At 64.8% G+C, this 57,671-nt stretch carries 43 protein-coding genes and 1 tRNA gene (2 of these 44 running past the window's edge); 29 read left to right on the forward strand and 15 right to left on the reverse strand.

Annotation, left to right across the window (positions count from 1 at the left end):
* A protein-coding gene (locus EJV47_RS17140) for a glycoside hydrolase family 43 protein (protein ID WP_126694398.1) crosses the window boundary here: on the reverse strand, positions 1 to 801 show its 5' portion. 204 nt of this gene lie to the left of the window's left edge; only the first 801 of its 1,005 coding nucleotides appear in the window; its start codon is at positions 799 to 801; its stop codon lies off the left edge, out of view.
* A gap of 6 nt (positions 802 to 807) precedes the next feature.
* Positions 808 to 2,880, reverse strand: a complete 2,073-nt coding sequence (locus EJV47_RS17145; RefSeq protein ID WP_126694399.1) for an alpha-L-arabinofuranosidase C-terminal domain-containing protein — start codon at positions 2,878 to 2,880, stop codon at positions 808 to 810.
* Between the two features lie 407 nt (positions 2,881 to 3,287).
* On the opposite strand from EJV47_RS17145, the gene EJV47_RS17150 reads away from it, so the two are divergent.
* Together EJV47_RS17150 and EJV47_RS17155 are read left to right on the forward strand one after the other, a co-directional pair.
* Positions 3,288 to 4,343, forward strand: a complete 1,056-nt coding sequence (locus tag EJV47_RS17150) for a LacI family DNA-binding transcriptional regulator (RefSeq protein WP_165903802.1) — start codon at positions 3,288 to 3,290, stop codon at positions 4,341 to 4,343.
* Positions 4,344 to 4,466: 123 nt separating this feature from the next.
* A complete protein-coding gene (locus tag EJV47_RS17155) occupies positions 4,467 to 6,086 on the forward strand; it encodes a family 43 glycosylhydrolase (RefSeq protein ID WP_243651205.1) in 1,620 nt (539 codons plus the stop codon).
* A 231-nt stretch (positions 6,087 to 6,317) separates the two neighbouring features.
* Here EJV47_RS17155 and EJV47_RS17160 read toward each other — a convergent pair whose 3' ends face one another.
* Entirely contained in the window at positions 6,318 to 6,503 is a 186-nt protein-coding gene (locus tag EJV47_RS17160; RefSeq protein WP_126694401.1) for a hypothetical protein, read from the reverse strand.
* Positions 6,504 to 6,961: 458 nt separating this feature from the next.
* Positions 6,962 to 7,034, reverse strand: a tRNA-Lys gene (locus EJV47_RS17165).
* A gap of 68 nt (positions 7,035 to 7,102) precedes the next feature.
* Here EJV47_RS17165 and EJV47_RS17170 point away from each other — a divergent pair.
* On the forward strand, positions 7,103 to 7,828 hold the full coding sequence (locus EJV47_RS17170) for a hypothetical protein (protein WP_126694402.1): 726 nt from the start codon (positions 7,103 to 7,105) through the stop codon (positions 7,826 to 7,828).
* A gap of 3 nt (positions 7,829 to 7,831) precedes the next feature.
* Here EJV47_RS17170 and EJV47_RS17175 read toward each other — a convergent pair whose 3' ends face one another.
* Complete coding sequence (locus EJV47_RS17175; protein ID WP_126694403.1) at positions 7,832 to 8,641, reverse strand: SDR family oxidoreductase; 810 nt, start codon at positions 8,639 to 8,641, stop codon at positions 7,832 to 7,834.
* A 208-nt stretch (positions 8,642 to 8,849) separates the two neighbouring features.
* On the opposite strand from EJV47_RS17175, the gene EJV47_RS28910 reads away from it, so the two are divergent.
* Positions 8,850 to 11,087, forward strand: coding sequence for a GEVED domain-containing protein (locus EJV47_RS28910; protein WP_126694404.1), 2,238 nt, complete (start codon positions 8,850 to 8,852; stop codon positions 11,085 to 11,087).
* A 78-nt stretch (positions 11,088 to 11,165) separates the two neighbouring features.
* Complete coding sequence (locus EJV47_RS17185) at positions 11,166 to 16,316, forward strand: T9SS type B sorting domain-containing protein (protein ID WP_126694405.1); 5,151 nt, start codon at positions 11,166 to 11,168, stop codon at positions 16,314 to 16,316.
* Positions 16,317 to 16,396: 80 nt separating this feature from the next.
* Here EJV47_RS17185 and EJV47_RS17190 read toward each other — a convergent pair whose 3' ends face one another.
* Positions 16,397 to 18,205, reverse strand: a complete 1,809-nt coding sequence (locus EJV47_RS17190) for a DUF885 domain-containing protein (RefSeq protein WP_126694406.1) — start codon at positions 18,203 to 18,205, stop codon at positions 16,397 to 16,399.
* Positions 18,206 to 18,301: 96 nt separating this feature from the next.
* On the opposite strand from EJV47_RS17190, the gene EJV47_RS17195 reads away from it, so the two are divergent.
* The 6 genes from EJV47_RS17195 (at position 18,302) to EJV47_RS17220 (ending at position 26,090) form a co-directional block, all read left to right on the forward strand.
* Positions 18,302 to 20,662, forward strand: a complete 2,361-nt coding sequence (locus EJV47_RS17195; RefSeq protein ID WP_126694407.1) for an erythromycin esterase family protein — start codon at positions 18,302 to 18,304, stop codon at positions 20,660 to 20,662.
* Positions 20,663 to 20,748: 86 nt separating this feature from the next.
* Positions 20,749 to 22,779 carry a WG repeat-containing protein gene (locus EJV47_RS17200; RefSeq protein WP_126694408.1) on the forward strand — a complete coding sequence of 677 codons (2,031 nt, stop codon included), beginning with the start codon at positions 20,749 to 20,751 and terminating at the stop codon, positions 22,777 to 22,779.
* 298 nt (positions 22,780 to 23,077) lie between these two features.
* On the forward strand, positions 23,078 to 24,490 hold the full coding sequence (gene rlmD / locus EJV47_RS17205; RefSeq protein WP_126694480.1) for a 23S rRNA (uracil(1939)-C(5))-methyltransferase RlmD: 1,413 nt from the start codon (positions 23,078 to 23,080) through the stop codon (positions 24,488 to 24,490).
* A gap of 45 nt (positions 24,491 to 24,535) precedes the next feature.
* A complete protein-coding gene (locus EJV47_RS17210; RefSeq protein WP_165903803.1) occupies positions 24,536 to 24,994 on the forward strand; it encodes a hypothetical protein in 459 nt (152 codons plus the stop codon).
* Positions 24,995 to 25,001: 7 nt separating this feature from the next.
* Positions 25,002 to 25,373 (forward strand): hypothetical protein, encoded by a 372-nt coding sequence (locus tag EJV47_RS17215; RefSeq protein WP_126694410.1) that lies wholly within the window; start codon positions 25,002 to 25,004, stop codon positions 25,371 to 25,373.
* 147 nt (positions 25,374 to 25,520) lie between these two features.
* Positions 25,521 to 26,090, forward strand: coding sequence for a transposase (locus tag EJV47_RS17220; RefSeq protein WP_126694411.1), 570 nt, complete (start codon positions 25,521 to 25,523; stop codon positions 26,088 to 26,090).
* 76 nt (positions 26,091 to 26,166) lie between these two features.
* On the opposite strand, the gene thiL is transcribed toward EJV47_RS17220, so the two are convergent.
* On the reverse strand, positions 26,167 to 27,204 hold the full coding sequence (gene thiL, locus EJV47_RS17225) for a thiamine-phosphate kinase (protein WP_126694412.1): 1,038 nt from the start codon (positions 27,202 to 27,204) through the stop codon (positions 26,167 to 26,169).
* Between the two features lie 281 nt (positions 27,205 to 27,485).
* Here thiL and EJV47_RS17230 point away from each other — a divergent pair, with 281 nt between their 5' ends.
* The 5 genes from EJV47_RS17230 to EJV47_RS17250 all read left to right on the forward strand — a co-directional run bounded on the left by EJV47_RS17230 (position 27,486) and on the right by EJV47_RS17250 (position 30,533).
* The gene (locus EJV47_RS17230) at positions 27,486 to 28,091 is read left to right on the forward strand and encodes a TetR/AcrR family transcriptional regulator (protein ID WP_126694413.1); all 606 of its coding nucleotides are present in this window, start codon (positions 27,486 to 27,488) and stop codon (positions 28,089 to 28,091) included.
* Between the two features lie 366 nt (positions 28,092 to 28,457).
* Positions 28,458 to 28,967 carry a hypothetical protein gene (locus EJV47_RS17235; protein ID WP_126694414.1) on the forward strand — a complete coding sequence of 170 codons (510 nt, stop codon included), beginning with the start codon at positions 28,458 to 28,460 and terminating at the stop codon, positions 28,965 to 28,967.
* A 115-nt stretch (positions 28,968 to 29,082) separates the two neighbouring features.
* A complete protein-coding gene (locus tag EJV47_RS17240) occupies positions 29,083 to 29,679 on the forward strand; it encodes a hypothetical protein (protein ID WP_126694415.1) in 597 nt (198 codons plus the stop codon).
* Positions 29,680 to 29,823: 144 nt separating this feature from the next.
* The gene (locus EJV47_RS17245) at positions 29,824 to 30,174 is read left to right on the forward strand and encodes a hypothetical protein (protein ID WP_126694416.1); all 351 of its coding nucleotides are present in this window, start codon (positions 29,824 to 29,826) and stop codon (positions 30,172 to 30,174) included.
* Between the two features lie 17 nt (positions 30,175 to 30,191).
* The gene (locus tag EJV47_RS17250) at positions 30,192 to 30,533 is read left to right on the forward strand and encodes a hypothetical protein (RefSeq protein WP_126694417.1); all 342 of its coding nucleotides are present in this window, start codon (positions 30,192 to 30,194) and stop codon (positions 30,531 to 30,533) included.
* A gap of 72 nt (positions 30,534 to 30,605) precedes the next feature.
* Here EJV47_RS17250 and EJV47_RS17255 read toward each other — a convergent pair whose 3' ends face one another.
* Positions 30,606 to 32,348, reverse strand: coding sequence for a M3 family oligoendopeptidase (locus EJV47_RS17255; protein ID WP_126694418.1), 1,743 nt, complete (start codon positions 32,346 to 32,348; stop codon positions 30,606 to 30,608).
* 349 nt (positions 32,349 to 32,697) lie between these two features.
* A complete protein-coding gene (locus EJV47_RS17260) occupies positions 32,698 to 33,870 on the reverse strand; it encodes a ferredoxin--NADP reductase (RefSeq protein ID WP_126694419.1) in 1,173 nt (390 codons plus the stop codon).
* A 465-nt stretch (positions 33,871 to 34,335) separates the two neighbouring features.
* On the opposite strand from EJV47_RS17260, the gene EJV47_RS17265 reads away from it, so the two are divergent.
* The 3 genes from EJV47_RS17265 to EJV47_RS17275 are packed head-to-tail and all read left to right on the forward strand — an operon-like array spanning position 34,336 to position 36,797.
* A complete protein-coding gene (locus EJV47_RS17265) occupies positions 34,336 to 35,619 on the forward strand; it encodes an MFS transporter (RefSeq protein ID WP_126694420.1) in 1,284 nt (427 codons plus the stop codon).
* 29 nt (positions 35,620 to 35,648) lie between these two features.
* On the forward strand, positions 35,649 to 36,353 hold the full coding sequence (locus EJV47_RS17270) for a peptidoglycan DD-metalloendopeptidase family protein (protein WP_126694421.1): 705 nt from the start codon (positions 35,649 to 35,651) through the stop codon (positions 36,351 to 36,353).
* Between the two features lie 51 nt (positions 36,354 to 36,404).
* Positions 36,405 to 36,797: a GxxExxY protein gene (locus EJV47_RS17275; RefSeq protein WP_126694422.1), complete on the forward strand. Its 393-nt coding sequence runs from the start codon at positions 36,405 to 36,407 to the stop codon at positions 36,795 to 36,797.
* An 89-nt stretch (positions 36,798 to 36,886) separates the two neighbouring features.
* On the opposite strand, the gene EJV47_RS17280 is transcribed toward EJV47_RS17275, so the two are convergent.
* Positions 36,887 to 38,101, reverse strand: coding sequence for an ABC transporter permease (locus tag EJV47_RS17280; protein WP_126694423.1), 1,215 nt, complete (start codon positions 38,099 to 38,101; stop codon positions 36,887 to 36,889).
* Between the two features lie 54 nt (positions 38,102 to 38,155).
* On the opposite strand from EJV47_RS17280, the gene EJV47_RS17285 reads away from it, so the two are divergent.
* The 4 genes from EJV47_RS17285 to EJV47_RS17300 all read left to right on the forward strand — a co-directional run bounded on the left by EJV47_RS17285 (position 38,156) and on the right by EJV47_RS17300 (position 42,014).
* Entirely contained in the window at positions 38,156 to 39,412 is a 1,257-nt protein-coding gene (locus EJV47_RS17285) for an exo-beta-N-acetylmuramidase NamZ family protein (RefSeq protein WP_243651207.1), read from the forward strand.
* A gap of 292 nt (positions 39,413 to 39,704) precedes the next feature.
* On the forward strand, positions 39,705 to 40,145 hold the full coding sequence (locus EJV47_RS17290; RefSeq protein ID WP_126694424.1) for a hypothetical protein: 441 nt from the start codon (positions 39,705 to 39,707) through the stop codon (positions 40,143 to 40,145).
* 337 nt (positions 40,146 to 40,482) lie between these two features.
* Positions 40,483 to 41,445: a methionyl-tRNA formyltransferase gene (fmt, locus tag EJV47_RS17295; protein WP_126694425.1), complete on the forward strand. Its 963-nt coding sequence runs from the start codon at positions 40,483 to 40,485 to the stop codon at positions 41,443 to 41,445.
* Positions 41,446 to 41,528: 83 nt separating this feature from the next.
* A complete protein-coding gene (locus EJV47_RS17300) occupies positions 41,529 to 42,014 on the forward strand; it encodes a dihydrofolate reductase (RefSeq protein WP_126694426.1) in 486 nt (161 codons plus the stop codon).
* An 81-nt stretch (positions 42,015 to 42,095) separates the two neighbouring features.
* On the opposite strand, the gene porU2 is transcribed toward EJV47_RS17300, so the two are convergent.
* Positions 42,096 to 47,360 carry a putative type IX secretion system sortase PorU2 gene (gene porU2 / locus EJV47_RS17305; protein ID WP_165903804.1) on the reverse strand — a complete coding sequence of 1,755 codons (5,265 nt, stop codon included), beginning with the start codon at positions 47,358 to 47,360 and terminating at the stop codon, positions 42,096 to 42,098.
* Positions 47,361 to 47,417: 57 nt separating this feature from the next.
* The gene (locus EJV47_RS17310) at positions 47,418 to 48,524 is read right to left on the reverse strand and encodes a putative type IX sorting system protein PorV2 (protein WP_126694428.1); all 1,107 of its coding nucleotides are present in this window, start codon (positions 48,522 to 48,524) and stop codon (positions 47,418 to 47,420) included.
* A gap of 362 nt (positions 48,525 to 48,886) precedes the next feature.
* Between EJV47_RS17310 and EJV47_RS17315 the strand changes: the two genes are divergently transcribed.
* Entirely contained in the window at positions 48,887 to 49,297 is a 411-nt protein-coding gene (locus EJV47_RS17315; RefSeq protein ID WP_126694429.1) for a PadR family transcriptional regulator, read from the forward strand.
* 24 nt (positions 49,298 to 49,321) lie between these two features.
* A complete protein-coding gene (locus tag EJV47_RS17320) occupies positions 49,322 to 51,943 on the forward strand; it encodes a PspC domain-containing protein (RefSeq protein WP_126694430.1) in 2,622 nt (873 codons plus the stop codon).
* A gap of 323 nt (positions 51,944 to 52,266) precedes the next feature.
* Here EJV47_RS17320 and EJV47_RS17325 read toward each other — a convergent pair whose 3' ends face one another.
* The 3 genes from EJV47_RS17325 to mce all read right to left on the reverse strand — a co-directional run bounded on the left by EJV47_RS17325 (position 52,267) and on the right by mce (position 54,935).
* Positions 52,267 to 53,712 (reverse strand): CCA tRNA nucleotidyltransferase, encoded by a 1,446-nt coding sequence (locus EJV47_RS17325; protein WP_126694431.1) that lies wholly within the window; start codon positions 53,710 to 53,712, stop codon positions 52,267 to 52,269.
* A 230-nt stretch (positions 53,713 to 53,942) separates the two neighbouring features.
* Entirely contained in the window at positions 53,943 to 54,524 is a 582-nt protein-coding gene (locus EJV47_RS17330) for an L-threonylcarbamoyladenylate synthase (protein WP_126694432.1), read from the reverse strand.
* Positions 54,525 to 54,527: 3 nt separating this feature from the next.
* Positions 54,528 to 54,935, reverse strand: coding sequence for a methylmalonyl-CoA epimerase (gene mce / locus EJV47_RS17335; RefSeq protein ID WP_126694433.1), 408 nt, complete (start codon positions 54,933 to 54,935; stop codon positions 54,528 to 54,530).
* Between the two features lie 194 nt (positions 54,936 to 55,129).
* Between mce and EJV47_RS17340 the strand changes: the two genes are divergently transcribed.
* The 4 genes from EJV47_RS17340 to EJV47_RS17355 form a co-directional block, all read left to right on the forward strand.
* A complete protein-coding gene (locus tag EJV47_RS17340) occupies positions 55,130 to 56,344 on the forward strand; it encodes an IscS subfamily cysteine desulfurase (RefSeq protein WP_126694434.1) in 1,215 nt (404 codons plus the stop codon).
* A 115-nt stretch (positions 56,345 to 56,459) separates the two neighbouring features.
* On the forward strand, positions 56,460 to 56,876 hold the full coding sequence (iscU, locus tag EJV47_RS17345; protein WP_126694435.1) for a Fe-S cluster assembly scaffold IscU: 417 nt from the start codon (positions 56,460 to 56,462) through the stop codon (positions 56,874 to 56,876).
* Positions 56,877 to 56,970: 94 nt separating this feature from the next.
* Positions 56,971 to 57,378, forward strand: a complete 408-nt coding sequence (locus EJV47_RS17350) for a hypothetical protein (protein ID WP_126694436.1) — start codon at positions 56,971 to 56,973, stop codon at positions 57,376 to 57,378.
* Between the two features lie 94 nt (positions 57,379 to 57,472).
* A protein-coding gene (locus EJV47_RS17355; protein WP_126694437.1) for a HesB/IscA family protein crosses the window boundary here: on the forward strand, positions 57,473 to 57,671 show its 5' portion. It continues 128 nt past the right edge of the window; the window shows 199 of its 327 coding nt (coding positions 1–199); it begins with the start codon at positions 57,473 to 57,475; its stop codon lies beyond the right edge, outside the window.

The raw sequence follows: 57,671 nt of genomic DNA on the forward strand, positions 1-57,671 counted from the left end.
GTTCAGCAGGCCCTTAAACTCCCAGGGCCCTTCGGGGCTGCGGCTCATGGCGTAGGCAATTTTCTCCGGAAACTGGTAGGCGTAGCTCAGGTAGTACCAGCCGCCATGCTTGTGCAGCCAGGGCGCCTCGGTGAAATTGGGCAGGGTCTTGATCTGGTTGATGGGCCCGTCCAGCTCGGTCATGTTGGGCTTGAGCTTGGCCCAGTAGCAGATGGTGTTGCCCCAGTACAGGTAGGCCTGCCCCTTGTCGTCCACGAACACCGTCGGGTCGATGTCGTCCCAGCTGATTTTGGCGTCCGTGGTCATGTTGTTGGTAATCAGCGCCGAGCCGCGGGCGTCCTTGAAGGGCCCGGTGGGGCTGTCCGATACCGCCACGCCGATGGCCTTGCCCGGCACCGAGCCGTGCTCCACCGCCGCGTACCAGTAGAACTTGCCGCCGCGCTCCACCACCTGCGAGGCCCAGGCGTCGTCCTTGGCCCAGCTGAAAGCCTTCACGTTGAGCGGCGAGGGGTGCTCCTTCCAGTTGACCATGTCGGTGGAGGAAAAGCACAGCCACTCGTGCATCACGTAGCGCTGCTCGGGCGCCGGCGCTTCGTCGTGGCCGGCGTAGAGGTACACCGTACCCTTGTGCACCAGCGCCGCCGGGTCGGCCGTGTACTTGTGCTTGATGACGGGGTTGCCGGGCGCCGGGGGCAGCTGCTGGGCCTGGGCGGCGGAAAAACCCGCTGCCAGCAGTCCGGTCAGCAGCCCAGTGCGCAGCCCCCTGGCCGCGCGTCCCCGCAAGGAAATCTGCTTGTTCATGGCCGCTTAGCGTTTGCCGGGGATGCGCAGGGTGGTAAAGGAGTACGGCGCCAGCGTGTAGCTCACCTTGGGCGAGGCCACCTTGAAGCTTTCCTCTTTGGGCGCCACGTTCAGGGGCTGGTCGAGGCTGTTCACGGCGTTGAGGTCGGCCGAGGCCAGCACGATGGCCTTGCCGGTTTTGCCCAGCTTCTTGGCCCCCTGCAGGTTGACCGTCACGGGGCGGGCCTGGGCCGAGTAGTTCACCAGCTTCACCACGATGTCGCCGGTTTGGGCGTCGGCCACGGCGCTGCTGAAGAGGTTGTCGTCGCCGTTCTTGGCTCCGCCGCCGCGCTGCGAAGGCAGCATGGTGGTACCGCGGTTGGTGCCGAACAGCTTCTGTACGTAGTAGTTGGGCGTCCCGTAAGCGCGCAGGTTGTCAAACCAGATCATGTCCGGCGTCCACTGCCAGGCGTCGACGTGGGCGAAGAGCGGCGCGTACGAGGCCATAACGACCACGTCGGCGTTGCGCTCCAAGCCGGTCATGAACGCGGCCTCGGAAATGGCGCAGTCCCAGCTGTTCTTGTTGTCGGGCGAGCCGATGGCCACGCTCTGGGCGGCGTACTCCCCGGCGAAAATCTTGGGCCCGCTGCGCGAGTAGTTGTCGTAGCGGCCGGCGTTCTGGCGGAACCACTCCGGCTTGGCGTAGTAGTGCTCGTCGATGAGGTCGGCCTTTAGCTCGCCCAGGCGCTTGGAGGCGGCCGTGAACAGGTCGCCATCGGGGCTGGGGCCGGCGCTGCTCACGATTTTGATGTTGGGGTACTTGTCGCGCAGGGCCTTGGCAAAAGGCTCGTAGCGTTCCAGGTATTGCAGCCCCCACTGCTCGTTGCCGATGCCCAGGTACTTCAGGTTAAACGGCGCCGGGTGGCCCATGGCCGCGCGCTTGGCGCCCCAGGGCGAGCTGACCGGGCCGTTGGCAAACTCCACCAGATCCAGCGCGTCCTGGATGAAAATGTCCAGCGAGGGGTCTTGAGTATTCGGGCCGGCTTCGCTGGCGTTGGGGCCGCCGGCGCGGCTCATGGGGGCCAGCTCGCCGGAGTTGAACTGGCAGGCCATGCCCACGTTCAGCACCGGCAGAGGCTCGGCGCCGATGTCCTCCGAGAGCTGGAAGTACTCAAAGAAGCCTAGCCCGAACGACTGGTAGTAGTCGGGGGTGGAGCGGTGCCGGAACTCCATGTTCCAGCGGTTGACCAGCGGCACGCGCGTGGCCACGTCGCCGATGGTGGTTTTCCACTGGTAACGCTCGGCCAGGGTGCGGCCCTCCACGATGCAGCCGCCCGGGAAGCGCAGGAAGCCCGGCTGCATATCTTTGAGCAGCTGCACCAGGTCGGGGCGCAGGCCGTTGGGGTGCTGGTTGTAGGTATCCTTGGGAAACAGCGAAATCACGTCCAGATCAACCACGCCGGCCCCGTCCAGGGAAATGTCCAGGTGGGCTTTGGCGCTGGTACCCGAGGGCTTAATCACCACTTTGTGCTGCTTCCACTCGCTCGTGAGCCCGCTGATGTTGGTTTCGGCCAGGGCCTCGCCCTTCTCGTTTTCCAGGCGCACCAGCAGGCCGCTCAGGTTGCTGCCGGCCGGGCGCCGGGCGTAGAGCGAGAGGGTGTACTCGGCGCCCTGCTTCACGCCCATGCCGCGGAAGCCTTCGTTGCTCACGCCCGCGTCGGGGTTGGCGTTGCGGGTGCCGATGCGCAGGTAGTGCGGATTCGAGGCGCTGAGGGGCTGCTGGGTCATCACCGCGTAGGTTTCCAGCGTGAATCCGCCCTTGCGCGCCTTCCAGCCCACCAGGGCCTGGTCGGGCACCTCAAACGACTTGTTCTTCACCAGCTCCGGGTACAGCCCGCCGTCGGCGGCGAAGTTGATGTCCTCGAAGAACAGCCCGTACATGGTCTTGGATACCGGCGCGCCGGGCTTGTCGACCTGTACAGTGATGGTATTGCTGGCCAAAGGGGCCTGGGCTTGCGCCAGCTGCGGGCCGGCAACTGCGCCGGCCAGAGCCAGCGGCAGCGCCCGTAGCGCAACGCAAACGGGAGAAGCAGTCAGCATGGATTGTGGGAATGACGGGTGTGGGAAAGTAGAATCGGACCCCGCCGCCGGCCGCGGGTAAACCGCGGGCCGCAGCGGCGGTAAGCCGGGCCAATATTAACGAGTTGTTTTCACAAACGATTGTGTAAAGCGCAATTTATTCTCCACCCCTCCCCTCTGCCAGCGTTGCGCCCGGCTCGAATCCGCTTGCCTGCCCGACTATCCCTGATTACTCCCGTTAGCTAGAAACCAGCGTAGAGTGGGCAGGAACAGCTTGCCGCTCGGGCGGCAAGTCAATACGTCCACATTTGCCCCGTAGCAGTGCTATTTATTTGCTGCTTTGCTTATCTTTACACAAAGCATTGTGTAACGACTGTTGTATGGCCCCTCGGAAAAAAGCCGCCTCCGTGCCAAACTCCCCCGTTTCCATGGCCGACCTGGCCCGGGAGCTGGGCGTATCGATGACCACCGTTTCGCGGGCGCTGAGCGACCATTTCAGCATCGGGCCGGAGATGAAGCTGAAGGTGCAGAAGCTGGCCAAGAAGTACAACTACCAACCCAACCGCATGGCCTCGGCTCTGCGCAAGGGCCAAAGCAAGCTGCTGGGCATCATCGTGCCCTACCTGGAGGGTCGCTTTTTCCCCAAGGTGGTGCGCGGCATGGAGACGGCCGCCAGCCGCGCCGGCTACAACGTGGTCATCTGTCAGTCGAATGAGGACCTGGGCCACGAGCGGCGCAACATTGAGTCGTTGCTCAGTGCCCAGGTGGCCGGCATCCTGGTGTCGGTGTCGCGCACTACCGACGACTTCCGCCACTTCGAGAAAGTGCGCGGGCGCGGGCTGCCGCTGGTGTTTTTCGACCGCACGATGCCCGGCAACGCCCTCAACGCCGTCGTGCTCGACGACCGGGAAGGCGGCTACCTGGCAACCCGCCACCTGCTCAGCCAGGGCGGCCGCCGCGTGGCCCACTTCGGCGGCCTGCAGCAGCTGACCATCTACCGCAACCGCTACCAGGGCTACCGCGACGCGCTGGCGGAGGCCGGCTTGCCCGTAGAAGAGGAGCTAACCCATTTCGGCGACAACACCGAGCAGGACGGCGCCGAAGCCATGCGCCGCTGGCTGGCCCTGCCCAATCCGCCGGACGCCGTGTTTGCCGCCGGCGACTACGCCGCCCTCGGGGCCATGCAGGAAGCCGAACGGCAGGGCTTGGTGGTACCCGCTGATATGGCCGTCGGTGGCTTCAGCAACGAAACCTTCACGCCCATTGCCAAGCCGTCCATCACCACCGTCGACCAGCGCTGCGACGAGATGGGGCAGGCAGCGGTGCGGCTGCTGCTGGAGCACATCGACGCGCAGGCCCAGGGCCTCGAATTCGCCTCCCGGCAGCTCGTGCTGCGGCCGGAGCTGATTGTGCGGGAATCCTCGCAGCGCCTGGGCCGCCTCAGCCCCACGCCCGAGCCGCTGGCCGATGCCGCCGTGCAGTAGCCCGCCAGCCCACTTCTCGCGGTAAGGCCTGGGCGCCGCGTTTTCGCGCCGGTGGCAGGTCCTGGCCCCGTTCGAGAGGAAATAAGCCCTTTCCCGATACCTGCACCTCCCTTTCCCGCCCGCGTGTTCCCAACCTTCCGCCTTTCCCTCGCCGCGCCGCTGCTGACCGCGGGTATGCTGGGCCTGCTGGCTGCCTGCCGGCAGCCCGCCGCGACTTCGCCAACAACCACCGCGCCGAAGCAGGCCGCGGCTCCGCCCGCTACGGCCGCCGCCCCCGTCACCAACCCCGTGCTGCCCGGCGACTACCCCGATCCGTCGGTGGACAAGCTGGGCGACACGTACTGGGCTTCGGCCACCACCTCCAACTGGGGCCCGGTGTTTCCGCTGCTCAAGTCCAAAAACCTGAGCGAGTGGGAGCTGGTCGGCCACGTATTTCCGGATGCGCCGCCAGCCTGGGCCGATTACTACTTCTGGGCCCCGGAAATCAGCTTCGAGAAGGACAAAACCTACATCTACTACACTGCCCACAAGCGTGGCGGCAACCTCTGCGTGGCCGTGGCCAGCGCCGACCGGCCCGAAGGCCCCTACACCGACCACGGCCCGCTGGTGGGGCAGGAAGCCGGCTCCATCGACGGCTTTCCGATGCGCGACGAAAACGGGGTGCTCTACCTGATCTGGAAGGAAGACGGCAACAGCCGCAACCTACCCACGCCCATCTGGGCCCAGCAGCTGAGCGAGGACCGCAAAAGCCTGCTGGGGCAGCCGCGGGAGCTGTTTCGCAACGACCAGCGCTGGGAGGGCAACCTGGTGGAGGGCGTTTCGATGATTCGCCGCGGCGAGTATTTCTACGCCTTTTACGCCGGCAACGGCTGCTGCGGCAATGCCTGCACCTACGGCACTGGCGTGGCCCGCGCCAAAAAGCTGCTCGGCCCCTGGGAAAAGTACGCGCAGAACCCGGTGATGCTCAGCAACGACACTTGGAAGTGCCCGGGCCACGGCAGCGTGACGGAGCGAGGCGGGCAGTGGTTTCTCCTGCACCACGCCTACCACAACCGCGGCTGGGAGTACGTGGGCCGGCAGGGCGTGCTCAGCGAATTCCGCTGGACGGCCGCCGGCTGGCCCGAATTCATCAACCAACGCACGCCCGGCACCCCCGGCGTGCCCACCACCCAGAGCCGGCAGACCGTCCGGGACGACTTCAAAGGCCGCGCGCTGGGCCGCGCCTGGCAGTGGCCCGTCGAAACCAAGCCCAGCTTCGCCCTGAAAGACGGGCAGCTGCGCCTCACGGCCCGCCCCGATGCCGGCGGCGCCGCACTCGGCCACCCGATATACACCGCGGATTTCACGGCTACCACCACGCTGCTGGAACCCGGCAAGCTGCCCGCCGGTGCCGCCGCCGGCCTGGCCGCCCTCGGCGACCCGGAAAACACGCTGGCCCTCACGGCCGGCGGCGGCAAGCTGCAGCTCTGGCAGCTGGAAAAGGGCAAGCGCCGGGTGCTGGGCGAAACGGCGCTGCCGCCCGCCCCAGTCCTCACGCTGCGTCTGGAAGCGCAGGGTGGCAAGCAGTACCGCTTCAGCTACAGCACCGACGGCGGCAAGGCCTGGCAGCAACTGCCCGCCGGCAACGCGCCAATCAACGGCGCCTACCTGCCGCCCTGGGACCGGGGCGTGCGCGCCGGCGTGCTGGTGCTGGGGCCGGCCACGGTTACGGCCGCCTTCGACGACTTCGTGCTGGAGGGTTAAGCCAGGATACTTGCTGAATACACGCAGCAAGCGTCACTGGCTGACGCATGGATTCACGAGCAGCTAAGCTTGGTCAAGCGAAACGCTCGTTTTCTTTCACAAATGAATGCCGTCTTTGGCCTCAATTCGATTGGTAGAAACGGGCCTTATAACTTGCCACAGCCGTTTTGAACCGCAAGACATACCACCCCTGCGGTAAGCCTGCTACACTCAATTTGCCCGTGAGCGTAGTTACCTGAGGCGCGCCAATTGGGTAGCGGCCGTATCCTTGTGCATGCCGGGCGGTTCAGTATAGCCCAGCAGTTTGAGCTGCAGCTGCCGTAAGGCACGCAGCACCTGGTACCAGACCTGCAGCAACAGGAAAGCGTGGAACTCCGCGTCGCTGCCGAGCTGAGCTGCTGCTTCGCGCGTGGCCAACGGGTCAACGGTATCAAAGGCGGCAAAGCAGGGCAGCTGTCGGCGGCGCTCGGTGGTATCCTCGTGCAACAACCGCAGCACCTCCTACCGATGCCATTCACCGCGCAGGCCCGGCAGAGGGGCCATCAGCCGCTGCAAGAGCTGACGCGCCTGTCGGGGTACATGCTCGTCTCAGTGCAAGGAGCGAGCAGCTTGAATAGCGACGGAAACAGAGGGAGGCGTCACGAATGCGAAGCAGGGTTGAGGAAGGGGGGATAAACCAGATAACCTCTCTCCACACGGCCAATGCAAGCGACCCGACGCTACCCGCCGTTGCTAAGCTCTTTCTTACATCGCCGAGCCAAGTCGCTTGCTATTACTCACACGTCAGAGCGATTGAATGAGACTGTAGTTCCATATCCACTTACATACCCAGCAACGAAAAGCCCCTGTTTGCAAGTTGCAAACAGGGGCTTCAGTGATTCCGCTGGGATTCGAACCCAGGACCCGTACATTAAAAGTGTACTGCTCTACCAGCTGAGCTACAGAATCATTTTCTTTGTGATTCCAACAACCTACCGGGGTCGATTGTGGCACAAAAGTAGTTGGTCAGGTTTTTAATGCCAAACTTTCCGGCAAAAAAAATAGCCATTCTCTGCCTGCTGGCGGGCTTTTTTATACAAGCCGTTCTGGCTCAACCTACTTCCCTCACCGCCCGACGCGCTGATTCGCTGTTTACGGTAGGCAAGCCTGCGGAGGCCTACCAGCAGTACCGACAGCAGTTGCGGCAGCGCGTGGTCAGTGAGCAGGCCTTGCTGCGCATGGCCGCCGTGCAGGAAAGCCACGACCAGTACCCGGCAGCCCTGTACTACCTGAACCTCTACCAGCACTACTACCCCAATGCGGCGGTGTGGCGCAAAACGGTGGAGCTGGCGGCGACGCACCGCCTCACCGGTTACCCCGACACCTGGCGGCAGCAGCTGGCCCTTACGTTTCGACGCTATTACCCTTCCCTGCTGCAGGTGCTGCTGGCCGTGGGAGTGGCGGCGGGTACCTTGCTGATGCTGCGGCGCCGCGGCGCGGCCCGGGGCTGGTGGCTGGTGTACGGCATTTACCTGGTGCTGGTGGGGGCGGTGCTGAACGTGCTGGAGCCCGCCACCGTGGGACTGGTGTGCCGCCCCCGGGCCGCGCTCATGGCCGCTCCCAGCGCCGCGGCGGGCTGGCTGACCACCGCCGCGGCCGGCGACCGGCTCCTGGTGCAGGGCCGGCAGGATATCTGGTTTCGGGTGCTGTGGCGCGGGCGCACGGCCTACATCCGCCAGCACGATCTGCTGCTGGTGGAGTAGCCGCTAGCGCACCGGCGAGTCTTTCTCCTTCTTGAACTCGTTGAGCACCAGCCGGTCCATAATGCCGGCGGGTAGCCACTTGTTCAGGAATACCGTCAGCTTGCCCTTGCCCGTCAGTACCAAGGTGGGGCGGCGCTGCTGCACGGCGTGCAGGATGTGGCGGGCTACTTCCGCGCTGCTCATCATGCTGCTCTCGTCGCGCGGCGACTCGCCCTGCTGCGAGCCGTCGGCGGCCAGGGCGGTGTTGCGGATGTTGGAGGCGGTGAAGCCCGGGCAGGCCGTGAGCACGTGCACGCCCTGGGGCTGCAGTTCGGTGCGCAGCGTTTCGAGGAAGCCGTTCATGGCAAACTTCGAGGCCGAGTAGCCCGTGCGCCCGGGCAGGCCCCGGTAGCCGGCAATGCTGGAAATGCCCACGATGCTACCCCGGGCGGCCGTCACGTGGGGCAGGGCGTACTTAGTCATGTACACCGTGCCGAAGAAGTTGGTCTGCATCAGGCGGCGCATCACGTCCAGGGAGGCCTCGGCAAAGAGGGCGCGCATGGAAATGCCGGCGTTGTTGATGAGCACGTCGAGGCGGCCGAAGGCCTGCACGGTTTCCTCCACGGCCCGGCGGCAGTCGGCTTCCTCGCCCACGTCGGCGCGGATGGCCTGGGCCTCGATGCCGCGGGCTTTCAGATCGGCCAGGGTGGCCTGCAGGCGGGCCTCGTCGCGGCCGGTAATGGCGACGCGGGCCCCGGCCTGCCCGAACACCTGGGCGCAGGCCTGGCCGATGCCCGAGGTGCCCCCGGTAATAAGCACTACTTGTTGCTGCATGCGAAGTAAAAATCAGCCGGCCCGCACCGGGGCCGGGCGGCAAAGCTACTGGCTTTTTGGGCAGGGTTTTTGGGGCGTAGCGCATTGGTCGATAAATAGCGGGAAACCGTCGATACAGCGCAGCAAAAGTTGTACTGTCGCTACATAAGCCTTGGATTTAGTCGCTACATTTAAGGCGGTGAAATCCCCCACCCTTACGGGCTACTCTATGCGGAAATCTATACGCTTGCGGCGCTTCGCGCCCCTTTTTCTGGCCGTGGCAGGCTGGCTGACGGCCCCCGCCGCCCAGGCCCAGTGCCCGGCCGCCACCAGCGCCTGCACCCCGGGCTCGGCCCCGTCCTCGTCGTTTCCCTTCGGCATGGGCATTCTGAACGTGACGCTGGGCACCATCAACAACACGACCAGCGGCGTGCAGGACGGCTACCGGGACTACTCCTGCACCATCGGCACCTCGCTCACCATTGGGCAGGACTACCCGCTGACGGTGCGCACCAACGCCTCGGCCGACGAGAACGTGCGCGTGTGGATTGACTTCAACAACGACGGGCAGTTCAGCAACACCCCGCAGAGCAGCGGCGGCGAGCTGGTGTTCAGCAGCGTGGGCCGCGGCGCCCAGACGGGCACCGTGCGCATCGCGGCCGGGGCCACCACCGGGGTGGCCCTGCGCATGCGCGTGGCGGCCGATTACGCCAACATCACGGCCCTGCCCACGCCCTGCTCCACTCCGCAGTACTCGCAGACGGAGGACTACCGCGTAACGCTGACTTCGACCACCACGGCCCCTACGGCGGGCTTCACCGCCGACCAGACCACCACCTGCTCGGGCTGCGTGCAGTTTACCGACCAGAGCCAGAGCGGGCCCACCAGCTGGCTGTGGGACTTCGGCGACGGGCAAACCGCCACCACCCAGAACCCGCGGCACTGCTACACCACGCCCGGCACGTTTACCGTCCGGCTGACGGCCACTAACTCGGTGGGTTCCAACGTGGCCACGCGCACCAACTACATTACCTACAACAACCAGGTGCCGCGCGCGGCCAGCTGCACGCCCGCTACCACGGCCTATTGCTGCGGCTACGGCATCACGCAGCTGCAGCTGGGCACGCTCACCAACAACTCCACCGACGGGGTGGGCGGCTACCAGGACTTCACCTGCACCGGCCGCGTCTCGCTGATCGAGGGCAACCGCTACACCCTCTCGCTGCTGACGGGCACCAACCCCCAGGACACGCGCGTGTGGCTGGATTTGAACAACGACGGGCAGTTCACGAGCAACGAGATGCTGCTGGAAATGCTCAACCGCACCTCGCCGGTGTCGGGCACCCTCACCATTCCGGGCGGGGCCGTGCGCAACACGCCGCTGCGCCTGCGCGTCATTTCCGACTTCGTGGGCTCGGGCTTCACCACGTGCTCGGGCATTCAGTTCGGGCAGGCCGAGGACTACAACGTGACGATTCAGCCGAACACGCTGCCGCCGGCCCCCGACTTCAGCTCCGACTACTCTTCTACCTGCTCCAACCCGGTGCAGTTTACCGACCTGAGCCAGAACGCCCCGACCAGCTGGCTGTGGAACTTCGGCGACGGGCAGACCTCTACCCAGCGCAACCCCACCCACACCTACACTGCCTCGGGCGTGTACGACGTGACGCTGACGGCCACCAACGCCAACGGTAGCCAGGTGGCTACCAAGCGCACCTACATTGCCCTGACGGTGCCCTGCGTGAGCTACTGCGCCTCCACCGGCACCAATACCAATGCCTGGATTACCAGCGTGCAGGTCAGCGGCGGCTCCCTGACTTCGCCCTTCGTGAGCAACACGGCGGCCGACGCCAACGGCTACGGCAACTACACCCGCCGCGTGCTGGAGCTGCGCACCGGCAGCACCTACTCGCTGAGTGTGGCCATCAACAACTCGTTTAACCGCTCGACGACGGTCTGGATTGACTACAACCGCAACGGCACGTTCGACGCCAGCGAGCAGGTGGTCAACGGCACCACCGCTACCACGCTCAGCGCCAGCTTCACGGTGCCCACGCCGCAGAGCAACATCGGCTTTACTCGCATGCGGGTGCTGATGCGCCTGAACGCCAACACGCCCAACGCCTGCATCCAGAACCAGCTGAACGCCGAAACGGAGGACTACTCGGTTAATATTTCGGGCCCGCTGGCCACGGCCGGACCGGCCCGCGACATTCCGGGCTTTGAGGTGTACCCCAACCCCACGCCCGACGGCCGCCTGCGGCTGCACCTGCCCGCGGCCCCGGCCGGTACCTACGAGGTGCGCGTGGAAAACCTGCTGGGCGCGGTGCTGCTGCGCCAGCCGGTGCGCCTGAGCCCCGGCGCCGACGCGGCCCTGGCCCTGCCCCAGCTGCCGCAGGGCGTGTACCTGCTGCGCCTCACCGCGGCCGACGGCACCCAGGCCACCCGCCGCATCGTGCGCAACTAAGCGGCCCGCCGCGGCTTTTCTCGCCCGGGGCGCTCCGGCCCCGGGCGTTTTCCTTTGCCTCTCCTTTCTCCTTTTTATATGCTCAAACTTTTCCTCCGCTACGGGTTGCTGCTGCTCCTGCTGGTGGGGCTGGCCCGGCCCCAGGCCCGAGCCTCCCACTTGGTCGGCGGCGAAATGACCTACCGCTATCTGGGTGCCTCCGGCAACAGTGCCAACCCCTTCCGCTACCGGGTCACGGTGCTGATTTACGTCAACGCCCGCACCACGCAGCCCAACCAGTCGAGCGTGCCGCTCGGGCGGCCGTTCATTACGGTGAACTTCTTCAACAAGTCGCAGAACGGGGCCCTTATCCGCTCGGTCAACATCAACCAGCTGAGCAACCCGCTCATCGTGCCGCCGGGCTGCGGCACCAACAGCGCCGTGCAGATTCGCCTGTGCCGCTACGAGGCCGACGTGGACCTGCCCGTGTCGTTCGACGGCTACTACGCCACTTATACCGACGGCACCCGCAACGCAGGCATCACCAACCTGCGCAACCCTTCCGACTCGCAGCAGCAGACCATTTACATGGAAATGGCCCCGCCCCTGCTGCCCAACTCCTCGCCCACCTTCTCCGATACGGCCGTGGCCATCGTGTGTCAGGGCGACACCAGCCTGTTTCTGAACAACGCCGTGGACCCCGATGGGGACCGGCTGATTTACTCGTTCTCCACGCCCTACGACCGGCTGGCCAACCCCTCGCAGTTTACGCCCCCGCCCATTGCCGTCACCTACGCCAACGGCTTCAGCCCCACGGCGCCCTTCGGGACGGGCCCGGGCAACTTTGCCTCGCTGAACGCCAGCACCGGCCTGGCCCGCTACGCGGTGGCCACGCCCGGCAACTACGTGGTGTCGGTGGAAGTGAAGGAGTACCGCACCATCAACGGCCGGGAAATCCTGGTGGGCTCGACCCGGCGGGAAATTCAGCTGGTGACGCAAACCTGCCCGCCGAATAATACCCCGCAGTTCACGGCCGCCACCCTGGCCCAGCGCGTGTTTACGGTGGAAGAGGGCCAGACGCTGAGCTTCAACGTGGCCGCCAACGACCCCGACAACAACGGCATCACCATGAGGGCCAACAGCGTGCTGCTCGACGGCGCGGGGGGCTTCAACGCCACCTTTGCCGGGCAGGCGGGCACCGTGCTTACCGGCGCCAACACCGGCAGCGTGACTATCAGCGGCGCCAGTGGCCTGAGCGGGCAGTTCCGCTTCACGCCCCGCTGCGGCGAGGCCCGCGCTACGCCCTACGACGTGGTGCTGACGGCCAACGACATTGTGAACTGCAACTCGAAAACGGCGGCCGAGGTCTTCCAGATTTTCGTGACCCGCACGCCGGCGCCCGTGGCCCTGCTCGGTGACAGTATCATCTGCGACGCGGCCCAGGTGCGTACCTACACCGCTACGGGCCCGGCCCCGGCGGGCGGCTACACCTGGCGCGTGACGGGCGGCACCATCCAGGGGCCGGCCAACGGCCCCTCCATTCAGGTGCAGTGGAACACGGTGGGTGCGGGCCGCGTGACGGTGCGCAGCCTCTCGGCCTTCGGTTGCCAGAGCGACTCGGCCACCCGCGCGGTGAACCTGCGCCCGACCATCAACCTGGGCGTGACAGCCTCCAGCGCAAACATCTGCCTGGGTCAGTCGACCACGCTCACGGCCACGGGCGGTACCACCTACACCTTCACCGGCGGCGGCCAGCCCCCCTTCATCGGCGCCACCTACACTGTGTCGCCGACGCAGACGACCACGTACACCGTCACCTCCGGCGACGGCACCTGCACCACCACGCGCACCATCACCATCAACGTCAACGCGGTGGCCCAGGTCAATGCCGGCCCGCCCACGCTGACGGTGTGCTCGGGTGAGCCGACCCAGCTGGGCACCCCGGCTCTGACGGGCTACACTTACCAGTGGAGCCCGGCTACCGGCCTGAGCTCGGCCACCGCCGCGCAACCCACGCTGACGCTGACCACCGGCACCACGCCGACCACGGTGCGCTACATCTTGCTGGCTACCACGCAGCAGGGCTGCCAGGCCCGCGACACCATCGTGGTGACGGTAAACCCCGCGGCCGTGGCCCGCGCCGGCGCCGACAAGGTTATCTGCTCCGGTGAGTCGACCCAGATTGGCGACGCGGCTTCGGCCGTGGCGGGCAGCACCTACCAGTGGAGCCCGGCTACCGGCTTGAGCAACGCCACCATTCTGAACCCGACGGTAACGCTGCCCAACCCCAGCACCACCACCCCGCTCACTCAGCAATACATTCTGACGGTGCGCACCACCGCCGGCTGCGTGAAAACTGACACGGTGCGGGTGACGGTCAACCCGCTGCCCAGCGCCCGCGCCGGCGCCACCGATCCGACCGTGTGCTCGGGTGAGCCGACCCAGCTGGGCGCGGCCGCCATTACGGGCTACACCTACCAGTGGAGCCCGGCCACCGGCCTGAGCAGCACCACCGTGGCCCAGCCCACGGCCACGCTGACCAACACCGGCAGCACCACCATTTCGCAGCAGTACATCGTGCGCGTCATCAACACCAGCTTCCCGGCCTGTGCGCAGACGGATACGGTGGTGGTGAACGTGAAGCCGGCCGCCGACGCCCGCGCCGGTGCCACCGACCCGGTTATCTGCTCGGGTGCTTCCACCCAGATTGGGGCCACGGCCCTGGCGGGCTACACCTACCAGTGGAGCCCGGCCACCGGCCTGAGCTCGGCCACCAGCGCCCAGCCCACCGTCACGCTGACGAACCCCAGCACCACCGCCCCGCTCACCCAGCAGTACATCCTGACGGTGCTCAACAGCTTCGGCTGCCAGGACCGCGACACGGTGCTGGTGACGGTGAACCCGGCCGTGGTGGCCAACGCCGGCACCCCGACGCGCACCGTGTGCTCGGGCGAAGCCATTACGCTCGGCTCGGCCGCGCTGACGGGCTACACCTACCAGTGGAGCCCGGCCACCGGCCTGAGCTCGGCTACCGCGGCCCAGCCGGTGTTTATGCAGACCTTGCCCGCCGGCTCGGCTCCGCAAACCACCGTGTACACCCTGACGGCCACCTCGCGTGAAGGCTGCACGGCCACCAGCCAGGTGAGCGTGACGCTGAACCCGGCCGTTGACGCCCGCGCCGGCGCCGACGTGGATATCTGCTCGGGCAAATCGGCCCAGCTGGGTGCCGCGCCGCTGACGGGCTATACTTACCAGTGGAGCCCGGCTACCGGCCTGAGCAGCACCACCGTGGCCCAGCCCACCGTGACGGGCACTACCGGCGCCACGGCCACCACCGTGCGCTACATCCTGACGGCCCGCACCTCGCAGGGCTGCTCGCGCAACGACACGGTGTTTGTGCGCATCAACCCGCGGCCGGAGAATGACAGCATCCAGGGCTCGGCCTCGGTGTGCCCCACGGTGCAGGGCGTGGCCTACAGCATCCGCAACCCGCGCAGCACCGCTTACCAGTGGATTGTCAACGGCGGTACCATTGCCAGCGGGCAGGGCACGGCGGCTATTACCGTGAACTGGGGCGCGGCCAGCAGCTCGGCCAACGTGCGCGCCTACCGGGTGAACCCCACCACCGGCTGCTCGTCGGATACGGTGACCTTCCCGGTGCGCATCAACCAGATTCTTATCACGCCGCGGCCCACCGGCCCCGCGCGGGTGTGCCAGGCCGATGGCCCTTACACCTACCAGACCCAGCTGACGGCCGGCTCGAGCTACGGCTGGCAGATTATCGGCGGCACGCAGGTCAGCACCAACCAGGCCTCAGTGGTGATTAACTGGACCCGCCCCGGCCTCGGCAAGATTGTGGTGACGGAATCGAGCAACCCGGCCGGCGGCCGCTGCCTCGGCACCTCCGATACCCTGTACGTGACGGTGCTGCCCTCGCCGGTGGCCCAGACCATCAGCGGCCCGAACCGCCTGTGCGCCGGCAACGCCGCCACCTTCTCGCTGCCTTCCACGGCTGGCTCTACCTACCGCTGGGCGCTGGGCACCACCGTGCTTGCCAGCACCGGCAACGCGGTGACGCTGCCGGCTGCCTCGCTGCCCGTGGGCACCTACACGCTCACGGCCACCGAAACCAACGCCCAGAGCTGCGCCGGCCCGGTGGCCACGCGCACCTTCACCGTGGACCCGCTGCCGGCGGCCCCGACGGTAACCGGTCCGCGCGCCATCTGCCCCGAGGGCCTGACGGGCATTACCTACAGCGTGGGCACGCCCAGCAGCACCAGCACCTACCAGTGGACGGTAGTGGGCGGCACCATCACCGCCGGCCAAGGCACCGGCTCGGTGACGGTAAGCTTCGCGGCCGCGGCTACCACGCGCAGCGTTGCGGTGACGGAAACCTCGCAGTTTGGCTGCGCCGGCCCGGCCACCACTATTACGCTGCCGCTCGACAACGCCACGGTGGCGCTGCGGACGGCCTCGGTGAGCCTCACGGATGACCGCCGCATCACCCTGGCCCTGAACGTGGCCGACCGCACGAACAACACCAACCAGGTGCGCATCATGCGCCGCAACGCCGGTAGCACCGCCGCCTTCGTGCAGGTGGGCACGGTGGCCAACTCGGCCGCTACCTACGACGACGCCACGGTGGACGCCGACGCCACGGCCTACGAGTACCGCCTGGATTTGCTCAACAGCTGCGGCACCACGCTGGGCAGCACCAACCACACCACCGTACGCCTGCAAACCACGGCCGACGAGCAAACAGGCAAGGTGATGCTGAACTGGAATGCCTACCAGGGCTTCACGGTGGGCAGCTACGAAGTGTGGCGCACGCTCGACGGGGGCACCGCCACCAAGGTAGCCACCGTGCCGGCCGGCACCCTGAGCACCGAGCTGACCGTGGGCCGCGAAGGCTTCGACCAGGTGTTCCGCATCAAGGTGCTGGGCACGGGCGCGACGCCGGCCGAAGCTTGGTCGAACGACTCGCGCACGGCCTTCGAAAACCCGCTGGCGTTCTACAACATCATCACGCCCAACGGGGACGGCCTCAACGACGTGTTCACCATCAAGAACGTGGAGCTGTACCCCGGCAACCGCATTGCCATCTTCAACCGCTGGGGCCGCGAGGTGTACCGCACCACCAACTACCGCAACACCTGGAACGGCGAGGCTCAGCCCACCGGCACGTACTACTTCCTCTTCACCGAAGCCTCGGGCAAGGTGACCAAGGGCTGGTTTGAAATAACCCGCTAACCACGCCTGCCTTGAAGCCAAACGGCCGCCCGGAATCATCCGGGCGGCCGTTTTCGTTGGGGCTAGCTGGTACGGGACGCTTACTTGCGGGCGGCGGCCCAGGCGTCCATGCGCTTTTCCAGCACGGCCAGCGGCATGGAGCCCCCGGCCAGGATTTCGTCGTGGAAGGCGCGCAGGTCGAACTTCGGGCCGAGCTGCTTTTCGTAGCGGGCCCGCAGCTCGCTGATTTTGAGCTGGCCGGTTTTGTACATGAGCGCCTGCCCGGGCACGGCCATGTAGCGCTCCACCTCGGCCGTGGCGCCCTGCTCGCTGATGGCCTCGTTGGCCCGCATGTACTGAATGGCCTGCTCGCGGGTAAGCTTGCCGGTGTGCAGGCCCACGTCGACCACCAGCCGGATGGCGCGGTGAATTTCGGCCCCCAGGTGGCCCATCAGCTGGTTGGGGTCCTGGAACACGCCCAGCTCCGGCCCCAGACTTTCGGTGTAGAGCGCCCAGCCCTCGTTGAACACGCCGTAGCCGCCGAAGCGGCGGAAATCGGGCAGCTGCGTGTTTTCCTGCTGCAACGATACCTGGTAGTGGTGGCCCGGAATGGCCTCGTGCAGAAACAGCGTTTCCATGGCCGGGTTGGCTACGGTGTTGAACTTCAGCGGGTCGAGGATGGGCACGTAGAAGATGCCCGGCCGCGTGCCGTCGGCGGAGCCGCGGTTGTACTGCGCCGACGCCGAGGCGGCCCGAAACGCCTCGGTGGCGCGGACTTCGAAGGGCGTTTTGGGGGTGCGGCTGAACAGCTTGGGCAATTGCGGCGTGATGCGCGCCTGCACCGCCTCGAAGGCCGCCAGCACCTCCTGTTCCGTCTTGAAGGGCCGGAATTTGGGGTCGGAGTCGACGTAGGCGAAGTAGGCCTGCAGGTCGCCCTTGAAGCCGGTTTGGGCCTTCACCCGCTCCATTTCGGCCTGGATGCGCTTTACCTCGGCCAGGCCGATCTGGTAGATTTCCTCCGGGGTGCGGTTGGTGGTGGTGCTGGTTTGCACGGCGAAGGCGTAGCGGGCCGCGCCCTGCGGCAGCGCCCCGATGCCGCTGCTGCTGCGGGCCCGGGGCAGGTACTCCGTTTCGAGGAAGTCGGCCAGCTTCTGGTAGGGGGCCACCACGTCGCGCCGGATGGCCTCGGTGAAGAGCGGGGTCAGGCGGGCTTTGTCGGCGTCGGTGAAGGAGGCGGGATACTTCGCTACGGGGCCGTAGAACAGGTTTTTGCTGGGCTCGGCCACCGCCACGGCGCGTAGCTGGCTTACCATCTTGGGCACCAGCGCCTTGGGCAGCACCACCCCGGCCCGCATGCCGCGGCGGAAGTTGCTGATGGCCGAATCGGCCCAGACCGGGAAGCCGCGCAGGCGGGCCAGCCAGTTGTCGTAGTCCTGCACCGTCTTGAAGGGCTGGGCGCCGGTGCCGGTGCCCAGCTGCACCAGGGAGCTGGGCAGGCTGAAGAACTGGTTGAAGGGCATCATCCAGTTGTTGAACTGGAAGCCGGCCAGGTTCTGGTCCAGCGAGTACGCCATCATGTCGTAGCTCACCTGGTCGGTGGGGTTCAGGCGGGCGCGGTCGATTTTCTGGAGCTGGGTGCGGTAGCGCTGGTAGAAGCCGCGCACCTGCTCGCGCCGGGCCTGGGTCTGGTCGTTGGGAAACTGGTCGTTGTAGCGGTTGTCGCCGCGGCTGGTGGCCAGAAACGGAAACAGCCGGACTTCCTCTTCCGCGTAGGCGGCAAACAGGGCGGCCAGCGGTGCCGACGCGCTGGTACTGGTGGGGGCCGGCTTGGCGGCCGGCTTAGCTTTTTGGGCCAGAGCCGGTTGGGCCAGGGCGGCGGTCAGGCCGACGAGTAGGCCAAAAGTTTTCATTTGAAGTGCAGATTGATAAGTTGGCTCAATCTACTTCGTTTTTAGGTTCGCCGGCCCTTGCCCCGCGCCCGGTGCTTATCCTCTTCCTTGGTTGTTATGCGCTATCCGCTGCTGCTCCTGGCCCTGCTCCTGGCCGGTCTGAAGGCCCCCGCCCAGGCTATTCAGAACCTCGACTTCGAGCCCGAAGTCAACCGCCGCCAGCCGCTGCTGCTGTTGGGCCGCCGCCAGCACCCCGACGACCTGCTCATCCGCCTCGACACCACCAGCCGGGCGCAGCACGGCCGCGGCAGCCTGCTCATCGACGCCTCGCGGGCCGAGGAGCCCGAAGCCACCTTTATCTCGGCTGCCGTTCCCGTCACGGACTCGCTGCGCGGGCAGATTGTCACCTTCACGGCCTGGATTCGCACCGAAGATTTCCGGGGCCGGGTCTGGCTGGACGCCAATTCCGGGGCCGGCAATGCCAGTTTATCCAGTGCCAACACCCGCAACGATTCTGTGGCGGCAACGCCCACGGCCGACTGGCAACAGCTGCGGCTGCAGCTGCCCGTGAGCCGGGGGGCCGAGAGTGTGTGGCTGGCCGTGCACGTGAACGGGCGGGGCCGCGTTTGGCTCGACAACTACCAGCTGCACCGGCGGGGCCAGCCCTGGGTGCAAGTGCCCCTGCCCGGCACCGAGGCCCTGCTGCTGCCGCCCGGCACGCCCCTGCCCGACTGGGACTTCGAGCGTCGCGGCCCCGCCGAGGTGCGCGGCCCCCAGGCCTGGCCCCGCCGCTGGCTCCTCGATTCGGCCGTGGTGCAGCACGGCCGGCGCAGCCTGCGCGTCCCGGCCGCCGCGCCGGGCGCGGCCCCGGTGTACCTGGGCGTGGCGCCCCTCGACTCGCTGCAGGACAAAACGCTGACCATCCGCGGCTACGTGCGCTACGAAACGGCCACCGGCGCGCCGGCCCGGCTACAGTACCGCCTCCTCAGCAACAGCGACCGGCGCGTCTTTCCCTACGACCGGTTTAAGTGGCCGGGTGAGCTGACCACGGCGGCTCTGCCGGCCCCCACCAGCCCCCCCAGCTGGCAGCCCTTCGAGCTGAAAGTGCCTGTTTGGAGTAAATTCAACCACTCCGAGCTGCCCCTGCTGCTGCAGCCCGGCGCCTCGGCCGTGTGGCTCGACCACGTGGAGCTGCTCGTCGATGGCCGCGCCTTTGCGCCGACCGCCGCGCCCACGCCGGGTCTGCCCACGGCCGCCGAGCTGGCCTGGCTGCGCAAAGCCGCCGTGCCGCTGCGCACCACCGCCCCCGACGGCGGCGACCAGAAAGACCTGGCCGCCTTCGGGCAGCTGGTGGGCACCAGCCACGTCATCGGGCTGGGCGAGGCCACGCTGGGCTCCCACGAGCAGATGCAGCTCAAGCACCGGCTGTTTCGCTACCTGGTGGAGCAGAAGGGCGTGCGCCTGCTGGCCCTCGAAGCCGACCTGGGCCCCTGCCTGGCCCTGAACGACTACCTGCAAACTGGCCAGGGCGACCCGAAAGCCCTGGTGGCCGAGCTGCCCGCCTGGGACACCGCCGAAATGCTGGCCCTGGTGCAGTGGATGCGCAGCTACAACCAGCGCGCCACCGGCCCCAAGCTGCAACTGATGGGCCTCGACATGGAGGAAGCTCCCGCCGGCCTGGGCTACCTGCGCCCCCACCTGCCTCCCGGCCCCAACTACCGCACCGACAAGCTGGCCGAGCTACAAGCCCGCCTGCGCGAGCTGGAAGCGGCCAACGTCCGCCTGCACCTGCTCCGGCAACCCGATGCCCCCACGCCCCTGCTCACCGACGTGCGCCGCTTGCTGGCCGAGCTGCGCGCCGCTTACGACCTGCCGGCCAAGCTCTCCAGCCGCTACCAGCCCTTTCCGGGCGAAGCCGTGCTGCTGCCCCAACTGCTGCGCGTGGCCGAGCAGTACAGCCTCTACAACACCCTCGCCGCCAGCCTGCGGCCCTCCTACCGCGCCGCCTGCCTGGCCGAAAACCTGCAATGGGCGCGGACCCAGGCCAGCGGCGGCAAGGTGGTCGTCTGGTCGCACAACGAAACCCTTTCGACCTACAACCGCGACGACGAAACCCTGGGCATGCAGCTGCGCCGCCAGTACGGGGCCGATTTCCTGGCCGTGGGCTTGGCTTTCCACGAGGGCACGTTCCGGGCCCTGCGCGCCGAGGAGCCGCCCGCCTTTGTCACGGCCACGGCGGCCCCCTCGGCGGTGGGCAGCTACGAAAACTACTTCCGGGCCGCCGCCCTGCCCGCGGCTTTGCTCGACATCCGCACGCCCGAGCTGATGCCCGGCACCCAGTGGCTGTTCGAGAATCTGCAGTTCCGGGAGGGCACGCTGAAGGCCTACGCCCAGCCCTTCGACCGCCACAGCCTGCGCCGCGAGTTCGACGCCCTGCTCTACCTGCCCAAGTCGACGCCGGCGCAGGCGGCGAGGTAGCCGGCTGTTTTTCTTGCCGCCGGCTGTGGAATCGGGCGGCCGCACGCATCCTATCGACAGTATCCCGCCTTTAACCTCTTCTGTCCATGCGTTTCTTGTCCTTACTATCCGGCCTGGGGCTGCTGGCCGGCGGCCTCTCGGCTTCGCAGCCTGGTTCAGCGCCCGGGGCTGCGCCTCTGGCCAATCCGGGCCTGTTTCCCTACGTCGACCAGCAGAAATGGGGCTACCTCGACGTGCAGGGCCGCCCGGTAGTGGCCCCGCAGTTCGAAAGCGCCCAGCCGTTTGCCGAAGGGCTGGGCGCGGTGCGCGTGGCCGGCCGCTACGGCTACCTCAACGCCCGGGGCCAGCTGCAGATACCGGCCACCTACGACTACGCTACCGGCTTCCGGCAGGGTCTGGCCCAGGTCTGGCTCGACGGCCGCCCGCTGCTCATCAATGCGCAGGGCGAGGTACAGTTTCGGCACCCCTACGCCCAGCTGGCCCTCCTGGAGGAAGTACCCGACCGCCTGGTGGTGCGCACCCGCTCGGGGCGCACCGGCCTCACCGACCTGCGCGGCCACCTGCTGACCGACACCGTGTACCAGCGCATCGAGGAGTTTCACCACGGCCGGGCCCTGGTGTACTCCCTGCCCGATAAAACCGCTGACCCGAACGCCCAGCCCCAACCGGGCGTCATCGATACCGACGGGCGGCTGCTGGTGCCGTGCGGGCGCTACCACGAAATTGCGCCCTACCGCAGCGCCGTTACCCTGGCCCTGCGCCCCGACCCCGCCGACGCCCGCCGCGGCTCCGGCGACGAGGTGCTGCTGGATGCCGCGGGCCGGGAGCTGGACCTGCGCCTCGGCCCGCGCGTCAGCACCGGCTACGGCGCGCCCAGCTTCTGGGAGGGCGTGCTGCCCGTCGAGGTGTACACCGTGAACCCCGATACGGTGAAGGTCTGGTCCTCGGCCCGCCACTACTCCTACGCCAGCTTGGTCGACGCGCGGGGCCGCCTGCTCATCACCCGCCCCGGCTACCAGCGGATAACGCCCATGACCCAGGGCCGGGCTTTTGCCCAGACCACCGAGGGCCGGACGTGGCACCTGCTCGACCGCCAGGGGCGGCGGGTGGGCACGGCCGTCTACAACGACATCGTGCGCGACGCCCGCTTCCGAGAGGAGGAAGCCCCGGTGTTCGAGAACGGCGTGGCCTACGTGGAAACCGACGCCGGCCTGGCCGGTATCGACACCACTGGCCGGGTGGTGGTCGGGCCGCTGCCGGACTCCATCGACTACGACGACGTGCGGCGCTATGGCGACCTGCTGGTATTCAACGGCCGGGCCGAGCGCGGCTCCCACCCGGATCAGGACCTCTACGGCCTGTGGCTGCCCAGCCAGCAGCTGCTGGTGCCGCTACGCTACGAGGCCCTGGCCCCCAGCCCCAGCTTCGCCACCGACGGCCTGCTGGCCCTGCGCCACAACGGCCGCGACGCCTACCTCAACCTGCAGGGCCAAGTGGTGTGGCAAGCGCCGCAGCCCGTTGCCCTAGCAGCGCCGCAGCCCCTCAACCTCGACTACATGAACCGCGCCCAGTACGCGGCGGCCTCCGCCGAGCCGCTGGCCCGGTACGCCGGCTACGGCGGCTGGGGCGGCTCCGACAACCAGGCCCGCCCGCTCACGGCCAGGGCGGCCCCGCCCCGCCGCCTCTCGGTGCAGGTGAGCGAGGCGGCCACTGCCCGCTACGCCGAAAGCTGGGCCGGCCACCAGCTGCGCATTGCCAACACCACCGCCGATACCGTGCTCTTCGACGCCCAGGACAGCCACCTGTACCTGAACGTGCAGGCCCGCGACGCCCGCGGCCAGTGGCAGGACATCGAGTACGTGCCCAGCAGCTGGTGCGGCAACAGCTACCACACGCTGTTTCTGGCGCCGGGCCAGTACTGGCAGCTCACCGTGCCCGCGTTCAGCGGCAGCTTCAAAACCCGGCTGCGCGTGAAGCTGCTGCGCCAGAACCCGCAGGACCAGGAGAATCCGCTGGTGGTGTACAGCAACGAGTTTGCGGGCGGCGTAAACCCGGGCCAGTTCTGGCGCAAACCCGGCTACTCCCCCGCCGGCCTCATGGACCCGTACAACGAATAAGCCCCGCTGCCACCGCCCAACCCAACAGCCCGCGGCCATCTAACGGCCCGCGCCAAGTGCTCCGCCGCGAGCCTCCGGCGCGGGCCGCTTTGCTTACGCCACGGCTTGTAACACCCACCGAGGGAGGCAGAACACGTCCCGACCAATCGAAAACACCTCCCAACCACGACGAAACACCCGCCGACCAAAATCCTATCAATCAGCCCCGACACCCGCTCCCCCGGGCCGTCCACAAAATCCGTGCAATCCGAAAAATCCGCAAGAATCCGTGATTTATCTTTGTCAGGTGAATCAGTTGATGCCCAATCCGAAGAAAATCCCGGCGGACGACCTCCGCAACGTGGAAATCCAAGACATGGTGGCCGAAGGCAAGTGCCTGGTGCGCCATAATAACCTGGTCATTTTCGTCTCTGGCGTGGCCCCCGGCGACGTGGTGGACCTGCGCGTGACCCGCTCCAAGAAAACCTACCTCGAAGCCGAGCCGGTGTTCTTTCATAAGTACTCCGACCTGCGCGTGCAGCCCTTCTGCCAGCACTTCGGCGTGTGCGGGGGCTGTAAGTGGCAGCACCTGGCCTACGAAACCCAGCTGATGTACAAGCAGCAGCAGGTGGAGGACACGCTGCAGCGCATCGGCAAGGTGGAACTGCCCGCAATCCAGCCCATCATGGGCTCCAAGGAGACGACCTACTACCGCAACAAGCTGGAGTACACCTTCAGCTACCAGGGCTGGCTGACCTCGGAGCAGATCAAGGACGAGACCAAGCAGTACGACCGCCGCGTGCTCGGCTACCACCTGCCCGGCCGCTTCGACAAGATCATCGACATCGAGCACTGCTGGCTGCAGCCCGACCCCTCGAACCAGATCCGCCTGGCTTTCCGCGACTACGCCCGCGAAAACCAGCTGCGCTTCGGCAACCTGATGAAGCACACCGGGCTGCTGCGCACGCTCACCATCCGCACCGCCAAGAGCACCGGCGAGGTAATGGTGGTGGCGCAGTTTTACCGCCAGCACCAGATGATTCCGGTGATTCTGGACTACCTGCTGGAGCAGTTCCCCGAGGTGACGTCGATGAACTACGTGCTCAACGACAAGGGCAACGACTCGCTCGAAGGCCTCGAGGTGGTGTGCTACCGCGGCACGCCCTACATCCACGAGGAAATGGAAGGCCTGCGCTTCCGCGTGGGGCCGAAGTCCTTCTACCAGACCAACTCCGAGCAGGCCTACGAGTTGTATAAAGTAGCCCGCGAATTTGCCGGCCTCACCGGCTCGGAGCTGGTGTACGACCTCTACACCGGCGCCGGCACCATTGCCAACTTCGTGGCCAAGCAGGCCCGCGAGGTTATCGGCGTGGAGTACGTGGAGCAGGCCATCGAGGACGCCAAACTGAACTCGCAGATCAACGGCGTGACGAACACCAAGTTCTACGCCGGCGACATGAAGGACGTGCTGACCAAGGACTTCACCGATGAGCACGGCCGCCCCGACGTCATCATCACCGACCCGCCCCGCGCCGGTATGCACGTCGACGTGGTCAACCGCCTCATCGAGTTGCGCGCCCCGCGCGTGGTGTACGTGAGCTGCAACCCCGCCACCCAGGCCCGCGACCTGGAGCTGCTGGCCGACACCTACCGCGTGACCCGCGTGCAGCCGGTGGACATGTTCCCGCACACCCACCACGTGGAGAACGTGGTGCTGCTGGAGTTGAAGTAATCATCTGACATGCGGCTGGCATTTCTTCTCGTTCTGCTTTCAGTTGTGCGCTTCGGCTTTGGACAAAGCACATTGAAGGAAATGCTACGACAAGACTTTGCCTCCAGCAGAGAGAAGCCGTATTCACTTCATCCATATTGGTATGCGGTGGATACAGTTAATATTGGCACCAGAGACACCGTCATATTCCATAATAAGCCTGCTTACTATTTGGGAGTAAAAAGCACTTGTCAATGGCTCAATTGGTCTTTCACATCAAGCCGCACCATTAACCAGTCTTCTTATTTTTCTTGCGTGGGTCACGGTTATAGTGTCTCCGCAGTAAACGGCAGCGGAGCATACAGCTTCAAGCTCAAAGAAGCCGCCGGCCAGACTTACCTGAAACTTATCAACCACAAGTTTCAGGTAAGCTGGTTTGCCGTTTTCCGGTCATTAGAGTATGATTCCCGTAACGTTGCTTACCCCGTAATTACTTTGGTGCGCTTGAAACACAAGCCTGTTTAACCCCCACATGGACTACGCCAACGACCCCGAGCTGAGCGGCAAGTACCTCGGCACCATCACCAAGGACTTCGCCATTGTGGCCGATACACTGAAGGAAGCCTCCTACCAGATTCGCCGCAACAGCATCAAATACCCCATTTTCATCTTCTCCCGCGTACCCGTGCCCTTTGGCTCCATGCTCCTCACACCCGATGAGGCAGCCACCGAGTGGTACGTACTGGCCTCCTACCTCGACATCTTCGTGCAGCAGGGCCTGGTGGCCGAGGACAGCGAAGCCGCCTTCCAAGCCGCCTACAAAGACCCCGACGAGTTCTGCTGCCTGTTCGTGGTCGACGGTGAGTTTACAAAGTTCGTGTTCGTGCCCTACCCGGAGGATTAGCGCGAAGTGGTACTACAAATTCCCCGCAGGGGTTTGTAGTACCACTGTTGTTGCGGGCGCGTGAACGGCTATATTGGCTTAACGATAAAGGTAGTACCAAGCCTTCGGCAATTGGTACTACCTTTTAGCTATATACCCGTCTCCGTTATGCCAGCTCTTAACCTGCAGCCTCACAAGCTCTACCATATTTACAACCGGGGTAATAACCGCGAAACCATCTTCTACTCTCCCGAGAACTATCGGTTTTTCCTCACGAAGCTCCGTCGTTACCTCACATCCCACCTGCGTATTCTAGCGTGGTGCTTGATGCCCAATCACTTTCACCTATTGGTGCAGGTGCGCGAAAATGCCGACCTGAGTCGGTGCAGTACTGATTTGCGTTTGTTGCTCAGTTCGTACACCCGGGCTATTCAGCGACAATACGGCCGTACCGGGTCATTATTTCAGCAACACACCAAGGCGAAGGAGCTGGCCAGCAACGAATACGCTCTGGCCTGCTTCTGCTACATTCATCAAAACCCTTTGCGGGCCGGAATGGTACGCGAACTGGCCCAGTGGGTCTGGTCTTCTTACCCGGATTATGCTGGCTTGCGCAACGGAACCTTGTGCGACCAATCGGCGGCAGCGCAGGTGCTGGATTTACCGACCGAGGCAGCACAGATGGCCCGGCTCATCCAGCACACCTTGCCTGAAGATATAGCGGGCGTTTTGTACTGACGCTGTCGTGCACGCATCAGCAACGACAGTGGTACTACGAACCCCTGCGGGGAATTCGTAGTACCACTTCGCGGCCTTACCGCCCGAAGTGCGACCAGCCCTGGGCCCGCAGCGGCACGGCGTTGCCGCCCTTCGTGGCTAGGATGGCCCCGTCGGCAGCCTCGGTGATTTTGCCGATGATGGTCACGTCGGGGTGGTTTTTAAGCTTGTCGAAGTCCGTGAGCGGCACGGTGAAGAGCAGTTCGTAATCCTCGCCGCCGTTGAGCATGCACATCACCGGGTCGAGACGGAACTCGTCGGCCACGTCGTACACCTGCTGGTCGGCGGGCAGACGGTCGGAGAAGATGGTGGCGCCCACGCCCGAGGCGGCGCACAGGTGCATGATTTCCGAGGCCAGCCCGTCCGACACGTCAATCATGCTGGTAGGCCGGATGTCCAGGTCGCGCAGCATGTGTACCACGTCCATGCGGGCCTCGGGGCGCAGCTGGCGCTGCACCACGTAGTCGTAGGCTTCCAGGTTGGGCTGGGTTTCGGGGTCGGCCAGGTAGGCCTGCTTTTCGCGCTCCAGCACCTGCAGGCCCAGGTAGGCCCCTCCCAGGTCGCCGGTCACGCACAGCAAATCGTTGACCCGGGCGCCGGAGCGCCGCGCCGCCTGCCCGCGGGCCACCGTGCCCAAGGCCGTGACGGACACAATCAGCCCCGCGCGCGAGGCGGTGGTGTCGCCGCCCACCACGTCGACGCGGTAGGCCTCGGAGGCCAGCCGGACGCCCTCGTAGAACTCCTGCACGGCTTCCACCGAAAAGCGGCTCGGCAGGGCTATGCTCACGGTAATCTGCGTGGGCAGGGCGTTCATGGCCGCAATGTCCGACACGTTCACGGCCACCGCCTTGTAGCCCAAATGCTTGAGCGGGCAGAACGCGAGGTCGAAATGCACGCCTTCGATCAGTAAATCGGTGCTGACGACTACTTCGTGCTCGGCGGGCGGGGCCAGGATGGCCGCGTCGTCGCCGATGCCGAGTACGGTGCTGGGCTGGTGCAGGGTGATGGTATCCTGAATCAGGCGAATCAGGCCGATTTCGCCGACTTGATTGAGGGGAGTTACTTGTTCAGACATAGCAGTAGCACTACGGTGCGGGGCCGCAAAGGTAGCGCCCCGGCCCGCCGATTTTATTATTCCGCCAGCGGCACCCCAATGCCGGGTAGCCGCTGTTGCTCACAGGCGCCGGGCGGGCCCAAAGGAGCTACGCCCCCAAACGTTTGCGGAAAAACCTGGAAAAAGCAGAAAGATAATCGTAGAATACACCGGCAATTTGCCCACCCGCCCGAAAAAAGCCGAACAAAAGTTTGCTAACGAACGTTAGGAACCAGTACATTTGGCTTGCCTCCCGCTCCCCAATGGAAACCACCTCCCCCACCCTTTCGCGCAAAGCCCAGATCGACCAGACGGCCACGGCCCTGTTTCGGCGGCGTGGGTACGCGGCCACGAGCATGCGCGAGCTGGCCGCCGCCCTGGGCATCGAGGCCGGCAGCATCTACTCGCACATCAAGTCCAAGGAAGAGCTGCTGCACCGCATCTGCTTCCGGGTGGCTGATGAGTTTATGGCCGGGCTGCGGGCCGCCAACGCCGACGCCGACGCGCCGGCCGCCACCCACCTGCGCCGCGCCATCGAAAGCCACGTGCGGGTACTGATTAACGACGTGGACGCCTCGGCCGTGTTTCTGCACGAGTGGCGCCACCTGAGCGAGCCGGCTTTGTCGGAATTCGTGCAGCTGCAGCGCGGCTACGAGGCCGCCTTTCGCGACATGATTGCCCGCGGCGTGGCCGACGGGGCCCTGCGCACCCCCGACCCGGCCTTTGCCACGCTTACCCTGTTTGCCAGCCTGACCTGGTTGCCCAACTGGTACCGCCCCGACGGCAAGCTCAGCCCCGACCAGATTGCTGAGCGCCTCACCAGCCAGCTGCTCTACGGCCTGGCCGTGCCCGACGGCCCCGCCATCTAATCTTCTGTCCCATCATTCCCACTCGTTCTCCCGTTCCCCTGTTCCCTTTTGCCTGACGTTGAGCGCAGTGGGGCACCTGGATCTGCATTCCCCCCATGCTTTTCCCCGAAATCCGGGTGTCCTGCTGCTGCTCCCGCCGGCGTTTCCCACCGCTGGCCTAATTTCTACCCCGAGAACCGCCTAAGAATCTGCTTTGGCCGTTCTTTTTCCCCACGACAAGCTAATTCCCTCCCCGGAATTAGCTTGTTTTGTTTGGTACCAGCGCGGCGGCCCGTGGCCCTTTGCGCAGCCCCGCCCGCCACTCACGCGCAGCCCCATTGCCTGAGCGGAGCGGCCGGCCTGAGTTTCGCCCTCTTTCTCCGTCCCATGACGCACCTTCCACCCTCTACCAGCTCCCTGGCCCCCGACGCAGCGCAGCCCGATGCCTACGAGGTATTCCGCGCCGATGCGGCCGGCACCATGACGCACTGCAGCACCGTGCAGGCCGCCAGCCCCACCGCGGCCCGGCGCGCCGCCCGGCAGCAGTGCGGCCCGGCCGATGCGGAGCTGTGGCTGGTGCCCGCCTCCGCTATCAGCCAGGTGCGCACCGACGACGGCCTAGAATCAACCTACGCCCTGGATGCGGCGGAGCCCGAGCCGCCGGCCAGCGTGCAGGAAAGGCAGGCCTACCAGCGCGGCGAGCAGGACTACGTGGTGTTTCGGCTGCCCGAGCCCGATGCGCCCCGCCGGCACCTGGGCATGGTACGGGCGGCCTCGGCCCCCGAAGCCCTGCAGCAGGCCGAAGCGGTATTCGGCCCGGCCACCGGGCACGGCAGCTACTGGCTGCTGCCCTGGACGGCCGTGCTGGTGGTAGAGCCCACCGGGCCGGCCGCGTAGGCAGCCACGGAGGCTGCAGCCGGCCCCGCCGCCGCGGGGTCCTTGGGCCTGATATTTGCGAAATTTTTCGCTCGACCGGGAATATCTCCGGCGGCGGGTGCGTTTCCCCCTAGTCATGCGTAAACTGCTTTTATACCTACCCCTGCTGGTGCTGCTGGGGGCGGCTTCGTGCCGCAAAACCGGCGACTCGCCCGCGGCCGTAGTCGACCCGACTTCACCGGCAGCGGCCCGCGTCCAGCTTACCGCGCTGCGCGACACGGTGAACAACCGCTGGAAACAGATGATGGACAGCGACAACCAGAAGCTGGTGGCCACCACCGCCGTGCTGCAGACGCTCAAGCAGCTGCCCGGCACCGACAAAGCCCAGGCCGACGAGTTGCGCCAGGCCAACGACCGGCTCCTGACCATGCGCTACGACCAGCAGAGCATTGCCGAATCGGCCACAATCGACGCCTACGACAACGCCCAGATTCAGGTGCTCAACGCGGTGTATGACCTGGCCCAGCCCCAGGCCGAGCGCAACGCCGAAATCCAGGCCCTGACCGAAACCATTAAGCAAGCCGACAACGAGGTGGTGGGCTACCGGGTACGCTACGACCAGGCTGCCAAAAGCTACAACCGCTACCTGCAGATGCACGGCGAAACCCTGAAAAAAGCCGGCCGCAAGTATGCTCACCTGCAGCCCCTGCCCCTGTTCGAGCTGCAGCACTGAGCAGCCCTGCTTCCAAATCGAAAGCGCCCCCGGTATTCACTGGGGGCGCTTTTTTTGCCGCGCCGACAAAAGCGGCGGCCCGGATGCAACCCTCAGGCAAACGGCGGCACTCTTCCCGGTGTATCCCTTTTGCCCATTGCTGCTATGCGCCGCCTGCACCTGCTTTTGCCCGCCACCCTGCTGCTGACGTTGGCGTTCAGCTGCCAGGACTCTGCCAACGACCCCGCCCCCGGCTGCAACACCCCAGCCACCATCCGCGACCTGACCGGCCTCGACGGCTGCGGCTTCGTGCTGGTGCTCGACAACGGCCAGCGCCTGGAGCCGCACGGCTCGGTGTGGCAGGGCTACGCCAAGCACGACGGGGAGCGGGTGACCATCAATTACGTTACCGACGAGATACCCAGCATCTGCATGGTGGGCGAAGGCGTGAAGCTGGAATGCATCCAGCAGCAGGTGGGCCGCTGCGGCACGCCGGCACCAGGCAAGGGCAACTAACTTCTATTCAGCCTTCTATGCGTCGTTTCGCTCTTTTTCTCCCCATTGTAGCCCTGGGCCTGCTCGCCGGCTGCCAGTCCATGCCCTTCTGCGGCGAGGCGCCCGAGCCCAGCTGTACCACACCGGCCAGCATCCGCTACCCGGTGTGCAACGTAGCCAACTGCCCCCAGCACCCCGTACTCCTGGTGCTTAACGACGGCCGGGAACTGCGCCCCTTCGGCTCTGATTGGGACGACTTTCAGACCAGCACGGCCAGCAACCTACCCGAGCGGGTGCTCATCAGCTACAAGCCGGAAGCCACCCCGGCCATATATACCTGGTCCAACGTCACCATCACCTGCATCAGCACGGCGCAGTAGGCTGGCCGCAGCGTTGCCATAAAAAAGCCCGTTCAGCATGCTGAACGGGCTTTTCGCTTTTATCATGCCGGCTTACAGCCGGGCCATTTCCGAGTGCACGAAATCGGCGAGGCTGCGCAGGTACTCGGTGCTGAAGTCGAAGCGGATGCCGGCGGCCTCGTAAATCTCGCCGATGGTGGCGGTGTAGCCCAGCGCGAGGGCGCGCTTGTAGGCGTCGAGGCCGGCCTGCGGGTTCTGCCGGAAGTTGCGCCACACGGCAATGGCGCCGAGCTGGGCCATGGCGTACTCGATGTAGTAGAAGGGCACTTCGTAGAGGTGCAGCTGCTTCTGCCACAGCCAGGGCTTATAGCCTTCCAGGCCCTGCCAGCTCACGGTGCGCTGGTTGAACTCGTCGAACACCTCCGTCCAGCGCTGCTGCCGCTGCTCCGAGGTGTGCGTGGGGTTTTCGTATACCCAGTGCTGGAATTTGTCGATGGTGGCCACCCAGGGGAAGGTTTCGAGCACCGATTCCAGGTGGGTTTTCTTGGCCCGGCGCAGCTCGTCGGCGTCGGTGAAGAACACGTCCCAGTAATCCATGGAAATCAGCTCCATCGACATGGAAGCCAGCTCGGCTACCTCGCTCGGCGGGTGCTTATCGGCGCCCATGGGCAGGCGGCGGGTGAGGAAGGAGTGCACCGCGTGGCCGCCCTCGTGCAGCATGGTAATGACGTCGCGCAGGGAGGAGGTGGCGTTCATGAAAATGAACGGCACGCCGGTTTCGTCGAGCGGGTAGTTGTAGCCACCAGGCGCCTTGCCCTTGCGCGACTCCAGATCCAGGTGGCCCATGTCGCGCATGGTGGTCAGGCAGTCTCCGAGGAAGGAATCGAGGCGCTGGAAGACGGTAATGGTCTTCTCCAGCAGCTCCTCGCCCGTGCCGAAGGGGCGCAGCGGGGCCTTGCCGGAGGTGTCCACGTCGAGGTCCCAGGGGCGCAGCTCGGGCAGGGCCAGGTCCTGGCGCCGCTCCAGGTCCAGCTCGTCGATGAGCGGCACCACGGTTTCGCGGATGGCGCGGTGGAAGGCAAAGCAGTCCTCGGGCGTGTAGTCGAAGCGGCCGAGGGCGGCAAACATATAGTCGCGGAAGTTGGGGAAGTCCGCGTTCAGGGCCATCTGGTGGCGCAGGCCGACGAGTTCGGTGAACAGCCCATCGAGCTTTTGCGCGTCCTGCAGGCGGCGGTCCTGAATGGCGCGCCAGGCTTCCTCGCGCTTGGCGCGGTCGGTGTCCTTGAGGCGGTCGGCGGCGCGCTGCAGGGTCATTTCCTCGCCGTCCAGGGTTACCGTCATGGCCCCGGCGGTGGCGGCGTATTCCTGCTGCTTGGTGCTGATGTCGGTTTTGAGCGGAATGTTCTCGGCCCGGTAAATTTCCAGGGCCCGGCGCACGGAGCGCAGAAAGATGCGGTACTTGTCCTGGTCCAGCTCGGGGGCGTAGGGCGAGGCCACGAGCTTCTCGTTGAGGGCGTGGTCGTAGGGCGCTACCTGAGGCTCAATCTCGCTGACGAAGTACTGAAACGCCTCGGCGCGGGCCTGGTCCTGGGTGTCGCAGGTCATGCGGATGTAGCGCCACGCAAGGTCCTCGCTGAGCACCGATTCCAGCTCGGAGCGGTCGAGCAGCCAGCGTTCCAGCTCGGCCCCGGAACCCACGGCCCGGTCGCGCAGCTCCACGAAGTACGGCTCGATGGCGGCCCAGTCGGTGACGGTAAAGCCCTCGGGCAAGTAATGGCGCGGCGGACGGTTGGGTGAAGTGACGTCGGCGGAGAGTTCCAGCGGAGAAGTAAGCATGGGCTAGGGCGGCGGGAATAAGGGAAAGCGGAAGTAACCTGTATGCTACGCAAAAAGCAACGGGCAGGCCGGGTTTCGGGCAGGAAACTGCGCGGCGCGGTGAATTCGTGGGGCAAAAAGAACGTCATTCTGAGCCAAAGGCGAAGGACCTTCCTCGCACCCCGCACCGCCGCCACAGACGAAGTGCCGACGTACTATATCAGAACGAAAAGCGCCGTCTCCAATCCTGGGGCGGCGCTTTTCGTTCTGATTTATTAGCGTCAGCGCGTTGTATGTACCGGCGGTGCAGGGTGCGAGGAAGGTCCTTCGGCTGTGCCTCAGGATGACGTTCTGATGTTACCCGATTTGCCTAATCAATTTCAATCACCACATCGTTGGTGAGCGGGTGGCCCACGCACACCAGCACGTAGCCCTGCTTGATTTCGGCGTCGGAAAGGCCTTCGCGCTCATCCAGGTGCACTTTGCCCGAGTGGCACTTGCCGCGGCAGGCGGTGCACAGGCCGGCCTGGCAGCTGTAGGGCAGGTCGATGTCGAGGTCGAGGGCCGCTTCCAGGATGGTCTGGTTTGGGCCGACTTCGAATTCGTAGTCGGTGCCCTCGTACTGGATGGTGACTTTGCGGGTGCTGATTTCGTCGTTGTCGTCGGCCGTGACAGTGCCGTGGCCCTCGGGCTGGGCAGCCGCGGCTTCGGCCGAGTCGGCAGAGGCCACGAAACTCTCGCGGAAAATCTGCGCGGCGGGCACGCCCAGCAGCTCCAGGGCGGCTTTGGCTTCGGTCATCATGCCCTCGGGGCCGCACATGTAGTATTCGGCCTGGGCGGGCGGGGTCTGGTGGCGCTGCTCCAGGATGCGTAGCAGCATGGTGCGGTTCAGGCGGCCGGTGTGCTGGTGGGCCGAGGGCGCCGGCGCGGGCGCCGACGAGCCGCCGAACAGCCGGCCCAACAGCCCGCCGCCCGACTTAAGCGCCGGCGCGGGCTGGCTGAACACGTGCTCGACCTGGAAGCGGCCGGCGTACTGCTGCTCCAGCTGCGCCAGCTGCTTGCGGAAAATGACGCTCTGCTCGTTGCGGTTGCCGTACACCAGCAGCACCTGGCTCTGGGGCTCCTCGGCCAGCACGGCCTTCAGGATGGACATGAGCGGGGTGATGCCCGAGCCGGCCCCGATAAGCACAAGGGAACGGCGCGTGGCCGGATTGCACGCGATGGTGAAGTTGCCCATGGGCACCATGGCCTCCATGGTCTGCCCGGCCTTCACCGTGTCCAGCAGGTGGTTGCTGACCAGGCCGCCGGGCACGCGCTTCACCGTCACGGACAGGCGCGGGGCTTCGGCCGGGGTGCTGCTGAGCGAGTAGGAGCGGCGCTCGGGCCGCTTGCCGCTGCCGCAGGGCACAATGAGCGTCAGAAACTGGCCGGGCTGGCTGGCGACGGGGGCGCGGTCGGGGCGCTCCAGGTGGATGGTAACGGCGTCGTCGGTTTCGCGGGTCACGTCGACGACGTTCAGGGTCAGGTAGGGGCTGTTGCTCATGCGGGTCTTCGGCCGCGGGGCGCGGCGTGCGAAAACGGAGGGGTTCGGGAAAAAATACCAGGCCGGAGCCAGTGGGGCCGCGGCGCTGCAAAATACGGCAAAAGCGGGCTAAGGGTGGCGAGGAATTGGTTATGACGAATGTCAGGCCGCCAGGCCACACCTTGAGGCAGCTAGGGCTACAGGCTAGTTCCCCTCCTCAGCTGAGGAGGAGCTAGGGGTGGTTGAAAGGCTAGAGCTAGAAATTACTATCGGGCATCAGCACGCGAGATGTCTCGCGGGGCTCGACATGACGGGCTCTATAGTCGTTCAGCCGACCGGTCAACCACCCCTAGCCCCTCCTCAGCTGAGGAGGGGAACTAGCCTTTTAGCTCTAGCGGCCTTCTACAACGTGAGTTAAAGTATTTTGCCGACTCCTGCGTCCTTACCGGGAGCCAGCCCGCTCCCGCTGCCTTACCGAGCTGCCTTATGGAACAAACCGCTACTGCCCCGCCGCCCACGTTCAGCGGCTACCAGAAGTTTCTGGTGGCCATTCTGGCCCTGCTGCAGTTCACGGTCATTCTCGACTTCATGGTGCTGTCCCCGCTCGGCGACGCCCTGATGAAGGCCCTGTCGATTCCGCCGGCCAGGTTCAGCTTCGTGGTGTCGGCTTACGCCTTCAGCGCGGGCGCGGCGGGCTTGCTTACTGCCGGCTTTGCCGACCGCTTCGACCGCAAAAAGCTGCTGCTGTTCTTCTACGCCGGCTTTATCCTGGGCACGCTGGGCTGCGGGCTGGCGGGCACCTACCCGCTGCTACTGGTGGCCCGCGTGGTGGCCGGCTTGTTCGGCGGGGTTATCGGCTCAATTTCCCTGGCCATCGTGGCCGACGAGTTTGCCGTGCACCAGCGCGGCCGCGTGATGGGCGTGGTGCAGATGGCCTTTGCCGCCAGCCAGGTTATGGGCATTCCCATCAGCCTGTACCTGGCCAACCGCTGGGACTGGCACGCCCCCTTCCTGCTGATTGTGGCGCTGAGCCTGCTCATCTGCCTGGCCATTCTGCTGCGCATGCGCCCCGTCGATAAGCACCTGGGGCTGCAGTCCGACACCAACGCCTTCGCCCACCTCTGGCACACCGTCAGCAAGCCGGATTACCAGACGGGCTTCATGGCCATGATTTTCCTGGCCGTGGGCGGCTTCTTGCTCATGCCCTTCGGCAGCGCCTTTCTCATCAACAACGTCCGCATTGCCCCCGAGCAGCTGCCGCTGATTTACCTGTGCACGGGTTTTGCCTCCCTGCTCGTCATGCCCCTGATTGGCCGGCTCAGTGACCGGTTCAGCAAGTTCGCGCTGTTCACCGTCGGCTCGGGCATAGCCATTGCCACGGTGCTGATTTACACCAACATCGGCCCCTCGCCGCTGTGGCTGGTCATTACCCTGAACGTCATCATGTTCATGGGCATTATGAGCCGCATGGTGCCGGCTACCGCCCTCAATACCAGCGTGCCCGCGCCCAAGGACCGCGGCGCCTACATGAGCGTGACGTCCTCCTTGCAGCAGGTCAGCGGCGGGGTGGCGGCCGTGGGCGCCGGGATGGTAATAACGCAGGCCGACAGCCACAGCCCGCTGCTGCACTACAACGTGCTGGGCTACGTGGCCACGGCCGTGTTTGTCTTGTGCCTGCTGCTGGTGTACCGGGTCAGTCGGCTGGTGGCCCGCCGCCAGCCGGCCACCCCGACGGCCCCCGCCCCGCCGGTTGCCGCGCTGGCCGAGTAATTTTGCCGCTTTCCTTCCCTTGCCTTTCCGTGTCTGATTCGCCCCTTTCCGCCCTGCTCCGCCGCCACGCCGCCGCCTTCGGCCCCGTGCTGCCCGTCGATTTGAACGCCGCCGACGTGGCCCGCCTCGACTTCACCGCCGCCAACCCGCGCGTGGCCACGGCCGATTTGCGCGACACCGTGGCCTTCGACCAGCTGGTCAACGAACTGCTGGCGGCCCAAGGTGCCCGCATCGGGGTGGGCGGCTACCTCGAAAACCGCGTCATCTACCGCCGCAGCCCCGGCCTGTTCGGCGACGCGGCCCTGCCCGCCCGCTCCCTGCACCTGGGCGTGGATGTGTGGCTGCCCGCTGGCACCCCGGTGCTGGCTCCGCTGGCCGCCACCATCCACAGCGTGGCCGACAACGACCATTTCGGCGACTACGGCCCCACCGTCATTCTGCAGCACGAGCTGGAGGGCACCACGTTCTACTCGCTCTACGGTCACCTCGGCCGCGCGGAATGCGCCCCGCTGCGCGCCGGGCAGCTGTTGGAGCGGGGCCAAGCCTTTGCCACCGTCGGCCCCTGGCCCGAAAACGGCGACTGGCCTCCGCACCTGCACTTCCAGCTCATGGCCGATATGCAGGGCCGCGTGGGCGACTTCCCGGGTGTGGCCCTGCCCTCGGAGCAAGACTACTGGGCCGCCCTCTGCCCCGACCCCAACCTGGTGCTCAAATCACGGATTCTTGCGGATTAGACGGATTTCACGGATTTTGTGGACGATTGTCGTTCATCTAATTCGTGATTTATGCTACTTGATATTCGGCACAATGCGCTGACCCATCAGATAATCGGGTGCGCTATGAGCGTACATCGTGCTTTGGGCAGCGGCTTTCCAGAAGCTATTTATCAGCGCAGCTTGGCCGTTGAGTTGGAAGAAGCCAAACTCGATTTTGCCAGCGAAATTCATCTGCCGGTTTATTACAAGAACGTCGAAGTCGGTGCTCGTCGGGTTGATTTCTTGGTTGCCGATACAGTGCTTTTGGAGCTAAAAGCCACTAACGAACTTACCGTTGCTCATCACGCCCAAATTATCAACTACCTCCACGCATACAAGCTGGAAGTTGGACTACTCATCAATTTTGGGCAAGACAGTCTAGTTTATAAGCGGTTCCTAAAAAACCACGGCACCCGAATGTGAGATAAAAAGGGCCACGACTGTAAGCCGTGGCCCTTTCTCATTGAACGACAATCGTCCACAAAATCCGTCTAATCCGCAAGAATCCGTGATTAGTCGAACTTAATGGCCACTACCGGCTTGATGCGGGCAATGAGGTAGGTCGGAATCATCACGGCCAGCTGGGAGGTGACGAACACGGCCAGGTTGATGAGCAGGATGATGTTGAAGTCCCAGAAGATGGGCACCCGGTCCATGTAATAGTTCTCGGGGTCGAGGGGGATGGGGTGGAAAAAGTACTGGATGGCGCAGAAGCCCAGGCCCACCACGTTGCCCCAGAGCATACCCTTCAGGGTCAGATTCAGGCCGCGGAAGAAAAACATACGCCGGATCTGGTTGTCCGTCGCGCCCAGGGCCTTGAGCACCCCGATCATGTTGGTGCGCTCCAGAATCATGATGAAAATCGTGGCGACCATGTTGAAGGTGGCCACGAAGATGATCAGAATGAGGAAGATGACAACGTTGCGGTTGAGCAGCTGCAGCCAGTCGAAGAGCTGGGCGTACTGGTCGGTAATCTTGTCCAGCTTTAGGTCGTAGGCCAGGTTGCCGAGCAGGTTTTCCGACACCGGGTCGAGTTGGCGGAAATCCTTGAGCACCACTTCGTAGCCGCCCACCAGCGAATCGGGCCAGGCGTTCAGCTCCCGGATCTGCCGGATGTCGCCGATGACGTACACCTCGTCGAACTCGTCGAGGCCGGTCTGGTAGATGCCGGCCACCTTGAACTGGCGGATGCGCGGCGGGTTCTGAATAAAGTAGAACAGGGCCTTTTCCCCCACCTTGAGGCGCAGCTTGTCGGCCATCTTGCGCGAAATCATCACATCCTCGGACGAAGCCGTATCGGGGAAGCTCAGGAACTTGCCGGTCTGCAGGTTCTGGCGCATGGGCGAGGGGCCGTTCACTTCGTCGATGCCCTTGAGCACCACGCCCATCACCTCGTCCTTGGTCTTGATGATGGCCGTTTTGCGGGCGAAGGGCTGCATAGACTTCACCTGCCCGTAGTGGCGCAAGTCCTGGCTCAGGCGCGGGCCGTTGATGGGCTCGACTTCCAGCGAGTTGTTGTTGTCGTACTTGCTGACGGTGAGGTGGGCCCCGAAGGAGAAGATCTTGGCCTGGATTTCGTTGCGGAAGCCGGCCAGAATGGCAAACGACACCACCATCACCGCCAAGCCGAGGGCAATGCTGATGATGGCAATTTTGGTCACCGACGAGGTGAAAGACCCCGAATCGGAGCCTTCAATCTTCTGGGATATGTACCGCGAAACGTTCACTGGGCGTAAAGCTACGCGAAGCAGGCTAGTTTTGTGAATTCTCCCACCGTCCTGATGTCAACGATGATACCCCTGAGCCTGCCCGCCTGGTGCGCGCTGTTCTTGCTGCAAGGTTCGGCCTGTACGCGGCCCGGCGCCGCAACGTTGCCGCCCGCCGCCAACTCGACCGTAACTACTTCACCCGCTGCCGCTTCCACGCCGGTACCCGCGGCGCCCGCGTTGCAGGTCGGGGCGGCTCGTTTCGGGGAGTACCTGCCGCTGCTCAAGGGCAAGCGCGTGGGTTTGGTGGTGAACCAGACCTCCGTTGTCGGCCGCGCTCTGCTGCCGGATACGCTGCTGAGCCGGGGCGTCAACGTCACGGCCATCTTCGGGCCGGAGCACGGCTTCCGGGGCGAGGCGGCCGACGGAGCTACCATCAAGGACGGCAAGGACGCGCGCACGGGCAAGCCGGTGCGCAGCCTCTACGGGGCCACCAAAAAACCCACCGCCGAGATGCTGCAGGACGTGGACGTGCTCGTGTTCGACATTCAGGACGTGGGCACGCGCTTCTACACCTACATCAGCACCATGCACTACGTGATGGAGGCCGCCGCTGAGCAGGGCAAAAGCGTCATCGTGCTCGACCGGCCCAACCCCAACGGCTGGTACGTCGACGGGCCGGTGCTGGAGCCCGCGCACAAGTCGTTCGTGGGCATGCACCCCATCCCGGTGGTGCACGGCCTGACGGTGGGCGAGCTGGCCCGGATGATTAACGGCGAGAAGTGGCTGGCCGGCGGCAAGCAGTGCCCGCTCACGGTCGTTCCGGTGCAGGGCTACACCCATAGCACCCGCTACACCTTGCCGGTGCGCCCCTCCCCCAACCTGCCCACCGCCCACGCCGTGGCCTTGTACCCCACCATCTGCCTGTTTGAGGGCACCGACGTGAGCGTGGGCCGCGGCACCGATTCGCCCTTCGAGGTTATCGGCGCGCCGACGCAGCCCAGCACCCGGCCGTACTCCTTCACGCCCCGGCCCAACGCCGGCTCCCCCACCCCGCCCCAGAACGGCAAGCTCTGCTACGGCCAGGACCTGCGCCCGCTCAGCGGCGACCTGGGCTTCTCGCTCCAGTACCTCATCGACTACTACCAGCAGAGCACGGTCAAAGACAAGTTTTTCGGCAAGTATTTCGAGCAGCTGACGGGCACGCGCACCGTGCGCGACCTGATTGTGGCCGGCAAGTCGGAAAAGGAAATCCGGGCGGCCTGGGAGCCGAAGCTGGGCCAGTACAAGCTCATGCGCCAGAAGTACCTGCTGTACCCCGACTTCAAGTAAGATTACAGAAGGCGGTTTTGGTCCGCGCAAAACCGTGCACTTTACCGCTCACAAAAAATCCCTCACAAAATATTTTGTGAGGGATTTTTTGTGAGACTTGTGTAAACCACTGCTTTGTCACAAATTTTCGCTCACAAGATATTTTGTGAGCGAAAATTTGTGACACATGAACGAGTCGGCACGCGAACGTCTGGGATTGACGCAGGAAATGCTGGCCAGTTGGCTGGGTACTTCCCGCGCTATCGTGGCCCAGATGGAAATTGGCCGGGGTGACCTTCCTCTGGAAGCGGCAATGTCCCGTGCGCGCCTGGCGCTGGCGGTGCAGGGCTTGGTGCCCGACCCCGAAGGCGCAACGGTACCTCAACCCGCGCCACCGCCGCTGCTCACCCCGCCGGTCGACGCGCGGCCGCTGGCGCAACGACTACGTTATTGTCGCCACCACGCGCTCCGGCTGCGCCGGGAGCAGGAGGCTATGCAGGCCAAAGCCCGGCACTACGAGTTACGCCTTAAAGTAATACCTGCGCTGCGGGCTTGGGCTGGCCCGGTAGCCAATCCGGCCCAAGAGGAAAAATGGCTGACGCAGGTAGAACAAGAAGCCCGCAATGCCCTGCAGCACGACTGCGGCCTCGGGCCGCAACGGGTGCTGGAAGCGCGCATTGCCGGGCTGGAGCGCGAAGCCGAGCTGCTGGCGCAGACGCTAGCGGAGCTGCCAGAGGAGCCTACCGACGCGTAGCCGGCCCGGAACTTGAGAAGTCGGTGTACGCCGTTTTGCGTGCTGTGGGCAACAGCTAATTTGGCGGCCTTTCTTGGCTGCAGATGCCAGACTATAAGCCCTCATGCCCCGCAAGACCATAAATAAGCGCCGGCTCACCAGACAGCAAGTGCAGGATATCCTTGCGGCTGGGGCTACCTTTCACCCGAGTTTAACGGCCGCCGTAAGGCAGCTCACCGGCGATAATGACACAGTTTACGTTTTGCCAACTGGCAATGCGTTGCTAGTGCATGACCTTTCTACCATCAGGGGCAAAGGTGACATCTGGCCGGTGGCAGCTCTTCAAGAAATCTTCTCCATGACTCTCAATCCTACCGCCCCCCTCCGCCTCGTCTTTATGGGTACGCCCGAGTTTGCCGTGCCCACCCTCGCAGCCCTGCTCACCTGGCCCGGCTGCCGGGTGGTGGCCGTCGTCACGGCGCCCGACAAGCCGGCGGGCCGGGGGCAGAAGCTGGCCGAGTCGGCGGTGAAGCAGGCGGCGGTGGCCGCCGGGCTGCCGGTGCTGCAGCCCACCAACCTCAAGGCGCCGGAGTTTCAGCAGGAGCTGCGCAGCTACGCGGCCGATTTGCAGGTGATTGTGGCCTTCCGCATGCTGCCCGAGGCCGTGTGGAGCATGCCGCGGCTGGGTAGCATCAACATCCACGCCTCCCTGCTGCCGCAGTACCGCGGGGCGGCGCCCATCAACTGGGCCATCATCCACGGTGAGACGGTGACGGGCGTTACCTCGTTTTTCCTGCAGCACGAAATCGACACGGGCAACCTGATTTTCCAGGACGAGGTAGCCATTGAGCCGGCCGACGACTTCGGGGCGGTGTACCTGAAGCTGCAGCACGCCGGTGCCGCCCTGGCCCTGCGCACGGTGCAGGCCATTGCCGCCGGCACGGCCCCCAGCATTCCGCAGCCCCAGCACGCGGCCCTGCGCGCCGCGCCCAAGCTGCAGAAGGAAACCGGCCGCCTCGACTTCGAGCAGCCCGCTGCGGCGCTGGTGAACCTGGTGCGCGGCCTCTCGCCCTGGCCCACCGCCTTCACCCACCTGCCCGACGGCCGCGGCCTGAAGGTATTCCGCGCCCAGGCCCAGCCCGGCGCCCCTTCGGCCGACACGCCCGCCGGCCGCTGGCTCTCCGACGGCCGCAGCTACCTGCGCGTGCAAACCGCCGACGGCCAGCTCGAGTTGCTCGACCTGCAGCTCGAAGGCAAGAAACGTATGCCCGTGGCGGATTTCCTGCGCGGATTCAATAGTGCATTGCTGAATAATGGCTAAATGGTCAGATGGCTAAATGGCTGGTCGTTCAAGCACCACCCATTCAGCCATTTGACAATTCAACCATTTAACCATTACATCCCATGACTTCCATCGTAGTAGCCCGGGCCGATAACGGCGTGATTGGGCGCGACAACCAGCTGCCCTGGCACCTGCCGGCCGATTTGCGCCATTTCAAGCAGCTCACCAGCGGCCACCCCGTGGTGATGGGCCGCCGCACCTACGAAAGCATCGGCCGGCCCCTGCCTGGCCGCCGCAACATCGTGGTGACGCGGCAGCTGGACTGGCAGGCCGCGGGCGTCGAAACCGCCGCCTCGGTGCTGGGCGCCCTGGAGCTGGCCCGGCAGTCCGACGAGGAAGTCTTCGTCATCGGCGGGGCCGAAATCTACCGCGAAGCCCTGCCGGCCGTGGACGTGGTCTACCTCACCGAAGTGCACGCTGCCCCCACCGGCGACGCCGTGCTGCCGGAGTTCGGAGCCGACACCTGGCGCGAGGTCAGCCGGGAGCGGCACGAGCCCGACGACAAGCACGCCCACGCCTTCAGCTTCGTGACGCTGCAGCGGCGGTAACCGGGGGTAAATATTGCTTGGCCCACAAAAAAGGGCGGCCCCGTGCGGGGCCGCCCTTTTGTTCATTGACTTCGAGTAGGCTTAGCGCAGCAGCACCAGCTTGCCCCAGCCCTTCTTAAAGGCTGCGTCGGCGGCGGTGCGGCGGTGGGTGTACTCGCTGCCGGGGTCATCGAGCACCACGCGGTAGAGGTAGGTGCCGTTGGCCAGCTGGTCGCCGTAGGTGTCGGTGCCGTCCCAGGCGTACTCCGAGATGTTGTTGCCCACGCGCACGTTGCCCAGCTCGCTCTGCATGATTTCCTTCACCACCTTACCCGAGATGGTCAGAATCTGGATTTTCATGTTGCGCGGCGGCGTGGTACCGGTCAGGGTAAACACGAAGCGCGTGCGGCTGGTCACCGGGTTCGGGTAGGGGAAGACGTTGGTGATGGTGGCAGCCGAAATGACCTCGAAGCTTACCGCGTACAGCTGCGAGGCCGCGGGGTTGTCGGCCATGTCCTTGGCCTGCACCTCCAGCTTGTAGACGCCGTCGGGCAGCTTCTTGGCCGCCGTCAGCTCGGCCGGCAGGAAGTACACCTTGAAGCGGCCCGCCGTGGGCTGGCTTTCCGTGCGAATGAGCTGGGTGTTGGTCATGTTCACGCGCTCCACGCGGCCGTCGGGCCAGGTCAGGAACAGGTCCACCTTGTTCGGGTCGGTCAGCGGCCGGCGCTTGTCCTCGTACTTCACGTCCACCAGGATTTCGGGGTTGGTCGAGACGATGTCGCCGTTGAGGATGTGCTGCCCGTCGAAGGCCACGTCGAGCACCGGCGGCAGGGTGATGGTGGGCGCGGTCAGCACCAGGTTCAACTCGTTGTTGATGTCGGTCTGCTCCGGCAGCTTGTCCGAGTTGGCCACGATGCGCACGTTTACTTCCCCGCTCAGGGCGGCCACGTTCAGGCGGAAGTTGTAGCGGGCTACTGAGTCGGCGCGGGGCAGCTGCGAGAAGCCCGCGGCGCGGGTGGCCCACACCGTCATCGTATCCTGCCGCCCGCCGCTGACCTGGGTCACATAGGCCTTGGCCCGCGTGCGGCCCGTAAAGTCTACGTCCGACACGTTTTCGAAGAACACCGGAATATCCAGCACCCCGGTGCTGGCCGCCGCCGCGCTCAGCGTCGTGGCCGCGTAGGCGTTGGCCGGAATGGCGGGGTGGTCGCGGCGTACGGTGCCCTCGGGCAGGCCGCGGTAGGTAACCAGCCACTGCTTCAGCTGGGGCGGCGTGCGGGTTACCACGTCGCGCAGCTCCAGCTCCAGGGCCAGGTAGGGATACTGCCGGGCATCGACGCCGCTGAGCGAATACGAGGTGGTGGAGCCGCTGTTGGTGCCCGTTACGCTCGGGTTGAGCACGGTGCGCTGGTTGTTGGCGTCGTAGCCCACCAGGCGCAGGGTGTACTCATCGGCGGGCCCGTCGGGGCGCTTGAGGGTGTAGTGGAGCGTCTGCCACTGCAGCGCCGGCCCGATGCGGGTGCTGGTGATGGTGCCGCTGGTGTTGCGGCCCGTCAGCGTGGCGTTGAGCGTGATGATCTGCTCGTTGCGGGGCGTCGGGTCGGTAGGTGAGAACGTGACTTCCTGCGCCTGCGCCGGGAAGCCCTTGCGCAGCAGCATGGCCAGCGGGTCACCGTCCTGCGCGGTATTGATGAGCGAGGAGCCCATGCTCGTCAGCTGAGCCTTCAGAGCGGGCAGGAAGCTGGTGTACTTTACGTGGTTGACCGATACCAGCGACACGTAGGCTCCGTTGGGCACGTTGCGCAGGAAGTTCAGCAGCTGCGCCTGCCGGTAAGCAGTGTTGATGTTGTCCGCATTCAGACTATCCCGCAGGTTGACGGTAGTAGAGAAAAAGAACAATGTCCGGCCGCCGGCAATGTCACCGCATTTCTTCCAGTTACCGCCGGGTACGTTGTTAATCACGTTCAGGCTCACCGGGTCGATTACCATGGCAATAATGTCGTGGGGCGACAGGGTAGTGCTGTTATTCGGATTCAGACCCGTCTGACCGCAATTACCCACCGGCACCAGCTGCCCATCCAGCTTGAAGCCGTAGGTGGTCGGGAAGTTAGAAGCCGACAAGTCCGTGGTATTCAGACCCACCGTCTTCAGCTCCAGCGTTTTGGTTATAGGGTCAAACTCCCACTGCCCGCCCGGGGTGCGCTGCGTTATTTGCTGCGTCGCGTTGCTGGCCATCTGCGCGTAGTGGCTCTGCGACCAGCCGCCCGGGCTGCCGTTGATAAAGCGGAACGAGCTGCGCATCCAGGTAGTATCGAGCCCGGCCGGCACCGTGCGCGGGTCAAAGCGCACGCGCCAGTAGAATACCACCGAGTCGCGGCCGGGCACGTTGGGCAGGTTGGGCGTCCACGTGGCCACGTCGAGGGCCGTGAAGCTGGTCCGGTTCACGGGCGAGGTAAACGTAGGGATGGTATCCAGCTGAAACTCGTAGCGGAGCGGCGTAGCCTGGGGAATGTTGCTCTGCACCACCAGGCGCGCATTGGCGCGCCCTACGATGGCGAAGGGCGTCGGCTGCAGCAGGGTAATGCCGCCGTTCAGGAAATTGTGAGTGAACGTGGCCGTGTTGTTGGTTTCCGACAGCTCCGGAATCACGTTCGGGTCGTCGAGGCGGACGGTAAAGGTATTGTTGCCGAATACGGCCGCCGACGAGGGGTTGGTGAGCGTCACCACCACCGTCGTATCGCGCAGGAAGTACGGGATGGTGACGGGAGGATGGGTGATGGTTCGGGGAGTACCAGTGCTACCCGGGGCAGTTACGGTACGCCCGATGGTGATGTTGATGCTGCGCACCGGCTCAATCTTGCCGTAGTTACTCAGGCGCAGGCGCAGCCGGAAGCTGGGCGCCGACGACAGCACCGGCCCGCTGCCCGTCGTCGACTCGATGGCAACCGGCGCGACGCCGGGCGTAAACTGGTAGTCGGGCAGGGCCGGCGAGAACAACGACACCGCCGGGTCGCCGTGCCAGGTGATGTTGGTCATCATGGCCTGGCCGTACAGCGTGGTGAGGATGTAATTGATGTTCGGGTCAGAACTGGTCTGAATCCGCCGCAGCGCCTCCGCCTGGATAGCCGCCAGGGGCTTGCCGTACCAGGCCGACTCGTTGAACAGCATCTTGTACACCTGCGTCAGGTATATATGCTGGTTCTCCGCAATGTCCAGATCCGATTCGGCCATCCAGCCGATGGAACCCTTGCCGTCGGCCAGCACCCAGTCTTCACCTAGGGAGCCGCCCGCGGAGGCACTTCGCCCGATGGCACAGCCAGCAGCTATAAACACCGGGTATTTGCCGTTCTGCGCGTAACCGCTGCTGGCCTGGTTGATAGGCGGCGGCAGCAAGTCAATCGTCTCGTTGGAGCCGTGACCGAAATAGGTAATCAGGGCCAGCCCCGCGTTGACCTGCGGCACGATAGGAGCCGTGCTCGGCCCCAGGGCAGTATTGACAATGGTCGTCACATTGGCACCGAAGAAGGGCTTGCGGGCCATGCTCTCGTAGCTGGCCAAATAGCTGACCAATTGCTGCTGCTCGGTCACACTCTTTCCACCCGACATGTGCAGCAATTCTTTGCGCCAGGCCGCCGGGGTGGCGGCTTCATGGGCGCGCAGCTTGTTTAGGTAAGCCAGTACCTGCGCGGGCGTACGGGCCGGAATGCGGCCCGTAATCATGCGGGGCACGTAGTCGCCGTTCTGCCAGTCGGACGTGAAGAAGACATCCGACTGGCCGCGGGTGGAAACCGGCACCAAATCCGGATACAGGTCCCGCTCATTGGCCGGAGCCTGCCGGTACATGTAGTTCATGCCATTGCCCCTCTCCGAAACAAAAACGCCCTTGCCCAGTAGCAGCAGGTACTGCCCGGTGCGGGAGCCCGTCTGCATATAGCGGGCAAACTGCCGCACCGCCAGCGGCGACCGTTCGCCGTAGTGAAACTGGTCGTAGAGCATTTCGCTGGTTACCACCAGCGTATCATAGGCAATACGGCCCGTCCCGGCCGTAGCCCGGTAGCCGGCGTACTGGCGCACGATGTTGACGCCGCCGACCGGCTTCATCAGTGCCCGGCCCGTCACAATGATAAAGTTGGGTTGCGAGGGGTTGAGCGAGGTGCGGAAGCCCACGCGCTGCGCGGCCGCGGGCGTCAGGCTGCGGCTGGCATCGGTCAGCAACAGGTGGCGCGTGGTGGCCACGGTACCCGGAAAGCCGTAGGCCCGGCTCTGCCCGCCCAGGGCGGCGCCCACCGTCCGGCGCACGTTGGCCGGGTCGGTCACGTCGTAGCCCACCACGGTGGCGGGGATGCTGTCGAGCTGGTAATAAGCCGCACCGGCCAGGGTGGAGTCGTTCCAGAAATGTACGGCCCGCTGGCCGCTGCGCCAGTGCGCCACCTGTGGGCTGACCACGCGCACGTAGCCGAGGCGGTATTTGTCGTTGTTAACGGGCAAGGCCCGCTCAAGGCGCACCCCCAGCTGACCGTTGCCGGTAAAGTCGCTGCTTTGCAGGCGCAGCACCACCCGCCGCACCTGGTACGGCGCGTAGGAAATGGGCGTGGGCGTCAGCAGCCGCGGCGTTCCGTTGTTTCCCGGCAACACCGAGATGTTGGTGTTGTGCGTTCCGAGGTCGGCGCCTACCAGCAACGTTTCCAGCCAGGCCTGCGCCCCGGTCCGGGCGGGGCGGAACAAGGAGTCCATAACCACGTTGGCGGGGTTGCCCTCCAGGTCGCCGCTCAGGAAGCCTTCCCCCTTATCGGCCCAACTCAGGAAGTGGGGGCCCGAGTCGGTCTGGCCGAAGTTGTAATCCCCGGTGAACATCTTCAGGCGCGGATTCAGCCAGCTCGGGTGCACGGTGCCGGTGGCGGCCGTGGTATTTTCCACCATGCGGCGCCCGTTGGTGGTAGTCGAGACGGTCAGGAAGTACGCGGCCGTATCGGTAAACAGGCTGTACAGCTTGTGGGGCTGGTCGGCCGCGTCCTTGTACATGCCCCGGTCCAGGGCGCCGTCGTTACGCTGCCCGTAGAACTCGAAGTAGGTGGTAGCGTCGAGCTGGCTCTGGTTGCCGCCGCCGTACATGGCCACCTCGCGGCCCCGGCGCCACAGCTGCACGCGCTGGGGGTTGGTGCTGGCCGACAGCCCCGCCTGCGTCAGGTAGGCCTGGTCGAGGCGGTAGATACCGTCCTTGGTAATCTTGATTTTATAGTAGGCCTGCGAGGGCACAATCCATTCGTTGCCGTACGGCCCCGATTGGGCCCGGCCCGGCAGGCTCAGCGCCAGCAGGCTCAAGAGCAGCAGGCAGTGGGCGCGTGTAAGTCGGTACAAGTGCTTCATTATCAATAGCTGGTTTAGCCCAGAAGTACGCATGCGATATGCCAGTGTTTACCGTCTTTATTTGAAGCCGTAGCCCAGGGACACCATCACCGAGTTGGCCTGGGAGCTGCTGCCCAGCCGCTCGATGGCCAGGCGCGACAGGGCCAGATCGAGGCGCAGGCCGCTCAGGGCCACGCCGACGCCCAGCGTGGGCTGCACCTTCCACTCCTCCTGCCCGTCGAAGGCCTGGATTTTCTGGATGTTGGTGGCGCCGCCGCGCAGAAACAGCAGATTCTTGTAGCCGAGTTCCGCGCCCACGTGCGGGGCAATGCTCACGAAACTGCTCGAAATAGGAGTGTTGCGCTTGCCGTCGGTGGTCATTTCCAGATCCACGGCGGCCACGGCCGTCAAATCGGCGGGCAGCTTGAACGAGCGGCTCACGCCCAGCACGAAGCGGGGCAGCGTGACCTCGGTGCTGTTTTTGGGGATGAAGTCCAGCGTGTCCTTGGTGGGCTGAAACTTCTCGGTGTTGATGGACCAGGCGTTGAACGTGGTGGTAATATCCCGCGCCATCAGGGCGAAGTTCCAGTTGCCGCGCTGGTACTGCGCGCCCGCGTCGATGCCGAAACCCCAGGCGTCGGCGTAGTCGCCCACGTTGCGGTAGATGATTTTGGCGTTGGCGCCCACGCGCAGGCCGCCGAGGGCCTCCAGCTTGCGGGCGTAGGAGAGCAGCAGGCCGTAGTCGGCCACCGAGAAGTAGGTGACGCGGTCGTAGCTGATCTGGTTGTACTCGTTGACCAGCGCCCGGGTGTCGGGAATGTCGTCGACGCCCACGCGGATGAGGCTGGCCCCGATGGCGCTACGCTCGTCCAGCGGCATGGAAAAGGCCGCGTAGTCGTTCTTCACGATGCCCGAAAACAGCTCGGAGTGCATCAGCACCGCGTCGTACTTGGTTTTCTGGCCCAGCAGGCCGGCCGGGTTCCAGTAGCCGGCGGTGGCGTCCTGGGCCAGGCTTACCTGGGTACCGCCCATGGCCAGGGCCCGCCCCCCTACCCCGATGGAGAGAAAGTCGTTGCTGTACTTGGGCGTGGCGTCCTTGCTGGGGGTAGTCTGCGCCTGGGCGGCCGCGGCGGCCAGCGAGGCGGCCGAAAAGACGATAATACTGCGGCGGAAGAAGTGTGGCATAAGGTAAGGTAGGTGGCGTCTGGACCCGGTAAACCGGCTCCACAACGCAAGTTACTCATTAATAGTGCGGCGCTGGTGCGCAAATCTGCCGCGAACATAGTGCCAGACTATTGAACCGGCAAAGAGGTTGCGCCAGCCGGCTAAACTTCCTCCGCACCGGCGCCCTTGCGCGCCGCTGGCTCACATGATTGGGTGATGCCCACGCGCACAATTCATAATTAACAATTAATAATCAATCACTTAACTCAAACATCACTCAGCAAACATTGGCTAAACGAAATTATTTTCACCCAGTACCTTGCGTTGCAAAGTACCTGCCTTTATATTTGTACCATTCTTCACCGACTACCGCCCGCAAGCCCATGAAAGTCGAAAACACCCAAGTGCAGATGCGGAAAGGCATTCTGGAATTCTGCATTCTGGAAATCATTGCGCGGGGCGAGGTGTATGCCTCCGACATGCTGGAGGAGCTAACCCAAGCCCGCATGATTGTGGTGGAGGGGACGCTGTACCCCCTGCTCACCCGCCTTAAGAATGCCGCCCTACTCGATTATACCTGGAAGGAATCGAGCAGCGGGCCACCCCGCAAGTACTACACCCTCACGCCGGTGGGGCAGGAATTCCTGCACGAGCTGCGCCTGACCTGGGAGGAAATCGAAGACTCCATCCAGATTATCCGCAGCAAACCCCACGGCGCCGCGCCGCCCGCGCCCGGTCCCGACGACCTCGTGCCGCCCGCCCCGCCCTTCGCCGCCGGCGACGCCTCCATCTAACCACCGCTTAGTTGCAGCACTGCGATGAAAAAGAATATCAGCATCAACCTGCAGGGCCTCATCTTCCACATTGAGGAAGATGGTTACGAAGTCCTCCAACGCTACCTGCAGGACGTGAAGGCGCACTTCAGCACCTTCCGCGGGCACGAGGAAATCGTGGCCGACATCGAGGGCCGTATCGCCGAAATCTTTGCCGCCCGCACCTCGGCTACCAAGCAGGTCATCACCTACGAGGACGTGCAGGCCATGATGGGCAAGATGGGCCGGGTGCAGGACTTCCAGAACGACGGCAGCCTCGACGAGGACGACGACGTGGCCGACACGGCCAGCTACGGCCAGCCCCTGGGCGGCCAGCAGCAGGCCTACGCCGGCACGGCCACCGGCCCGGCTCGCCCCGCCACCGACACCGCCGCGCCCGCCGTGGAAGAGCCGCGCCGCCTCTACCGCGACATGAGCAACCGCCGCGTGGCCGGCGTAGCCGCCGGGCTGGCCCGCTACTTCAACGTGAACCCGCTCTGGATTCGCCTGGGCTTCGTGCTGACGCTGTTCTCCATCTTCATTGGCGACTTCGTGGGGGCCCTGCCCGCCGTGAGCATCCTGGCCTACGTCGTCCTCTGGATTTCGCTGCCCAAGCGCTACGACGACAACCGCCCCTTCCACGACGACGACGTGACCCGCAAGCTGTTCCGCGACGCCGACAACGGCTCGGTGGGCGGCGTGGCCGCCGGCCTGGCCCATTATCTGGGTATTGAGGTGGCCGTGATGCGCATCATCTTCGTGCTCAGCATCTTCCTGGGCGGCACCGGCCTCTTCCTCTACCTGATCCTGTGGATGGTCATTCCGCCGGCCGTCACGCTCAGCCAGAAGGCGCAGATGCGCGGCGAGGCCGTGACCCTCTCGGGCCTGGAAAACAGCCTGCGCAACCCCCAGCAGCCGACCAACCGCCCCGTAGGCGCCTTTCTGGAGGAAATAGCCCGCGCCGTGCGCCCCATAGCCCGCGTGCTGGGCACCGTCATCCGGGTGTTCGTGGGCATGATGTTCCTGCTGCTGGGCTTCGGCCTGCTGATGGGGCTGCTGATCCTGGCCGGCGTGGCCCTGGGTTTGCTGCCCGAGTCGCAGAACATTGAGCTGTTCGACAAACCCGCCTACACCGTGCTGGCCGGCGTGCCCGCCTGGTTTGTGGTGAGCGGCTTCCTGGCCGCGGGTATTCCGGTGCTGCTGCTGCTGTTCTCGGGCATTGGCCTGGTGATGCGCCGCTGGCTGCTGGGCCGCACCCCCACCCTGGTGCTGCTGGGCCTCTGGATGATTGGCATCGTGGGCTCGGTAATGGGCGGGGTGCGCCTCTCCCAGGAGTTCCAGGAAGAAGGCTACTTCACCGCCAACCGCACGCTGGGCACCATTGCCAGCCCCGTCGTTTCGCTGCAGGCCCGCTCCCTGGAGTACAACTGGGAAATGCGCCCCGACCTCACCCTGGTAGCCGCCGACAGCGGCGCGGCCATCACCCTGGTGGAAGACTACTCGGCCCGCGGCCGCACCGAGGCCGCCGGCGCCGCCCAGGCCCGCAACAGCATGAGCTACCGCGCCATGGTGCGCGACTCGGCCCTCATCCTCGATGACCGCTTCACCTTCAAGCCCGGCGCCATCTTCCGCGGCCAGCAGCTCGACCTGACCCTGCGCCTGCCCCGCGACAAGCGTTTCCGCCTCAACAACAGCTTCGCCTACCACCTGCTCGACGAGGATGACTTCGTGGGCGGCCACCGCCCCAACGACCCCGACAAGCACCTCTACGAGCTGGTGGGCCGGCAGCTGCGCTGCCTCGACTGCACCGCCGAGGACCTGCCCGAAGACGCCCTCAACGACGAGGACTACTCCGAAGGCGACGAGGAAGTCAACATCGGCGACATGCGGGTGCGCGTGAACACCGACAACGACGAGGTGCGCGTGTCGGTCGACGGCGAGGGCGAGGTCAACTTCTCCACCGACCCCGGGGCCTACGGCAACAGCCGCGAAACCTTCAACTTCACCGACTTCAACGACATCGACGTCTCGGGCGCTTACCGCGTCGTCATCCGCCACGGCGAGCGGTACAGCGTGGAAGCCTTCGGCTCGGACCGCGCCCTGCGCAACCTGTCGGCCGACAGCCCCGGCAACGAGCTGCACCTGCGCCCCCGCCACCGCGGCTTCCTCAACTTCGGGGCCCGCAACGACGCCGACAACCGCGTGCTCATCGTGGTGGAAACGCCCGAACTGGAAAGCCTCGACCTGAGCGGCGCCGTGCAGGCCAAAGTGGAAGGCTTTGAGAACCTGGGCACCCTGCGCGTCGACCAGTCGGGGGCCAGCCACATGAGCTTCCAGGGTCAGGCCCGCACCCTGGCCCTGGACATGAGCGGGGCCTGCCGCGCCGTGCTGCAGGGCAGCGCCGACCGCCTCAGTATCGACGGCTCGGGCGTGTGCCAGGTACACGCCGACGCCTTCCCGGTGCAGCGCGCCGACGTGGAGCTGAGCGGGGCCAGCAACTCGCGCCTGAACGTGTCGGACGAGCTGCGCACCGATGTGTCGGGCGCCAGCCAGGTCACTTACCGCGGCGCGGCTTCGAACGTGCACAACCAAAAATCGGGCTCTTCGCGAGTGAAACGCGTGGAATAGATTTTCTGGATAAAAAGCTGCCGAGCTTGCACTTACTCCCCGAACTTATGCCTATATTGGGATGCATCCTTACTCGGTAAGCTGCGTAATCAAGCCAACAACGTCTTGTTCGCATCCCTATAAGCCTGCATACGTCGAGTTTAGGGGCCCTTTGGTGAGTGAATGGTTGCCCCCGAGGAAATCTGTTTGTCTTTCGAGCTGCAACAGAAAGGCAACGGTTTCCTCGAACTCGCGGTGACAACCGGGATTCGAACACAAAGCAGAGGCGGCGCACCACTGGGGTGCGCCGCCTCTGTTAGTTTAGCCGGTTTTGGTCGGGCTTGCTATTCGCCCGCGGGCGGGGCTGCCAGCTCCTGCTTCACCTCCAGCCCCTTACGCTGGCCCAGTGCCAGCAGCCAGGGGTAGGCCTCCCCGAACTCGTTGCGCACCTGCCCGTCGAGGATGGCTTCGAGCACGGCGTCCTTCAGCTCGCCCACGGCCTTGGAAGGCGCCAGGCCGAAGGTCTGCATGATGATTTCGCCGGTAATGACGGGCTTGAAGTTGCGCAGGTGGTCTTTTTCCTCCACCTCCCTCAGCTTCTGCTCCACCACGTCGAAGTTGCGCAGGTAGCGGGCCACGCGCTGGTGGTCCTTGCTGGTAATGTCGGCCCGGCACAGCTTCATCAGGTTATCGATGTCGTCGCCGGCCTCGAACAGCAGGCGGCGCACGGCCGAGTCCGTCACCGTCTCCTTCACCAGCGCAATGGGGCGCAGGTGCAGGCGCACCAGCTTCTGCACCATGCGCATTTCCTCGCCCAGCGGCAGCTTCAGGTCGGCGAAGATATTGGGCGTCCACCGCGCCCCTTTGTCCTCGTGGCCGTGGAAGGTCCAGCCCACTTTCGGGTCGAAGCGCTTGGTGGCGGGCTTGGCAATGTCGTGCAGGATGGCGGCCCAGCGCAGCCACAGGTCGGCCCGGGTTTCCACCACGTTGTCGAGCACCTGCAGGGTGTGGTAGAAGTTGTCCTTGTGGGCGTGCTGCCCGCGCTTTTCCACGCCCTGCAGCAGCGCCATCTTGGGGAAGATGAGCGGTAGCAGGCCCGAGGCAAACAGCAGCTTGAAGCCGTAGCTGGGCTTCGGCGCCATGATAATCTTGTTCAGCTCGGTCGTTATCCGCTCCTGCGACACGATGCGAATCCGCTCCTTATTCCGCGCTATGGCGTCGAAGGTGTCCGGGTCGATGTCGAAGTTCAGCTGGGTGGCAAAGCGGATGGCCCGCATCATGCGCAGCGGGTCGTCGCTGAACGTAATGTCCGGGTCGAGCGGGGTACGGATAATGCCGTCCTTGAGGTCCTGGATACCGTTGTAGCGGTCCACCAGCGCGCCGAAGTCCTCGGCGTTCAGGCTCAGGCCCAGGGCATTGATGGTAAAGTCGCGGCGGGCCAGGTCTTCCTCCAGCGTGCCGGCCTCCACCTCGGGCTTGCGGCTTTCGGCCCGGTAGCTTTCCTTGCGCGCCCCCACAAACTCCAGCTCGATGTCGGGCGTAGGCAGCATGGCCGTGCCGAAGTTCTTGAACACGGTCACCCGCGGGCGGTTGGGCAGCTTCCGGCCTACGGCCTGCGCCAGTTGGATTCCGTCGCCCACGCACACCACGTCCACGTCCTTGCTCGGCCGCTGCAACGCCAGGTCGCGCACGAAGCCGCCGATAACGTAGGCCGGGTAGCCCAGCTCCTGGGCGGCGTCGGCAATGGTACGGAACAGGGGCAAATCGGGCAGCTGGGGCGGCAGGTTCATGCGGAAACGGGATGATTCAGGCCGCAAAGGTAGGGCAGTCAGCAGAACTGGCGCCGGTTTAGCGAGCAAAGCGAGCGTAACCGGTGCCCATAATAACGCAGGCTTTCAGCCTGCGTGCATCACCCAGCCGAGTTGCCAGAACAACACCACCACGTTCAACGCAGGCCGAAAGCCTCCCTTATTTCCGGCACCGGTTACGCAACTCCGTGGCTAAACCGGCGCCAGCCCGCTTAATCCCGCAGCACCTCCAGCCCGCCATCCGGCAGCACGCGTACCACCCGCGAGGGGGCGTGGCGCGTCTCGTCGTCCTGCCGCCAGCTTACCACGTAGTCGGCCCCGCGCACGATGGCCGGGCTGACCTCCTTGTATACAGCCGGCGTGGGCTCCCCGCTGATATTGGCCGAGGTCGAGACCAGGCCGTGGCCCAGGCGCCGCACTACTTTGTGGGTAAACTCGTCGGCCTGCACCACGCGCAGACCGATGGTGCCGTCGGCCGCTAGCAGGTTGGGCGCCAGAAAGCGGCTGCCTTTCACCACGTACGTGGTTGGCTTCTGCTGCCCGGCCAGCAGCTCGGCCAGGTTATCGGGCACCTGCTCGGCGTAGCGGGCAAACATCTGCTCGTCGGCCACCAGCACGATGCAGGCTTTTTCGGCCGGGCGCTGCTTGAGCTGGTACACTTTCTCCACCGCCCGCGGCACTTCCGCGTCGCAGCCCAGGCCCCAGACGGTATCGGTGGGGTACAGGATGACCTGTTGCAGCAGCAGCGCATCCACGGCCGCGTCGACTTCCTCGCGCAGAAACTTCTGACTCATGACTTACTCCTTAATAGACTGGCACAGCTCCACCAGTACGCCGTGGGCCGATTTGGGGTGTACGAAACACACCAGCTTATTGTCGGCCCCGCGCTTGGGCTCCTCGTTGAGCAGGGTGAAGCCCTCGGCGCGCAGCCGCTGCATTTCGGCCCGGATATCGTCCACCTCAAAGGCCACGTGGTGAATGCCCTCCCCTTTCTTGGCCACAAACTTGGTAATGGCGCTGTCGGGCGTGGTGCCCCCTAGCAGCTCGATCTTGGAGCCGCCGACCTGGAAGAAAACCGTGTCGACGCCTTCGCTTTCCACCGTTTCGCGCTTGTAGGGCGCCAAACCCAGCAGGGCGGTATAGAGCGTGGTGGCGGCTTCCAGGTCCTGCACGGCCAGGCCCAGGTGTTCGAGGTTGGTGAACATATAAAGGAGTGAGCAGCACGCCCGGGCGGGCAGCGCGGCCGTTGTTTGGATTGTATCTACTTTTGTGGATACAAAGTAAACCTCCGGCCCCGTTTCGCTGTTCTACCCGCGAATCATTCTCCGCTGGATTCCCTGGGTATGCCGGGCTTTCCGCGGTCTAGTGGTTACCTTTGCCCGCGACAATAACAAGCACCATGCTCAAGCTGCCTATTTACCTCGACAACAACGCCACCACGCCGATGGACCCGCGCGTGCTCGAGGCCATGTTGCCCTACTTTACCGAGCAATTCGGTAACGCCGCCTCGCGCAACCACCCGTTTGGCTGGCAGGCCGAAGAAGCCGTGGATTACGCCCGCGAGCAGATTGCGCAACTGATCAACTGCGACCCGAAGGAAATTATCTTCACCTCGGGCGCTACCGAGTCGGATAACCTTGCCATCAAGGGCGTGTATGAGATGTACGCCCAGAAGGGCAACCACATCATCACCGCCACCACCGAGCACAAAGCCGTGCTCGACACCTGCAAGCACCTCGAAAAGCAGGGCGCCCGCGTGACCTACCTGCAGGTCGACGAGAAAGGCCTCATCAACCTCGAAGAGCTGGAAGCTGCCATGACGCCCCAGACCATTCTGGTGGCCATCATGTACGGCAACAACGAAATCGGCGTGCTGCAGGACATCCGCGCCATTTCGGCCATTGCCAAGAAGCACGGCGCCCTGTTCTTCTCCGACGCCTCCCAGGCCGTGGGCAAAGTACCGGTCGACGTGGTTGCCGACGGCATCGACCTGATGGCCTTCACCGGCCACAAGATGTACGGCCCGAAAGGCATTGGCGCCCTGTACGTACGCCGCAAGAACCCGCGGGTGAAAGTAACCGCCCAGATGGACGGCGGCGGCCACGAGCGCGGCATGCGCTCCGGCACCCTGAACGTACCCGGCATCGTGGGCCTGGGCAAAGCCTGCGAGCTGTGCCGCGTGGAGATGGAAGCCGATACGGCCCGCCTCTCGGCCATGCGCGACCGGCTGGAAAAAGAGCTGCTGACCCTGGAAGAAAGCTACGTCAACGGCTCCCGGGAGCACCGCCTGCCCCACGTGTCGAACATCTCGTTTAAGTACGTGGAAGGCGAAGGCCTGATGATGGGCGTGAAAGACCTCGCGGTGTCGTCGGGCTCGGCCTGTACCTCCGCTTCGCTGGAGCCCTCCTACGTGCTCAAGGCCCTGGGCCTGAGCGACGACCTGGCCCACAGCTCCCTGCGCTTCGGCCTCTCCCGCTTCACCACCGACGAGCAGATCGACTACGCCATCAACCACGTAAAAGAAGCCGTGACCAAGCTCCGCGAAATGTCCCCGCTGTGGGAGATGTTCAAGGAAGGCATCGACCTGAACTCCATCGAGTGGGCCGAACACTAAAATCAATTAATAATTAAGAATGAAGAATTAATAATTGGCCGTTCTCATGCCGGTTATGATTCACGACTCTCATTCTTAATTATTAACTCTTCATTCTTAATTCAAGCGAAGCGACATGGCTTACTCCGATAAAGTAATCGACCACTACAGCAACCCGCGCAACGTGGGCACGCTGGACAAGAGCAAGAAAAACGTGGGCACCGGCCTGGTCGGCGCCCCCGAGTGCGGCGACGTGATGCGCCTGCAGATCGAGGTGGACGAAGCCACCAACGTCATCACCGACGCCAAGTTCAAGACCTTCGGCTGCGGCTCGGCCATTGCCTCCTCCTCGCTGGCGACGGAGTGGCTGAAAGGCAAGTCCGTTGACGAGGCCCTGGCCATCGACAACATGGAGATTGTGGAAGAGCTGGCCCTGCCGCCCGTAAAAATCCACTGCTCGGTGCTGGCCGAAGACGCCATCAAGGCCGCCATCAACGACTACCGCGTCAAGAACGGCCTGCCCGAGCTGGAAGCCGCCAAGTCGCACCACTAATTGAATTGCTAAATGGCTGAATGGTTAAATGGTTGACTGTTCAACATCGGAACAACCAACCATTTAACCATTCGGCCATTTAACCATTTAGCAGATGGAAGTTTCCTCCGACGTGCACGTGGAGAGTGCGCGGCTGCAGCGGCAGATTGCTGAGCTGCTGGGTTTGCCCACCGACCAGCTGGTGTTTGATTTCCGCCAGATCGACGGGCAGACGCGGCTGGATCTGATTACCGTTAACCCGCGGCACCAGCAGAGTTTTCTGTTTCGCTACGAGTTGGGCTACGACAAGCTCGACGCCCTGCGCAAGATGCTGCAGTACGTGCAGACCTCGCGCGACGCGGAAGCCTCGTACACCATTCAGTGGCGGGCCCGCGGCGACAAGGAGCTGCAGACCTCCTACTTCCGCGCCCACAACGCCTACGAAGCCCTCGACAAGCTCTACTACGGCCGCGACCTGAACACCATCACCGTGTTCAGCGTGGTGCTGAATCCGTCTTCTTAGTTTTTTTAGGGTCTTGGGAGCTTGGGGTCTTGGTTAATACAACAAATCAAGCCCAAGACCCCAGGACCCTAAGACCCCAAGCCCCCAACCAACCATGATTACCGTTTCTGACAAGGCCAAAGAGAAAGTAGCTGCCCTGCGCGCCGACGCGGGCCTGTCCGACGCTTTCCGCCTGCGCGCCTCGGTGGCCGGCGGCGGCTGCTCGGGCCTGAGCTACAAGCTCGACTTCGACGACGAGGTGAAGCCCATGGACCAGGAGTTTGAGGACAAGGGCGTGCGCGTGGTGGTCGATA

It is taken from the genome of Hymenobacter gummosus (genome assembly GCF_003970915.1).
Lineage (GTDB): Bacteria > Bacteroidota > Bacteroidia > Cytophagales > Hymenobacteraceae > Solirubrum > Solirubrum gummosum.

Bases quoted from the DNA above. Each gene is read 5' to 3' on its own strand.
- EJV47_RS17145 (WP_126694399.1), bottom strand. From the start codon at position 2,880: ATGCTGACTGCTTCTCCCGTTTGCGTTGCGCTACGGGCGCTGCCGCTG.
- EJV47_RS17150 (WP_165903802.1), top strand. From the start codon at position 3,288: ATGGCCGACCTGGCCCGGGAGCTGGGCGTATCGATGACCACCGTTTCG.
- EJV47_RS17170 (WP_126694402.1), top strand. From the start codon at position 7,103: ATGCCAAACTTTCCGGCAAAAAAAATAGCCATTCTCTGCCTGCTGGCG.
- EJV47_RS17175 (WP_126694403.1), bottom strand. From the start codon at position 8,641: ATGCAGCAACAAGTAGTGCTTATTACCGGGGGCACCTCGGGCATCGGC.
- EJV47_RS28910 (WP_126694404.1), top strand. From the start codon at position 8,850: ATGCGGAAATCTATACGCTTGCGGCGCTTCGCGCCCCTTTTTCTGGCC.
- EJV47_RS17185 (WP_126694405.1), top strand. From the start codon at position 11,166: ATGCTCAAACTTTTCCTCCGCTACGGGTTGCTGCTGCTCCTGCTGGTG.
- EJV47_RS17190 (WP_126694406.1), bottom strand. From the start codon at position 18,205: ATGAAAACTTTTGGCCTACTCGTCGGCCTGACCGCCGCCCTGGCCCAA.
- EJV47_RS17195 (WP_126694407.1), top strand. From the start codon at position 18,302: ATGCGCTATCCGCTGCTGCTCCTGGCCCTGCTCCTGGCCGGTCTGAAG.
- EJV47_RS17200 (WP_126694408.1), top strand. From the start codon at position 20,749: ATGCGTTTCTTGTCCTTACTATCCGGCCTGGGGCTGCTGGCCGGCGGC.
- rlmD (WP_126694480.1), top strand. From the start codon at position 23,078: ATGCCCAATCCGAAGAAAATCCCGGCGGACGACCTCCGCAACGTGGAA.
- EJV47_RS17215 (WP_126694410.1), top strand. From the start codon at position 25,002: ATGGACTACGCCAACGACCCCGAGCTGAGCGGCAAGTACCTCGGCACC.
- EJV47_RS17220 (WP_126694411.1), top strand. From the start codon at position 25,521: ATGCCAGCTCTTAACCTGCAGCCTCACAAGCTCTACCATATTTACAAC.
- thiL (WP_126694412.1), bottom strand. From the start codon at position 27,204: ATGTCTGAACAAGTAACTCCCCTCAATCAAGTCGGCGAAATCGGCCTG.
- EJV47_RS17230 (WP_126694413.1), top strand. From the start codon at position 27,486: ATGGAAACCACCTCCCCCACCCTTTCGCGCAAAGCCCAGATCGACCAG.
- EJV47_RS17235 (WP_126694414.1), top strand. From the start codon at position 28,458: ATGACGCACCTTCCACCCTCTACCAGCTCCCTGGCCCCCGACGCAGCG.
- EJV47_RS17240 (WP_126694415.1), top strand. From the start codon at position 29,083: ATGCGTAAACTGCTTTTATACCTACCCCTGCTGGTGCTGCTGGGGGCG.
- EJV47_RS17245 (WP_126694416.1), top strand. From the start codon at position 29,824: ATGCGCCGCCTGCACCTGCTTTTGCCCGCCACCCTGCTGCTGACGTTG.
- EJV47_RS17250 (WP_126694417.1), top strand. From the start codon at position 30,192: ATGCGTCGTTTCGCTCTTTTTCTCCCCATTGTAGCCCTGGGCCTGCTC.
- EJV47_RS17255 (WP_126694418.1), bottom strand. From the start codon at position 32,348: ATGCTTACTTCTCCGCTGGAACTCTCCGCCGACGTCACTTCACCCAAC.
- EJV47_RS17260 (WP_126694419.1), bottom strand. From the start codon at position 33,870: ATGAGCAACAGCCCCTACCTGACCCTGAACGTCGTCGACGTGACCCGC.
- EJV47_RS17265 (WP_126694420.1), top strand. From the start codon at position 34,336: ATGGAACAAACCGCTACTGCCCCGCCGCCCACGTTCAGCGGCTACCAG.
- EJV47_RS17275 (WP_126694422.1), top strand. From the start codon at position 36,405: ATGCTACTTGATATTCGGCACAATGCGCTGACCCATCAGATAATCGGG.
- EJV47_RS17285 (WP_243651207.1), top strand. From the start codon at position 38,156: ATGTCAACGATGATACCCCTGAGCCTGCCCGCCTGGTGCGCGCTGTTC.
- EJV47_RS17290 (WP_126694424.1), top strand. From the start codon at position 39,705: ATGTCCCGTGCGCGCCTGGCGCTGGCGGTGCAGGGCTTGGTGCCCGAC.
- fmt (WP_126694425.1), top strand. From the start codon at position 40,483: ATGACTCTCAATCCTACCGCCCCCCTCCGCCTCGTCTTTATGGGTACG.
- EJV47_RS17300 (WP_126694426.1), top strand. From the start codon at position 41,529: ATGACTTCCATCGTAGTAGCCCGGGCCGATAACGGCGTGATTGGGCGC.
- porU2 (WP_165903804.1), bottom strand. From the start codon at position 47,360: ATGAAGCACTTGTACCGACTTACACGCGCCCACTGCCTGCTGCTCTTG.
- EJV47_RS17310 (WP_126694428.1), bottom strand. From the start codon at position 48,524: ATGCCACACTTCTTCCGCCGCAGTATTATCGTCTTTTCGGCCGCCTCG.
- EJV47_RS17315 (WP_126694429.1), top strand. From the start codon at position 48,887: ATGAAAGTCGAAAACACCCAAGTGCAGATGCGGAAAGGCATTCTGGAA.
- EJV47_RS17320 (WP_126694430.1), top strand. From the start codon at position 49,322: ATGAAAAAGAATATCAGCATCAACCTGCAGGGCCTCATCTTCCACATT.
- EJV47_RS17325 (WP_126694431.1), bottom strand. From the start codon at position 53,712: ATGAACCTGCCGCCCCAGCTGCCCGATTTGCCCCTGTTCCGTACCATT.
- EJV47_RS17330 (WP_126694432.1), bottom strand. From the start codon at position 54,524: ATGAGTCAGAAGTTTCTGCGCGAGGAAGTCGACGCGGCCGTGGATGCG.
- mce (WP_126694433.1), bottom strand. From the start codon at position 54,935: ATGTTCACCAACCTCGAACACCTGGGCCTGGCCGTGCAGGACCTGGAA.
- EJV47_RS17340 (WP_126694434.1), top strand. From the start codon at position 55,130: ATGCTCAAGCTGCCTATTTACCTCGACAACAACGCCACCACGCCGATG.
- iscU (WP_126694435.1), top strand. From the start codon at position 56,460: ATGGCTTACTCCGATAAAGTAATCGACCACTACAGCAACCCGCGCAAC.
- EJV47_RS17350 (WP_126694436.1), top strand. From the start codon at position 56,971: ATGGAAGTTTCCTCCGACGTGCACGTGGAGAGTGCGCGGCTGCAGCGG.